This is a genomic window from Shewanella pneumatophori (genome assembly GCF_023283895.1).
Taxonomy (GTDB): domain Bacteria; phylum Pseudomonadota; class Gammaproteobacteria; order Enterobacterales; family Shewanellaceae; genus Shewanella; species Shewanella pneumatophori.
Window position 1 is genome coordinate 115,344 of the sequence record NZ_JAKILB010000004.1, and the last position, 57,671, is coordinate 173,014.

At 42.6% G+C, this 57,671-nt stretch carries 44 protein-coding genes (1 of these 44 only partly in view); 29 read left to right on the forward strand and 15 right to left on the reverse strand.

What is annotated here, in order from left to right; translation table 11 throughout:
- The 4 genes from infB to rpsO all read left to right on the forward strand — a co-directional run.
- Positions 1 to 1,777, forward strand: partial view of a translation initiation factor IF-2 gene (gene infB, locus L2740_RS07745; protein ID WP_248470985.1) — the 3' portion only. Its footprint begins 905 nt before the window's first position; 1,777 of the gene's 2,682 nt are visible here — the last part of the coding sequence; its start codon lies off the left edge, out of view; its stop codon occupies positions 1,775 to 1,777.
- 60 nt (positions 1,778 to 1,837) lie between these two features.
- On the forward strand, positions 1,838 to 2,266 hold the full coding sequence (gene rbfA / locus L2740_RS07750) for a 30S ribosome-binding factor RbfA (RefSeq protein WP_248949470.1): 429 nt from the start codon (positions 1,838 to 1,840) through the stop codon (positions 2,264 to 2,266).
- Positions 2,266 to 3,216, forward strand: coding sequence for a tRNA pseudouridine(55) synthase TruB (gene truB, locus L2740_RS07755; RefSeq protein ID WP_248949471.1), 951 nt, complete (start codon positions 2,266 to 2,268; stop codon positions 3,214 to 3,216). Before rbfA ends, truB begins: the two co-directional genes overlap by 1 nt.
- 118 nt (positions 3,217 to 3,334) lie before the next feature.
- On the forward strand, positions 3,335 to 3,604 hold the full coding sequence (gene rpsO, locus L2740_RS07760; protein ID WP_248949472.1) for a 30S ribosomal protein S15: 270 nt from the start codon (positions 3,335 to 3,337) through the stop codon (positions 3,602 to 3,604).
- Between the two features lie 262 nt (positions 3,605 to 3,866).
- Here the strand turns inward: rpsO and L2740_RS07765 are convergent, their stop codons facing one another.
- A complete protein-coding gene (locus L2740_RS07765) occupies positions 3,867 to 5,906 on the reverse strand; it encodes a putative bifunctional diguanylate cyclase/phosphodiesterase (protein ID WP_248949473.1) in 2,040 nt (679 codons plus the stop codon).
- A 201-nt stretch (positions 5,907 to 6,107) separates the two neighbouring features.
- On the opposite strand from L2740_RS07765, the gene pnp reads away from it, so the two are divergent.
- From pnp to deoD, 10 genes are all read left to right on the forward strand, one after another.
- Entirely contained in the window at positions 6,108 to 8,213 is a 2,106-nt protein-coding gene (pnp, locus tag L2740_RS07770; RefSeq protein ID WP_248949474.1) for a polyribonucleotide nucleotidyltransferase, read from the forward strand.
- A 172-nt stretch (positions 8,214 to 8,385) separates the two neighbouring features.
- Positions 8,386 to 9,279 (forward strand): lipoprotein NlpI, encoded by an 894-nt coding sequence (gene nlpI / locus L2740_RS07775; protein WP_248949475.1) that lies wholly within the window; start codon positions 8,386 to 8,388, stop codon positions 9,277 to 9,279.
- A 170-nt stretch (positions 9,280 to 9,449) separates the two neighbouring features.
- Positions 9,450 to 11,030 carry a peptide chain release factor 3 gene (gene prfC, locus L2740_RS07780; RefSeq protein ID WP_248470979.1) on the forward strand — a complete coding sequence of 527 codons (1,581 nt, stop codon included), beginning with the start codon at positions 9,450 to 9,452 and terminating at the stop codon, positions 11,028 to 11,030.
- A gap of 535 nt (positions 11,031 to 11,565) precedes the next feature.
- Positions 11,566 to 12,336 (forward strand): TatD family hydrolase, encoded by a 771-nt coding sequence (locus L2740_RS07785; protein ID WP_248949697.1) that lies wholly within the window; start codon positions 11,566 to 11,568, stop codon positions 12,334 to 12,336.
- A gap of 179 nt (positions 12,337 to 12,515) precedes the next feature.
- Positions 12,516 to 13,775, forward strand: coding sequence for a NupC/NupG family nucleoside CNT transporter (locus tag L2740_RS07790; RefSeq protein WP_248949476.1), 1,260 nt, complete (start codon positions 12,516 to 12,518; stop codon positions 13,773 to 13,775).
- A 335-nt stretch (positions 13,776 to 14,110) separates the two neighbouring features.
- Positions 14,111 to 14,965: a nucleoside-specific channel-forming Tsx family protein gene (locus L2740_RS07795; protein WP_248949477.1), complete on the forward strand. Its 855-nt coding sequence runs from the start codon at positions 14,111 to 14,113 to the stop codon at positions 14,963 to 14,965.
- Between the two features lie 566 nt (positions 14,966 to 15,531).
- A complete protein-coding gene (gene deoC / locus L2740_RS07800) occupies positions 15,532 to 16,305 on the forward strand; it encodes a deoxyribose-phosphate aldolase (protein WP_248470975.1) in 774 nt (257 codons plus the stop codon).
- A gap of 162 nt (positions 16,306 to 16,467) precedes the next feature.
- A complete protein-coding gene (gene deoA, locus L2740_RS07805; protein WP_248949478.1) occupies positions 16,468 to 17,799 on the forward strand; it encodes a thymidine phosphorylase in 1,332 nt (443 codons plus the stop codon).
- Between the two features lie 13 nt (positions 17,800 to 17,812).
- Positions 17,813 to 19,033 (forward strand): phosphopentomutase, encoded by a 1,221-nt coding sequence (locus L2740_RS07810; protein WP_248949479.1) that lies wholly within the window; start codon positions 17,813 to 17,815, stop codon positions 19,031 to 19,033.
- Positions 19,034 to 19,131: 98 nt separating this feature from the next.
- A complete protein-coding gene (gene deoD, locus L2740_RS07815) occupies positions 19,132 to 19,842 on the forward strand; it encodes a purine-nucleoside phosphorylase (RefSeq protein WP_248470972.1) in 711 nt (236 codons plus the stop codon).
- A gap of 95 nt (positions 19,843 to 19,937) precedes the next feature.
- Here deoD and L2740_RS07820 read toward each other — a convergent pair whose 3' ends face one another.
- Positions 19,938 to 20,969 carry a YtjB family periplasmic protein gene (locus tag L2740_RS07820; RefSeq protein ID WP_248949480.1) on the reverse strand — a complete coding sequence of 344 codons (1,032 nt, stop codon included), beginning with the start codon at positions 20,967 to 20,969 and terminating at the stop codon, positions 19,938 to 19,940.
- Between the two features lie 42 nt (positions 20,970 to 21,011).
- Between L2740_RS07820 and serB the strand changes: the two genes are divergently transcribed.
- Both serB and L2740_RS07830 read left to right on the forward strand, forming a co-directional pair.
- Positions 21,012 to 22,019, forward strand: a complete 1,008-nt coding sequence (serB, locus tag L2740_RS07825) for a phosphoserine phosphatase SerB (protein WP_248949481.1) — start codon at positions 21,012 to 21,014, stop codon at positions 22,017 to 22,019.
- Between the two features lie 420 nt (positions 22,020 to 22,439).
- The gene (locus L2740_RS07830) at positions 22,440 to 23,348 is read left to right on the forward strand and encodes an alpha/beta fold hydrolase (protein WP_248949482.1); all 909 of its coding nucleotides are present in this window, start codon (positions 22,440 to 22,442) and stop codon (positions 23,346 to 23,348) included.
- A 66-nt stretch (positions 23,349 to 23,414) separates the two neighbouring features.
- On the opposite strand, the gene L2740_RS07835 is transcribed toward L2740_RS07830, so the two are convergent.
- Positions 23,415 to 24,026, reverse strand: a complete 612-nt coding sequence (locus L2740_RS07835; RefSeq protein WP_248949483.1) for a response regulator transcription factor — start codon at positions 24,024 to 24,026, stop codon at positions 23,415 to 23,417.
- A 243-nt stretch (positions 24,027 to 24,269) separates the two neighbouring features.
- Between L2740_RS07835 and L2740_RS07840 the strand changes: the two genes are divergently transcribed.
- The 5 genes from L2740_RS07840 (at position 24,270) to L2740_RS07860 (ending at position 32,306) form a co-directional block, all read left to right on the forward strand.
- The gene (locus tag L2740_RS07840; protein WP_248949484.1) at positions 24,270 to 26,057 is read left to right on the forward strand and encodes a sensor histidine kinase; all 1,788 of its coding nucleotides are present in this window, start codon (positions 24,270 to 24,272) and stop codon (positions 26,055 to 26,057) included.
- Positions 26,058 to 26,430: 373 nt separating this feature from the next.
- Positions 26,431 to 28,707: a thiosulfate reductase PhsA gene (gene phsA, locus L2740_RS07845; RefSeq protein WP_248949485.1), complete on the forward strand. Its 2,277-nt coding sequence runs from the start codon at positions 26,431 to 26,433 to the stop codon at positions 28,705 to 28,707.
- 12 nt (positions 28,708 to 28,719) lie between these two features.
- Entirely contained in the window at positions 28,720 to 29,292 is a 573-nt protein-coding gene (locus L2740_RS07850) for a 4Fe-4S dicluster domain-containing protein (RefSeq protein WP_248949486.1), read from the forward strand.
- Positions 29,289 to 30,236, forward strand: coding sequence for an NrfD/PsrC family molybdoenzyme membrane anchor subunit (gene nrfD, locus L2740_RS07855; protein ID WP_248949487.1), 948 nt, complete (start codon positions 29,289 to 29,291; stop codon positions 30,234 to 30,236). The genes L2740_RS07850 and nrfD overlap by 4 nt, the downstream gene beginning before the upstream one ends.
- A 234-nt stretch (positions 30,237 to 30,470) precedes the next feature.
- Positions 30,471 to 32,306 carry a DUF3413 domain-containing protein gene (locus L2740_RS07860; RefSeq protein WP_248949488.1) on the forward strand — a complete coding sequence of 612 codons (1,836 nt, stop codon included), beginning with the start codon at positions 30,471 to 30,473 and terminating at the stop codon, positions 32,304 to 32,306.
- Positions 32,307 to 32,538: 232 nt separating this feature from the next.
- Here the strand turns inward: L2740_RS07860 and L2740_RS07865 are convergent, their stop codons facing one another.
- Entirely contained in the window at positions 32,539 to 33,270 is a 732-nt protein-coding gene (locus L2740_RS07865; RefSeq protein ID WP_248949489.1) for a DedA family protein, read from the reverse strand.
- A 444-nt stretch (positions 33,271 to 33,714) separates the two neighbouring features.
- On the opposite strand from L2740_RS07865, the gene L2740_RS07870 reads away from it, so the two are divergent.
- Positions 33,715 to 34,164 carry a DUF2127 domain-containing protein gene (locus L2740_RS07870; RefSeq protein WP_248949490.1) on the forward strand — a complete coding sequence of 150 codons (450 nt, stop codon included), beginning with the start codon at positions 33,715 to 33,717 and terminating at the stop codon, positions 34,162 to 34,164.
- A 237-nt stretch (positions 34,165 to 34,401) separates the two neighbouring features.
- Here the strand turns inward: L2740_RS07870 and L2740_RS07875 are convergent, their stop codons facing one another.
- The gene (locus L2740_RS07875) at positions 34,402 to 36,819 is read right to left on the reverse strand and encodes a PilZ domain-containing protein (protein WP_248949491.1); all 2,418 of its coding nucleotides are present in this window, start codon (positions 36,817 to 36,819) and stop codon (positions 34,402 to 34,404) included.
- A gap of 150 nt (positions 36,820 to 36,969) precedes the next feature.
- Between L2740_RS07875 and radA the strand changes: the two genes are divergently transcribed.
- Positions 36,970 to 38,343 (forward strand): DNA repair protein RadA, encoded by a 1,374-nt coding sequence (radA, locus tag L2740_RS07880; protein WP_248949492.1) that lies wholly within the window; start codon positions 36,970 to 36,972, stop codon positions 38,341 to 38,343.
- A 78-nt stretch (positions 38,344 to 38,421) separates the two neighbouring features.
- Here the strand turns inward: radA and L2740_RS07885 are convergent, their stop codons facing one another.
- Positions 38,422 to 38,781 carry a PilZ domain-containing protein gene (locus tag L2740_RS07885; RefSeq protein WP_248949493.1) on the reverse strand — a complete coding sequence of 120 codons (360 nt, stop codon included), beginning with the start codon at positions 38,779 to 38,781 and terminating at the stop codon, positions 38,422 to 38,424.
- A gap of 149 nt (positions 38,782 to 38,930) precedes the next feature.
- Entirely contained in the window at positions 38,931 to 39,476 is a 546-nt protein-coding gene (locus L2740_RS07890) for a YgjV family protein (RefSeq protein WP_248949494.1), read from the reverse strand.
- Between the two features lie 445 nt (positions 39,477 to 39,921).
- On the opposite strand from L2740_RS07890, the gene L2740_RS07895 reads away from it, so the two are divergent.
- Both L2740_RS07895 and L2740_RS07900 read left to right on the forward strand, forming a co-directional pair.
- Positions 39,922 to 41,154 (forward strand): DEAD/DEAH box helicase, encoded by a 1,233-nt coding sequence (locus L2740_RS07895; protein ID WP_248949495.1) that lies wholly within the window; start codon positions 39,922 to 39,924, stop codon positions 41,152 to 41,154.
- A gap of 337 nt (positions 41,155 to 41,491) precedes the next feature.
- Positions 41,492 to 42,850: an NCS2 family permease gene (locus L2740_RS07900; RefSeq protein WP_248949496.1), complete on the forward strand. Its 1,359-nt coding sequence runs from the start codon at positions 41,492 to 41,494 to the stop codon at positions 42,848 to 42,850.
- 151 nt (positions 42,851 to 43,001) lie between these two features.
- Here the strand turns inward: L2740_RS07900 and olsF are convergent, their stop codons facing one another.
- From olsF to L2740_RS07920, 4 genes are all read right to left on the reverse strand, one after another.
- Positions 43,002 to 44,744, reverse strand: a complete 1,743-nt coding sequence (olsF, locus tag L2740_RS07905) for a bifunctional ornithine lipid synthase OlsF (protein ID WP_420833513.1) — start codon at positions 44,742 to 44,744, stop codon at positions 43,002 to 43,004.
- A gap of 47 nt (positions 44,745 to 44,791) precedes the next feature.
- Positions 44,792 to 45,676, reverse strand: coding sequence for a UDP-2,3-diacylglucosamine diphosphatase (locus L2740_RS07910; protein WP_248949497.1), 885 nt, complete (start codon positions 45,674 to 45,676; stop codon positions 44,792 to 44,794).
- 225 nt (positions 45,677 to 45,901) lie between these two features.
- Positions 45,902 to 47,188: a YjiH family protein gene (locus L2740_RS07915; protein WP_248949699.1), complete on the reverse strand. Its 1,287-nt coding sequence runs from the start codon at positions 47,186 to 47,188 to the stop codon at positions 45,902 to 45,904.
- A 425-nt stretch (positions 47,189 to 47,613) separates the two neighbouring features.
- Positions 47,614 to 49,158 carry a methyl-accepting chemotaxis protein gene (locus L2740_RS07920; RefSeq protein WP_248949498.1) on the reverse strand — a complete coding sequence of 515 codons (1,545 nt, stop codon included), beginning with the start codon at positions 49,156 to 49,158 and terminating at the stop codon, positions 47,614 to 47,616.
- 645 nt (positions 49,159 to 49,803) lie between these two features.
- Between L2740_RS07920 and L2740_RS07925 the strand changes: the two genes are divergently transcribed.
- Positions 49,804 to 50,439, forward strand: coding sequence for a DUF998 domain-containing protein (locus tag L2740_RS07925; RefSeq protein WP_248949499.1), 636 nt, complete (start codon positions 49,804 to 49,806; stop codon positions 50,437 to 50,439).
- A gap of 62 nt (positions 50,440 to 50,501) precedes the next feature.
- On the opposite strand, the gene L2740_RS07930 is transcribed toward L2740_RS07925, so the two are convergent.
- On the reverse strand, positions 50,502 to 51,362 hold the full coding sequence (locus L2740_RS07930) for a U32 family peptidase (RefSeq protein WP_248949500.1): 861 nt from the start codon (positions 51,360 to 51,362) through the stop codon (positions 50,502 to 50,504).
- A 9-nt stretch (positions 51,363 to 51,371) separates the two neighbouring features.
- Entirely contained in the window at positions 51,372 to 52,373 is a 1,002-nt protein-coding gene (ubiU, locus tag L2740_RS07935) for a ubiquinone anaerobic biosynthesis protein UbiU (protein WP_248949501.1), read from the reverse strand.
- A gap of 132 nt (positions 52,374 to 52,505) precedes the next feature.
- On the opposite strand from ubiU, the gene ubiT reads away from it, so the two are divergent.
- On the forward strand, positions 52,506 to 53,018 hold the full coding sequence (gene ubiT, locus L2740_RS07940; RefSeq protein ID WP_248949502.1) for a ubiquinone anaerobic biosynthesis accessory factor UbiT: 513 nt from the start codon (positions 52,506 to 52,508) through the stop codon (positions 53,016 to 53,018).
- An 83-nt stretch (positions 53,019 to 53,101) separates the two neighbouring features.
- On the opposite strand, the gene L2740_RS07945 is transcribed toward ubiT, so the two are convergent.
- Positions 53,102 to 54,802: an RluA family pseudouridine synthase gene (locus L2740_RS07945; RefSeq protein WP_248949503.1), complete on the reverse strand. Its 1,701-nt coding sequence runs from the start codon at positions 54,800 to 54,802 to the stop codon at positions 53,102 to 53,104.
- A 361-nt stretch (positions 54,803 to 55,163) separates the two neighbouring features.
- Here L2740_RS07945 and L2740_RS07950 point away from each other — a divergent pair, with 361 nt between their 5' ends.
- Positions 55,164 to 55,766, forward strand: coding sequence for a DUF1287 domain-containing protein (locus L2740_RS07950; protein WP_248949504.1), 603 nt, complete (start codon positions 55,164 to 55,166; stop codon positions 55,764 to 55,766).
- A 221-nt stretch (positions 55,767 to 55,987) separates the two neighbouring features.
- Here L2740_RS07950 and L2740_RS07955 read toward each other — a convergent pair whose 3' ends face one another.
- A complete protein-coding gene (locus L2740_RS07955) occupies positions 55,988 to 56,245 on the reverse strand; it encodes a YfhL family 4Fe-4S dicluster ferredoxin (protein WP_248949505.1) in 258 nt (85 codons plus the stop codon).
- Positions 56,246 to 56,494: 249 nt separating this feature from the next.
- On the opposite strand from L2740_RS07955, the gene L2740_RS07960 reads away from it, so the two are divergent.
- A complete protein-coding gene (locus L2740_RS07960; protein WP_248949506.1) occupies positions 56,495 to 57,523 on the forward strand; it encodes a helix-turn-helix domain-containing protein in 1,029 nt (342 codons plus the stop codon).
- Positions 57,524 to 57,671: the final 148 nt, after the last annotated feature.

Here is a 57,671-nt window from a genome sequence, read left to right on the forward strand (position 1 = left end):
ATTCACTAAGCCTGCAGCAGTTGTTAAAGCTGATGTGAGCATTGGTGAAACAGTTTCTGTTGCTGAGCTTGCTTCTAAAATGTCTATTAAAGCTACTGAAATCATCAAGCAAATGATGAAGATGGGCTCTATGGTTACCATTAACCAAGTACTTGACCAAGAAACTGCACAGCTTGTTGCAGAAGAAATGGGCCATAAAGTTGTACTGACTCGTGAAAACGAGCTAGAACATCAAGTACTTTCTGACCGTAACGGTGACGTTAAAGTTGAGCCTCGTGCTCCTGTTGTTACCATCATGGGTCACGTTGACCACGGTAAGACATCACTACTTGATTATATTCGTCGTGCAAAAGTTGCATCTGGCGAAGCCGGTGGTATTACACAGCACATTGGTGCATACCACGTTGAAACTGAAAACGGCATGATCACTTTCCTAGATACTCCTGGTCACGCAGCGTTTACTGCTATGCGTGCTCGTGGTGCTAAGGCGACTGATATCGTAATTCTAGTAGTTGCAGCAGATGACGGTGTTATGCCACAAACAATCGAAGCTATCCAACACGCTAAAGCGGGTGGTGTGCCTCTGATTGTTGCTGTAAACAAGATTGATAAACCAGAAGCTGATCCAGATCGCGTTAAGTCTGAGCTTTCTCAGCATGGCGTAATGTCTGAAGATTGGGGCGGAAACAACATGTTTGTTCACGTTTCAGCTAAAGACGGTACTGGTATCGACGAATTACTAGAAGGTATTCTTCTAGAAGCTGAAGTTCTTGAGCTTCAAGCGGTTCGTGAAGGTATGGCTGCTGGTGTTGTGGTTGAATCTAAGCTTGATAAAGGCCGTGGTCCAGTTGCTACAGTTCTTGTACAAGAAGGTACACTTAAGCAAGGTGATATCGTTCTATGTGGTCTTGAGTACGGTAAAGTTCGTGCGATGAAAGACGAGAATGGTAAATCAATCACTGAAGCGGGTCCATCTATTCCAGTTGAGATCTTAGGTCTATCTGGTGTGCCATCTGCGGGTGATGAAGCGACAGTTGTACGCGATGAGCGTAAGGCTCGTGAAGTTGCACTTTACCGTCAAGGTAAGTTCCGCGATGTTAAACTTGCACGTCAGCAAAAGTCTAAGCTTGAAAACATGTTCGCCAACATGGTTGAAGGTGAAGTTCAAGAGCTTAACCTAGTACTTAAAGCAGACGTTCAAGGTTCACTTGAAGCGATTGCTGACTCACTAGATAAGCTATCTACAGACGAAGTTAAAGTTAACATCATCGCTCGCGGTGTGGGTGGCTTAACTGAAACTGATGCAACACTAGCTGCGGCATCTAACGCTATCATGGTTGGCTTTAACGTTCGTGCTGATGCACAGGCACGTAAAGTTGTCGATAGTGAAAGCGTTGACCTACGTTACTACAGCATCATTTATCAATTAATTGATGAAGTTCGTGACGCAATGGGTGGTATGCTTGCACCAGAATTCAGACAAGAGATTATTGGTCTTGCTGAAGTTCGTGACGTGTTCAAGTCGCCTAAGATCGGTGCAATTGCTGGTTGTATGGTTACTGAAGGTACCATCAAGCGTAGCGCTCCAATTCGCGTACTACGTGACAACGTTGTTATCTACGAAGGTGAACTAGAATCACTTCGTCGCTTTAAAGATGACGTTAACGATGTTCGTAACGGCATGGAATGTGGTATCGGTGTGAAGAACTATAATGACGTCAGAGTTGGCGATCAGATTGAAGTCTTCGAAACTGTAGAAATTGCACGTACCTTGTAATTTATCAAGTTAGTTATAAGGGCGGCGTTAGCCGCCCTTAATATTTATGGCAAATATATTATGGCAAAAGAATTTAGTCGTACACGCCGTATCGCACAGCAGCTACAACAAGAGTTAGCGGTTGTTCTTCAGCGTGACATGAAAGACCCACGTATCGGTTTTGTCACTGTTAATGACGTAGATGTATCTCGTGACCTTAACTATGCAAAAGTTTACGTTACCTTCTTTGAAGAAGACGTAGAACTAGTGCAACAGAAGGTTGAAGCGTTAGATGCTGCGGCGGGTTACATTCGCTCATTAGTTGCAGGTCGCATGAAACTGCGTGTAATGCCTGAACTACGCTTTATCTACGATAGCTCGCTTGTTGAAGGTATGCGCATGTCTAACCTAGTTAGCCGCGTTATCAGTAATGATGAAGCGAAACAGAAGCAGCACGGTATTGCACCTGATTCTGCGCAGGATGAATCTAAGGAAGAGGGCGATAAGTAATGGCACGTCGTTCTCGCGGCCGTTTTATCGACGGTATTGTACTGTTAGATAAAGACACTGGCATGAGCTCAAATTTCGCATTACAAAGAGTTAAGCGCTTTTTTAATGCGAATAAAGCAGGCCATACCGGTGCTTTGGATCCGCTAGCTACGGGCATGTTACCTATTTGTCTTGGTGAAGCGACTAAGTTTTCGCAGCATTTACTTGACGCTGATAAGCGTTATTTAGTAACTGCAAAATTAGGTCAACGCACAGATACAAGCGATTCAGACGGTGAGATTGTTCAAACGAGAGAAATTAATTTCACTCAAGAGCAGCTAGAAACAGCTTTAGAGCACTTTCGTGGTGAAACCATGCAAGTACCTTCAATGTTTTCAGCGTTAAAATATCAAGGTCAGCCTTTATATAAATATGCGCGCGAAGGTATTGAAGTGCCTCGTGAAGCTCGCCCAATCAATGTATTTGAACTTAACTTTATCAGTCTAGAAGGTGATGAGTTAACGCTAGATATCCATTGTTCAAAGGGCACTTACATTCGCACTATCACTGATGATTTGGGGGAGATGTTAGGCTGTGGCGCACATGTGATTATGTTACGCCGTACTCAAGTTGCTGGTTACCCATACGATAAGATGGTGTCGCTTCAACAACTTGAAGAGCTAGTAGCGAAAGCGGAAGCTGAATCACTGTCTTTATCTGACGTACTCGACCCACTGTTGTTGCCTATGGATACTGCTGTTAGTGGCTTTAAAGAGGTGAATGTCTCAGAAGAGCTAGCAACATATCTTATGAACGGTAACCCAGTGCAAGTGTCAAATTTACCTGTTGATGAACTCGTACGGATCACTATTGGTGAGTCGCGACAGTTTGTTGGCATTGGCCAGATGAATGATGATGGCCAACTCGCACCTAAGCGCCTTATTGTTGTAAGAGACACCCAAGAGAAATAGTTGGTTTATTCTGACATTGATCTTGCTACCTAAAAGGTAAATAGGTAGAATGGCGCGCCCCTTTGGCTGAGTTAGTGATCGGCTAAAGATTTTTTAATGTAATATTTTGGAGATAGAAATGTCACTAAGTGTTGAAGCTAAAGCTCAAATCCTAGCTGAATTTGGTCGTGGTGAGAACGATACTGGTTCTACTGAAGTTCAAGTTGCTCTGCTAACTGCGCAGATCAACCACCTACAAGGTCACTTCAAAGAGCACATCCACGATCACCACTCACGTCGTGGTCTACTACGTATGGTTAACACACGTCGTAAGCTTCTTGCATACCTTAAGCGTACTGAAGTTGTTCGCTACCAAGAGCTAATCAAGAAGTTAGGTCTACGTCGTTAATTTTAACGTCAGATCTATTAAAAGGAGGCTTAGCCTCCTTTTTTTGTGCCTAAAATTTATGTTTCTTAGAAACGTGCACCTGAGCATTTTCGCTTAGGGATAGTTTAATAATTTGCCCGCAAGATTAACAATCTAGGATTGTTTGTTGTCGAGGAGAGAGGCTGACAAAGCTGTTCTTAAAGAAATATAGTTTAACGTTGTTGAGTTTCATAGCGACTAGCCTAAATCAAAAACTTGTAAATACCCTTACCATGCTTCGACATTAAAACTTGTTCGCTGTAGCTTGATTTGCCACAAAGTACTTTTCTTCAAACTCTTCAATCGATAATGGTTTGCTGAAGTAAAAGCCTTGACCAATTTGGCAATCTTTTTCTTGCAACCACTGCAACTGCTCTTGGTTTTCAATACCTTCAGCGACAATGTTCAAATTCAGTTGTTTGCCTAACATCAAAATAGTTGAAGCTATTGCACTTTCATCGGGAAGATCTGAAACAAAACAGCGATCAATTTTCATCGTGGTAATAGGTAAGCGGCGTAAATAAGATAGTGACGAATAGCCGGTACCAAAGTCATCTACAGCGATGCCAAAGCCGGCTGATTTTAGCTGCTGTAGCTTCAAAATTGCTGACTCAATATCATCCATAAGCGAAGTTTCAGTGATTTCGATTTCCAAAAGCTCAGGTGCAACTTGGTAGCGTAGTGATGCTTGCTTAATATCAGGTACTAAACTTGCGTCTTGAAATTGCTGTGTGGATACATTGATAGCTATTGGCACTGCAACGTTATAGCGGGTTTTCCAGTCTTTAATAGTTTTACAGCTCTGCTCTATCACCCAACGCCCCATCGGAATGATGATGCCGGTGTCTTCAGCTACCGGAATAAAGGAAACCGGACTAATTAAGCGGCCATCTTTTTGCCAGCGAATAAGCGCTTCACAGCCAATTAGTTCGCCGCTGTGAATATCGAGTTTGGGTTGAAAGAACAGTATAAACTCATCATTAATCAGTGCGTCATGTAACGATGCTTCTGTTCTTAATCTTACCGCGGCGCGCTCTGTCATCTGCGGTTTGAAAAACGCCCACTGGTTTGAACCAGCTGCTTTGGCGCTATACATGGCGATGTCAGCGTGGCGGATCAAATCTTCTGCTCGTAAGCCATCGTCTGGATAAATAGCGATACCTACAGAGGCTGCCGGGTGTACTGTATGCTCATTTAGTTGCATAGGTGCATTGAGTTGCAACAATAGCTTATCTACAAACTCCGCCGCTACAGTTGGTGCTTCTAAGCCATCAGCTAATACTACAAATTCGTCACCACCTAATCTCGCAACGGTGCCGACTTGCCCGGTACTTAATTCAAGGGTGCGAGCGACCCGAATTAGAAATTGATCGCCAATTTCATGGCCTAATGAATCGTTAACATTTTTAAAGCGGTCTAGATCAATAAATAATAATACGAATTGGCTTTGATGTTGTTTTGCACGAGTAATAGTGACTGCAATTGTTTCTAATAATAGCGCGCGATTAGGTAACCCGGTTAAAGGATCTCTGGTTGCCATTTTACGGAGCTTATTTTGGGTGTTATCAAACTGAACCAGAATTTGGTTTAGTTTGGATGTAACAAGTCCAAGCTCATCATCATTATGTGACTCATCAACGGGTAATCTATTTTTGGCGGGAAACTCGGTATCTATATCGTCGATTGCCGCACTTATACGAGCAATTGGCTGAGTTAGAAAACGATGAAAAATCACTGAAAGCACTAAGGTGAGTAAAAACGCGCGGGTAAGCGTTGCCCATAGACTGAATCGCAATGTTGAAAGCAGGGAGTTTGTTAGCCCTTGTGTATCATATGAAATAATCAAGGTGCCAATGCGCTCTTCATTACCATTATTATCTAGGTAAAAGGGGCGGTATAAGGCGCGTGATATTTGCTTTAAATCACCAAATAATTTGCTACTAATACGTTGAAATAGCTGCGGCTGTATGACAGATGCGCCGTTGTTAACTGACACGAAAGGGCTTTCATCTTCAAGCTCTAAAATCGCAGCATTAACATGTTCAACTTTTAATACGCCTTGAATCGTTTGGGTAGCAAGCACATCGTCTAGTGCCCAAATTGCATTAGTCGCTGGTTGGTCTACCGAATCTAACAGCTCGTGTTGGTTAACTTTTAATTCCTGCCTAGCATCAAGAACAAGTAGTGAAATCTCAACAATAAAGACAGCCACAGCAAAAAATAACGTTGCCGAGACCACCAAAATAGTCTGTTTCCACGTGAGGGATTTGAAACTCTCCTTCATCGAACCTTGTCCTTTATATCAATAGCTTAAGCAGAGTGTTGACAACACGATTTGCTTTCAATTTGAATGCTTATAGGCTGATTGAACCACTTTAGAGAAAAGATTCCTCTTTGTCATCAATCAATCTCTTTAACTATTGAATAAACTTGCAGTATACTTACGCGCGTAATTAAGGTAATTAAATATTAAGGAATGGTTCACGTGAATCCAATCGTAAAGAGTTTTGAATATGGTCAGCACACAGTCACATTAGAGACTGGGGTTATTGCACGTCAAGCAGACGCAGCTGTTTTGGCAAGTATGGGTGATACAACAGTTTTAGTTACTGTTGTTGGCAAGAAGTTTGAAGAGCCAGGCCGTGACTTTTTCCCACTAACCGTTAATTACCAGGAAAAAACATACGCAGCAGGTAAGATCCCTGGTGGTTTCTTTAAGCGCGAAGGTCGTCCATCTGAAGGCGAAACATTAACTGCACGTCTAATTGACCGTCCAATCCGTCCATTATTCCCGAACGGTTTCAAAAACGAAGTTCAGGTTATCATTACTGTTGTTTCAGTTGATCCAGAAATCAGCCCAGAAGTTATCTCTATGATTGGTACTTCTGCTGCACTATCTATCTCTGGTATTCCATTCAATGGTCCACTAGGTTCAGCACGTGTTGGTTATGTGAATGGCGAGTACATTCTTAACCCTACCGTTTCTCAACTAGTTGATAGCCAACTTGAACTATCTGTTGCTGGTACTGAAAGCGCAGTACTTATGGTTGAGTCAGAAGCAAACGCACTACCTGAAGAAGTGATGTTAGGTGCGGTTGTTTATGGTCATGAGCAACAGCAAGTTGTTATTGAAGCAATCAAAGAGCTAAAAGCTGAAGTTAACAAGCCAGAGTGGGAATGGACTGCACCAGTTCAAGACCAAGATCTTGTTGCTAAGATCAAAGATTTAGCTGAAGCAGGTCTAACTGAAGCATACCAAATTGAAGTTAAGCAAGATCGCTACGCGCAAGTTGGTGTTGTTAAAGCGGCTGCTAAAGATGCACTACTAGCTGAAAATGCAGATGCAGATCTACGTGAAATCGATGGTCTTCTAGGCAGTCTAGAAAAGAAAGTGGTTCGTAGCCGTATTATTGCTGGTAACCCGCGTATCGATGGTCGTGAGCCTGATATGGTTCGTGCACTAAACGTTATGGCAGGTGTTTTACCGCGTACACACGGTAGTTCACTATTCACTCGTGGTGAAACTCAGGCACTAGTAACTTGTACCCTAGGTACTGAGCGTGACGCACAGAAGATTGATAGCATCATGGGCGAGCAAACTAGCCGCTTTATGCTGCACTACAACTTCCCTCCATACTCAGTTGGTGAAACTGGCATGGTTGGTTCACCTAAGCGTCGTGAAATCGGTCACGGTAAACTAGCATGGCGTGGTATTAACGCTGTTATGCCTACAGCTGAAGAATTCCCATACAGCGTGCGTGTTGTATCTGAAATCACTGAATCTAACGGTTCAAGCTCTATGGCGTCAGTTTGTGGTACTTCTCTAGCGCTAATGGATGCTGGTGTACCAATCAAGACTTCTGTTGCTGGTATTGCAATGGGTCTAGTTAAAGAAGGCGACGATTTTGTTGTTCTTTCTGACATTCTAGGGGATGAAGATCACTTAGGTGACATGGACTTTAAAGTTGCTGGTACTCGCGATGGTATTACTGCTCTGCAGATGGATATCAAGATCGAAGGTATCACTAAAGAGATCATGCAGATTGCTCTACAGCAAGCATATGGCGCACGTGTTCATATCCTAAACGTAATGGACCAAGCTATCTCTGGTCACCGTGAAGATATCTCTGACCACGCTCCGCGTATCACAACTATCAAGATCAACCCAGAGAAGATCCGTGATGTTATTGGTAAAGGTGGTGCAACGATTCGTGCACTTACTGAAGAAACCGGTACTACGATTGAACTTGATGATGACGGTACCGTGAAGATTGCATCTTCAAATGGCGATGCAACTAAAGAAGCTATCCGTCGTATCGAAGAGATCACTGCAGAAGTTGAAGTCGGTACAGTTTACAACGGTAAAGTTGTACGTATCGTAGACTTCGGTGCATTCGTAACGATTCTTCCTGGTAAAGATGGTCTAGTACATATTTCTCAAATCGCTGAAGAGCGTGTTGCGAACGTGTCAGACTACCTAGAAGTGGGTCAAGAAGTTAAAGTTAAAGTGATGGAAGTTGACCGCCAAGGCCGTGTACGTCTTTCTATGAAAGAAGCTGCACCAAAAGCTGAAGCGCCAGCTGCTGAATAAGCACTAGCACTTTTGAATCTAAAGGAGGCCAATGGCCTCCTTTTTTATGGCTAAAATAAAGTGTTGTGGTGAAATAATCAGCAAGAATTGGATTATTTTCAATTCCTTGATAGCAGTCGTGATTAGGGGTTGCTATGATTGGAGCTATTGGTGAACTCAAAAGGTCAAATGGATGAATCAAAAGATGCGAACTGTTGTAGCTGTAGCTATAACAAGTGTGAGTATGCTGCTGACAGGATGTGTGTCCACTCAGTCCGAAAGTGAACGACAAGCGTCGATTAGGGTTGCACCTGTTTCGCCTGACTATAAGCTAGAAATCACCTTAGCAAAATTAAATGAAATTTTAGCGTCAGTAGAGTTAACTCCTGAACAACGAGCACGATTCCATTATGACCGTGGTGTTATTTATGATCGTGTAGGCCTGCGTATATTAGGTCGTATCGACTTTCATCAGGCATTAAAACTGCAGCCTAATCTTGCAGATGCTTATAACTTCCTAGGTATTTATTACACTCAGGAAAGTGAGTTCGAAAGTGCATATGAAGCATTTGATGCAGTATTGGAGTTGTCTCCTGATTATGATTACGCATTTTTGAATAGAGGGATCGCTTTATACTACGGTGAGCGTATGGAGCTGGCTGTTAATGATATGAGCGATTTCTATATGCGAGATCCATCAGATGGCTACCGTGCATTATGGTTGTATTTAGCTGAAAGTGAAGTTGATCAACTTGCGGCTAAAACTGAGCTCGCAGAACACAAAGCTAATTTACAAACCAATGCTTGGGCTACAGTGTTGGTTGATTATTACTTAGGTAATAAAACCAAAGAACAGGTGTTCTCACTAGCTAAAGATGGTTTGAAGCACCCAGAAGAGTATGCAGAGCGTTTGTGTGAAGCGTATTTCTATATGGCAAAAATAGCTCAGAAAAAAGGTGATAACGCGGAAGCTGCTAATTACTTCCGGTTAGCCCTTGCAACTAATATTTATGATTTTGTAGAGCATCGCTACGCGAGACTGGAACTTGCAAGAACTAACGAGTTGTTAAAAACTAGCGTTAACTAATCGTTAGAGCGAGTGTCTTGCTGGTAATTAAAGCCCCTTATTGGGGCTTTTTTATTTTTGACTAGCCACAAATGGTTATCAAGCCGATTTTACTGGCTAGTTTGGTAGCCAAAATATAGGTGAGCGGCTATAATTGCCGCCTTTGTAAACTCCCAGAATTACAGGTAAACATGTCAGGCTATAAAGTTGAGGTCGACAAACGTCGCACTTTCGCCATCATCTCTCACCCAGATGCGGGTAAAACCACCATTACTGAAAAGGTTCTTTTATTCGGAAACGCTTTACAAAAAGCGGGTACAGTAAAGGGCAAAAAGTCAGGTCAGCATGCAAAATCTGACTGGATGGAGATGGAAAAAGACCGCGGGATCTCAATCACTACGTCTGTAATGCAGTTTCCTTATAACGATGCATTAGTTAACCTTCTCGATACACCTGGTCACGAAGACTTTTCGGAAGATACTTATCGTACGCTTACGGCTGTTGACTCGTGCTTGATGGTTATCGATTCAGCTAAAGGTGTTGAGCAACGTACTATTAAACTGATGGAAGTAACACGTTTACGTGATACACCAATCGTTACCTTCATGAACAAATTGGACCGTGATATTCGCGACCCAATCGAGTTGATGGATGAAGTTGAAGAAGTACTTAATATTGCCTGTGCCCCTATTACTTGGCCAATTGGCGCGGGTAAAGAGTTTAAGGGCGTTTACCACATTCTGCGTGATGAAGTGATTCTGTATCAGAATGGTATGGGCCACACGATTCAAGACTCTCGTATCATCAAGGGGCTTGATAACCCAGAGCTTGATGAAGCTATCGGTGGCTATGCCGCTGATATTCGCGATGAAATGGAGCTAGTTTTAGGTGCTTCTAATGAATTTGATCACGATGCATTTTTAAAAGGCGAGCTTACCCCTGTGTACTTCGGTACTGCATTGGGTAACTTTGGTGTTGATCATATTCTTGACGGTATCGTTGAGTGGGCACCTACGCCACAGCCACGTGAAACAGAAGCGCGTGACGTTCAGCCAGAAGAAGAAAAATTCAGTGGTTTCGTATTTAAGATCCAAGCAAACATGGATCCTAAGCATCGTGACCGCGTTGCCTTTATGCGTATTTGTTCTGGTCGATACGAGCAAGGTATGAAGATGCACCATGTACGTCTAGGTAAAGACGTCAATGTGAGTGACGCACTAACCTTTATGGCTGGCGATCGTAACCGTGCAGAAGCAGCATACCCTGGTGACATTATTGGTTTACACAACCACGGTACAATTCGCATTGGTGACACATTTACCCAAGGCGAAAAAATCCGCTTTACTGGTGTACCAAACTTTGCGCCAGAAATGTTCCGTCGTATTCGCTTAAAAGATCCGTTAAAGCAAAAGCAATTGCTTAAAGGCTTAGTACAGTTATCTGAAGAAGGTGCTGTGCAGGTATTTAGACCACTTGATAGTAACGACTTAATTGTTGGTGCTGTTGGTGTGCTGCAGTTTGAAGTGGTTGTAGGTCGCTTGAAGACTGAATACAAGGTTGAAGCGATTTACGAAGCGATTAGCGTTGCTACTGCACGTTGGGTTTATTGTGATGATCATAAGAAACTTGATGAGTTTAAACGTAAGTGCAGCATGAACCTTGCATTAGATGGTGGTGACAACCTCACTTACATCGCACCGACTATGGTTAACTTGAACCTATCTATGGAACGTTACCCAGACATCGAATTTGCAAAGACACGCGAAAACTAATATTCATCGGTAGTATGAGCGTGTAGCTGATTCTGCTGTTAATGCAGATTTCATAAAAATCCCGAGCCTAGGCTTGGGATTTTTTGTTTTCAGTCTAAACCAACTTCTTCAGGAGGTTGATAGCATCAATTAGACTTTGCTATTTAGTTTGTATCAATTATCAAGGCGGCTTATATTAATCTTAGCGTTATCAGCGAGTACGATTACAAGTTTAGCTATGCCCCCTAAGTGCAGGTGCTTGGAGTAGATGGAACTTAACAGTATTTGCTAATTTTTTGGTTTTGGGAGACCGGAAGCGAAGGAGGAGAGTTTAAAATGAACTTCATTAGCCGCTATTGGCAAAAATATATAGATTGGTGCGATAGTATGGGGCTTACGCCTGAAAATCGCCGTAGCTGTTTACCTCGCTTGTCAGAACCTGAACTCATCAATGTATCGAAAAGACAGCCTGAGGCTTCGCAGCAAGAGGCTCTCAAAGCAGAATCAACTGAATCAGTTAAGCAGCGAAGCAAGAGCTATGAGTAACCCCCTACCAATTATAGATAGCCATGCTCATCTTGATTTTCCTGAGTTTGATATTGATAGAGCTGAGCTATTTGCTCAGATGAGGCTTGCCGGTATCAATAACGTTGTGCTGCCGGGCGTTTCAGCTTTGCATTGGCGTAATCAGTTAAAAGTTGCTGAGCAATACCAATGTTTATATGCGTTAGGGATCCACCCTTGGTACTGCGGTCATGCTGCAGATATAGATAGTGGGCTCAAGTCTTTAAGAACTTTGTTACTGACATATAAAGATAATTCTCAATTAGTCGCGATAGGCGAGTGTGGTTTAGATAAATTACATAAAAGTGATTTTGATACACAATTGAAAGTGTTTACAGCTCAAATTGAGCTTGCTGCTGAGTTTGAACTACCTCTCATTATTCATGCTGTTAAGGCTCATGAAGAGGTTATTAAATTACTTAAAATATTGAAACCCAGTAAAAAAGGCGTAATTCATGGATTTTATGGCGGGCCAGAACTAGCATCACAATATGTTAATTTAGGCTATAAAGTCGGTGTGGGCGGGCTTTTACTCAATGATAATGCACCTAAACTGCAACAAACGGTGGCGCAATTACCATTAGATTCCTTTGTCTTGGAAACAGATTCGCCTGCGATGACGCCAAAAAATAGTCAAAATCGTCGAAATACTCCGCTAATTTTGCCTGATATCCTCCAAAAAATGGCGGATTTACAAAAAAAATCTGCCGTTCTAATTTCAGAACAGATGTTTTCTAACGTCACGCAACTCTTTGACCTTTAGTTTTTTTCTCCTTAAACAGATGTTTATCGCATCATTTTTTTCAACAAAATCATTGAAATAAAACCTCAAAAACTTGATCAATACGACGCTTTTAGCGAGCTGGTCGGGTATAATCGTGGTCGTGAAAAAAGGTTGGTTAACAACATAATTAAAAAGTATTAACAATAGGGTGATGGTTAATGGATATTTTAATGAGTTTAGTAGGGGTGGTCACCTTACTAGCGATTGCCTTCGGGTTATCGAACAATAAAAAAGCAATTAATAAGCGTACTGTTTTTGGTGCGTTGGCAATTCAAGCCGCTTTAGGTGGTTTTGTATTGGCAGTTCCAGTTGGTAAAGACATCCTTAAAGGTATGTCTGATGCTGTATCTAGTGTTATTGGATACGCACAAAACGGTATTGGTTTCTTATTCGGTGATTTAGCTAACTTCAAAGTTGGCTTTATTTTTGCCGTTAACGTATTACCTGTCATCGTTTTCTTCTCTTCTTTAATCGCAGTTCTTTACTACTTAGGCATCATGCAGTGGGTCATCCGTATTATCGGTGGTGGTCTACAAAAAGCACTTGGTACTAGCCGTACAGAATCTATGTCTGCGACTGCTAACATTTTCGTAGGTCAAACTGAAGCTCCTCTAGTTGTGCGTCCGTTTATCGCGACAATGACTAACTCAGAGCTATTCGCAATCATGGTCGGTGGTCTTGCATCTATCGCTGGTTCTGTATTAGCGGGTTACGCGCAGATGGGTGTACCGATTGAATACTTAGTTGCCGCTTCATTCATGGCAGCACCAGCAGGTCTATTAATGGCTAAACTGATGCATCCTGAAACAGAAGAAGCTAAGAACGACATGAGCGACTTACCAGAAGATCCTGATAAGCCAGCTAACGTTCTTGATGCTGCAGCTGCTGGTGCTTCATCTGGTATGCACTTGGCACTAAACGTAGGTGCAATGCTACTAGCATTCGTAGGTTTGATCGCTATGATCAACGGTATCATCGGCGGTGTAGGCGGTTGGTTCGGTATGGAAGGCTTAACACTAGAGTTGATTCTAGGTTATATCTTCATGCCGCTAGCATTCCTTATCGGTGTACCGTGGAACGAAGCACTAGTTGCAGGTTCATTCATCGGTCAAAAGATTGTTGTTAACGAGTTCGTTGCTTACTTGAACTTTGCTCCTTACCTAAAAGATGTTGCTGATGGCGGTATGGTAGTTGCGGAGACTGGTGTAGCGATGACTGATCGTACTAAAGCGATTATCTCTTTCGCTCTATGTGGTTTCGCTAACCTTTCTTCTATCGCGATTCTACTAGGTGGTCTAGGTTCTATGGCGCCAAATCGTCGTCATGACCTAGCTAAGCTTGGTGTTCGTGCGGTTATCGCTGGTTCTCTAGCTAACCTTATGAGTGCGACATTAGCTGGTTTATTCCTAGCAATGTAATCATATTAAAAACTGAGCCTTAGGGCTCAGTTTTTGCTTTTGCTTACCTAAAAGCAAAAGAGAGTAAGACTGAAGTTTCCAATGATATGTTTTTGAAATGATCAATAGCTCCTGGTTAGGGATTGTTTCGGCTTGAAAATGACAAAAAAGATGGTTAGACAGTCGATTCTGTCACAAAATCATAAAGTTGTTTTGATGTTAAAACTTAGTGTTCGCACTTTTACATTAATCATGTTGAAGTTTGACGGAAATTAAGTAAAATGCGCGCCATAAAAAAAGAAACGCTGACTCTTCATTAAGAAGGGCGGCACACCATAAAATAAATGGGGTTGATGATGAAAAACGTTAAAACTTTAGCACTAGCTGCTACAGCTGTTGCTGCTACTATGTCTGCACCTACATTCGCTGCTGACCGTTCTGACCTACGCGCTGGCGATTACAGCTGGATGCAGTTCAACGCAATGTACGCTGTAAACGAGCTTCCACGTGACGGTTCTACTGACAATGGTCATGATTACCTAGAAATGGAATTCGGTGGCCGCGCTGGTATCGTAGATCTATACGGTTATGTTGATGTGTTCAACGTAACTAACCGTGATTACGGTGACAAAGGTGCTGGTAAAGGCGCAAGCAAAATCTTCATGAAGTTTGCTCCTCGTTTCTCTATCGATGCAATGACAGGTATGGACCTTTCTGTTGGTCCTATCCAAGAAGTTTACGTATCTACTCTATTCAACTGGGATGGTACTGTTGGTGAAGGCATCAACAACACATTCTGGGGTCTAGGTGCTGACGTTATGGTTCCATGGTTAGGTAAAACTGGCATGAACATCTACGGCCTATACGACCTAAATGCAAAAGAGTGGAACGGTTACCAATTCTCTATGAACTGGTTCAAGCCTGTAATGAACTTCGATAACGGTTCATTCATTTCTTTCCAAGGTTATGTTGATTACCAGTTCGGTGCAGACGAAGTGAATGCATACGATGATAATGGTGACTTTGTGAACACTACTAACACATCTAGTGGTGGCGCTGCATACTTCGGTCTACACTGGCACTCAGAGAACTACGCTCTTGGTTACGGTCTAAAAGCTTACAACGATGTTTACCTTCTTAAAGATGACGGTACATTCGGTCTAGAAACTACAGGTTTCGCACACTACTTCACAGCTACATACAAGTTCTAAGCATTGCTTAAAACATTGTAAGTAGACGACAGAGCCGCGAATTTCGCGGCTCTATCTTAAAACTAAACCCCAAAACTCTAGTCAATACACTAAGCGTTAAATAACATTCAAATTGTAATGTAAACGAGTTAATTTTTACCTAAGCATCAGCTATATTATGTAAGCTCGTTATACTGAGTTTAAAGCCGCAGTTTGTTTATGTAAGTATTAACAGAGCACCTTTGATTGGTGAACGATGTAACATAGGTTACCTAAGATTTATTACGCGCTAAAATGGACTTTTCGCGGAAAGGCAGATTGAAAGTGATAGTACTCTCCCTTCCCGGTCTTCATGGATTCAAGTCGTGACACTAGTGTCAGGATAGTTGAGCTAAATAGGCTCACAATGTTGGATACCTGAATAAGTATTTTTATGTTTGGCGCGCTAAGCGTTTAAAGCATTGTAATTCGGTTATGTTCGAAGACCCGGCCAAAAAATATAAACAAAAACAAGCCAGTTCTAGGCATCGCCGTGCGATAAATTTCTGTTTTAAATTAATTAATTGAATCTTTCTCGGAGAGCTATTATGAGCGACTTAAAAAAAGCAGCACAACAAGCCATTAATCTAATGGATCTTACTACGCTTAATGATGATGACACTGATCAAAAGGTTATTGATTTATGTCATAAAGCAAAGACGCCAGCTGGCGATACTGCTGCAATCTGTATTTATCCACGCTTCATTCCGATTGCACGTAAAACCCTAAACGAAATTGATGGCGACGACATCAAAATTGCTACAGTGACTAACTTCCCACACGGTAACGACGATATTGCTATCGCAGTTTTAGAAACTCGTGCCGCAGTAGCTTATGGCGCCGATGAAGTTGACGTTGTATTCCCATACCGTGCGCTAATGGCAGGCAACGAAACTGTTGGTTTCGAGCTAGTTAAAGCTTGTAAAGAAGCATGTGGCGACGATGCGATTCTTAAAGTTATTATCGAATCTGGTGTGTTAGCTGATCCTGCACTTATCCGTAAAGCATCTGAGTTATCTATTGATGCCGGCGCTGACTTCATTAAGACTTCTACAGGTAAAGTTGCCGTGAACGCAACCCTTGAAGCTGCAGAAATCATGATGACAGTAATCAGCGAAAAGAACCCTAAAGTTGGCTTTAAGCCTGCCGGTGGCGTTAAAGATGCTGAAGCAGCAGCTGAATTCTTGGGTGTTGCTGCTCGCTTATTGGGTGATGACTGGGCAACACCAGCGACATTCCGTTTTGGCGCATCAAGCCTATTGAATAACTTGCTTCATACATTAGAGCTAGGCGATGCCCCACAAGGTGCACAAGGTTACTAATCTTTACACCTTAAGCTTGTTATTAAGTGTGATCTAAATCTAATTAGGTGTATCAAAAGTCCGTTAGTATGTAACAATATTACGGCTTTTGATTCCTATTAGTAGAATGCTAACTGAAAGCTCTATTGAATAGAAACTAAGTTACACTCTTGGAGGTAGTACATGTTTTTAGCTCAAGAAATTATTCGTAAAAAACGTAATGCTGAAGTGCTGTCAACGGCAGAGATCCAATTCTTTGTTAACGGTATCACCAACAATACGGTTTCAGAAGGTCAGATCGCAGCCCTAGGCATGGCGGTCTATTTCAACGACATGAACATGGATGAACGTATTGCGCTGACTACCGCAATGCGTGACTCTGGCACTGTGCTTAATTGGCAGTCATTGAACCTTGATGGTCCAATCATTGATAAACACTCAACTGGCGGAGTCGGGGATGTCATTAGTTTGATGTTAGGCCCTATGGCTGCAGCTTGTGGTGGTTATGTACCTATGATCTCAGGCCGAGGACTTGGCCATACAGGTGGTACACTCGATAAGTTTGACGCCATCCCAGGTTATAATACTGAGCCTGATAGCGCACTTTTCCGTAAAGTTGTAAAAGAAGCTGGCGTGGCAATTATTGGCCAAACAGGCGATCTTGTTCCAGCTGACAAGCGTTTCTACTCTATTCGAGATAATACCGCCACGGTTGAATCTATCTCGTTAATTACCGCCTCAATTCTTTCTAAAAAGCTTGCAGCAGGCCTTGATGCCTTAGCCATGGATGTCAAAGTAGGTACTGGCGCGTTTATGCCAACCTATGAAGCATCTGAAGAACTTGCGCGCAGTATCACTGCGGTAGCAAATGGCGCTGGTACCAAGACAACAGCATTACTTACCGACATGAACCAAGTATTGGCATCATGTGCAGGTAATGCGTTAGAAGTAAAAGAAGCCGTTGATTTTATGACAGGCGCTTACCGTAATCCTCGTTTATATGAAGTGACTATGGGACTGTGTGCTGAAATGCTAGTGCTAGGCGGACTTGCCAGTAATGAAGCTGACGCTCGAGTTAAACTTAATGCCGTGCTTGATAACGGTAAAGCGGCTGAAATATTTGGCCGTATGGTTTCAGGTTTAGGTGGTCCAGCTGATTTTGTAGAAAACTACAGCAAATACCTACCTGACTCACAAATTATTCGTCCTGTTTATGCAGATAAATCCGGCTTTGCAGCCGCGATGGATACTCGTGAACTAGGACTTGCAGTAGTAACCTTGGGCGGTGGTCGTCGTAAGCCAGGCGACGCGCTTGATTATAGCGTGGGTCTTTCTCAAGTCTGCGCATTAGGCGATGAGATTAATGCCGACAAGCCTATTGCATTTATTCATGCCCAATCTGAAAACGCCTTTGCTGAAGCTGAGGCTGCAGTGAAAAAAGCGATTCACATTGGTGACAGTAAACCAGAGAAAACTCCGGAAATATATCGTTATATCCGTGAATCAGATCTGTAACGGAGCACAGTTTATGAAACGTACTATAATCATGATGCTAGACTCATTCGGCGTTGGTGCAGCGCACGATGCTGAGGCTTTTGGCGACGTGGGTTCAAACACTTTTGGTCACATTGCCAAGGCATGTGCTGAAGGCAAAGCAAACGATGGCCGTGAAGGCCCGTTGAAGCTGCCAAACTTGGCGCGTTTAGGTCTTGGTCATGCATCAAAAGAAAGCACGGGTGAATTTCCACTTGGCTTTGCTGACGATGTTGAAGTTATTGGTGCTTATGGTTACGCAGACGAGCTAAGCTCGGGTAAAGATACACCAAGCGGACACTGGGAAATGGCTGGCGTACCTGTTCTATACGAATGGGGTTACTTCAGTGAACTAACTAACTCTTTCCCACAAGAGCTAACTGATAAGATTTTAGCACGAGCAGGATTAACCGAGTTTTTAGGTAACTGCCATTCATCTGGTACGGTTATTTTAGGAGAGCTTGGCGAAGAGCACATACGCACAGGCAAGCCAATTTTCTACACTTCTGCTGACTCAGTGTTTCAGATCGCTTGTCATGAAGAGTCTTTCGGGCTTGAGAAGTTATATGAGCTTTGCATTATCGCCCGTGAAGAGTTGGCTGATTACAATATTGGCCGAGTTATCGCACGTCCATTTGTTGGCACATGTGCGAGTGATTTCGAGCGCACTGGTAACCGCCGCGATTACGCAGTCGAGCCGCCAGCGCCAACGGTACTGGATAAGCTTAAGGCTGCCGGTGGTGAAGTTGTTAGTGTGGGTAAGATTGCAGATATTTATGCAAACTGCGGCATCACTAAGAAAGTTAAAGCTACTGGCCTAGAAGCGTTATTTGATGCGACGCTAGAGCAAGTTAAACAAGCTGGTGACAACACAATTGTTTTCACTAACTTTGTTGATTTCGACTCGCATTATGGCCACCGCCGCGATGTAGCAGGTTATGCTCGCAGCCTTGAGTACTTTGACTCTCGTTTGCCAGAGATTTTAGCACTGCTTGGTGAAGATGACTTCTTACTACTGACCGCAGATCATGGTTGTGATCCAACATGGCCTGGTAGTGATCATACTCGTGAGCGCGTGCCTGTACTTGCGTATGGCGCAGGTCTAGAAGCTGGCTCTTTAGGGCTGCGCAATAGTTTTGCTGATATGGGCCAATCTATTGCTAGCTACTTTAAGCTTGAGCCAATGGAATATGGCGAATCATTTATTCGTTCATAATCTGAAGAAATTTGAATTTGGCGGCTCAAATTGAGCCGCTAGCATACAAGACTTATGTTGTTTACAACGGTCTATAAATATAAATAGGGGTTATTCTGATGGCTACACCACACATTAATGCCGTAGACGGCGCATTTGCTGATACAGTTCTATTTCCAGGCGATCCACTACGCGCTAAGTACATCGCTGAAACGTTTCTAGAAAACGTTGAGCAAGTTACTGACGTACGTAACATGCTTGGTTTCACTGGTACTTACAAAGGTGTTCGTATCTCTGTTATGGGTTCAGGCATGGGTATCCCGTCTTGCTCAATCTACGCAACTGAATTGATCAAAGATTACGGCGTTAAGAACCTAATCCGTGTTGGTACTTGTGGTGCAATCAGCACTGACGTTAAAGTACGTGACGTGATCATTGGTATGGGTGCTTGTACTGATTCACAAACTAACCGTCTACGTTTCCGTGGCCAAGACTTCGCTGCTATTTGTGATTACGGCCTATTAAGCGCTGTAGTTAAAGCTGCTGAAGCAAAAGGCACTAAGTACCGCGTTGGTAACGTTTTCTCAGCAGACCTATTCTACACTCCTGATCCAGTTATGTTTGACGTAATGGAAAAGATGGACGTACTAGGCGTTGAAATGGAAGCTGCTGGTCTATACGGCGTAGCAAAAGAGTTCGGTGCTAAAGCATTGTGTGTTGTTACTGTTTCGGATCATATCCGTACCGGTGAGAAGACAACTTCAGATGAGCGTCAAACTACGTTCAACGAAATGATCGAAATGACACTAGAAGCTGCAATTACTCTTTAATTGCTAATGCTTTAGTCGTTATTGATTGCAATAAAAACGGACGCTAATGCGTCCGTTTTTTTATCTATTTTTACCACTGTTTGTTCCAAGCAATTTTAGTCTTCAGCTTTTGAGTCATTTTCTATTGGTTTGGTTTTGACCTTAGTAGCTGGCTCTGGCTTGTTAGCGGGGGCTTTTTTCACTGTAGTTTTGCCTGCAGTCGATTTAGTTGCTGTTGTTTTCGGTGCCGCTTTTGCTCTTGGTGCGCGTTTGGTTTTAGGCTTAGGTGCTAATGGCTTAGGCTGCGATTTTGTGTCAGCAGCATTATTTAAGTTGTTATTAGGTTTTACCGAGTCAACAGCGTCATTTACTTTATTATCAGCAGTTGGCGTCTCATTAGGCTTAGCTTCAACTATTGGCGTTGCTGCCGTTTGAGTTTTGTTTTGCGCAGCCAAATTTTTGGCCTCTTTAGCTTCTGCTTTCGCTTTTTTCTTCGCTAATAATCTTCTTAGTTTTACTCTGGCTTTGCGTCTATCAAAGTCCGCACGCTTAAATGAAAGTGCGCGCGATAGCAACATACCGATCAAGCCAGCGATCAACAACATCATTTGTTGCTGCTCCATATTGATCTGATGCGCTTCTTTAATTTCATTGAAGAAGTACTTAGGCTCTAAACGTACTTCTACGTAACCTAAGTTTTTACCGTCTTGAGAGACTGCTTCAACATAAGGAGGATATTGATCTAAAATCGTGTTTAATTCTTCAGAGCCGGGCTCCAAATCCTCTTCCGTTACACTCTGAGCAAAAGAGAGTCTTACGCCATCTTCGCTAAATATACTGGCTGACATGACCTTAGGATCGAGCACAAGCGCTTGGGCAAGCCATTGCAATTGCTCGTCATTTTCAAGTTGTAATGCTGGTGCTGCACCATAAGCAGTTTGCTGAACCAGTAATCTTGCCATCTTTTCGGTTTGGGACTTTAGAAGCTGCTGCCCTTGTAGTAGGCTAGTTTCCCACAACTGGTCAAGACCGATGAATAATGCGATAGCAATCATGATCTGTAATAATCGGCTTATTCGATGGCTCTTTCTTAGGCCTTTTAAATAGAACACTGAAACCCTTAATATGTTGTGTACTGACTTAATCATAATTGATTCTGTCTGTACTCGGTAGCTGGAGAGTCATAACTAATGGAAAGTTCGAGTCAATCTGCTGTTTTTACTTGGTTAACCACCGAAAGTAGCATGTCTTTTATAGCAGGGAAACAAAGATTTTCTCGTCATAACGAAACCGAGTACCCAGTCGGTTTCTCACGTTATCGAGTCGTATTTTTAGCGAAACAAGATTGTGATGAGAATCAACAAATCGTCGATATTCAAGCGGTTTGTAACTGGCTAACGACATTAAGTACCGACTTAAGTTTGGCTGTTATTGATCGTCATTGCGATTTGAGCTGTATTGAAGTTTGCAGCGAGGGCGCATTATCGCAAGCGCAACTGTCTCAACTAGATAAGCTAACGACTGTTGAGTTATTTGAAGTCGCTCCTAATGTACCGCAAATCAATACTCCAGGCTTATTAGTCATGGATATGGACTCAACAGCCATTGAAATCGAGTGTATCGATGAGCTGGCTGTTATGGCGGGAGTTGGTGCTGCTGTTGCTGAAGTGACCGAGCTTGCGATGCAAGGCGAGCTCGATTTTGAACAAAGTTTACGTGCCCGTGTGGCTAAGCTTGAAGGGGCTGATGCGCAAATCATCGAAACGCTATGTGCTAAGCTACCGCTAATGCCAGGCCTTAAAGAGATGATTGCTGAGCTCAAAAGCCATGGCTGGCGAACCGTTGTCGCTTCTGGTGGCTTTACGCCATTTGTGAATCATCTTAAACAGCTATTATCTCTTGATGCTGCGTTTGCAAATGAGCTGGACATTGCTGATGGTAAGTTACTTGGCACTGTTTCAGGCCAAGTAGTAGATGCGCAATTTAAAGCTGACACCGTAGTTAGCTGTGCAGCGCAATGGCAAATTGCTGTAGGGCAAAGCGTGGCAATTGGCGATGGTGCCAATGATATTCCAATGATTAAAACTGCTGATTTTGGCATTGCATATCATGCTAAGCCTAAGCTTGCTGAGGCCGCAGATATTAAGATTGATAAGCTAAACTTAAAGGTATTGCCTTATCTGTTTCAGCTGAAATAACGCAAATTGTTATTAGATCGGGGTAACTGGTTGCTGGTTAAGGCCGATTAAACCAAGCGTCTTCAAATAGAAGCTCAGCACCTACCGTGTTGGGCTTTTTTGCTGTAATGGGGCACTAATTTTTGCAGTTGAAATTGAAAGGTTCATTTCAATATCTGTCTAGCTCATCAATTTAACTATGTCTCTCCTGATGTTTATACTGATTGGTATTAATCAAGATAAAAGTCGTTATATTTTAATATTATAGATAATGCTTAGAATGAGCGTTTGTTCTAAAGATTAACTATCAGTTTGATTCATTTAGATATCCAAATTGCTCCGCGTTTTAATCGTACTTGTCCGGCATATTATTAGAGTGTTTGCTCTTGTTTTTGCATTTAGAGTTCAGTAGCGTAACTTAAAAAACAAGAGAGTTTAGCTTTGAATATCCAGCAAAAATCTTACCATATACCCTATAAACACGGCCATTTGCACTTAAGGCAGATAGTGCCTGTACAAGCAGATATGAGTAAGCCGCCAATTTTAATGTTACATGGCGCTATGTCTAATGGACGGGTGTTTTATAGCGACTCAGGTAAAGGCTTAGGCTGTTATTTAGCTGATGCGGGATATGTTGTTTATGTGCTCGATACTCAAGGTCGTGGCTTAAGTGAGCCTAAGTTAGCCCGTGGTTTTAAGTTTGGGCAAGGTGAGGTGATCCGCGAACAATTGCCACTTATTCAACAATACATCCTTTCGTTGCACCCAAAAGCAACAACAGTGCATTGGTGCGCGCATTCTTGGGGAGGCGTGTTGATGGCAAGTGCGCTAGCTCGCTATGAGGATTTACAGCAAAGCGTTGCTTCATTGGTTACCTTTGGAAGCAAGCGAAGGATTGAGGTCAAATCATTGCAAAAATGGCTAACGGTGGATCTCGTGTGGAACAACATCGCGCCTTTTATCGCTTGGAAAAGTGGTTATTTGCCTGCAGATAAACTGAAAATGGGCATGGATAATGAGTCTCGTTCATCGCTTAGGCAAACGATTGAGTGGGTGCGCGGCCAATGGGTAGATAGTGATGATGGCTTTGATTATGGCTACGCTGCCAAACAGGCTAATTGGCCTAAGTCTTGGTTTATAGCCGGTAAGGGCGACAAGGTGCTTGGTAACCCTGCTGATGTTGAGCGCATGATAAAAGAGTGCCACATTCAGCAGGTTGATTACACTTTATTATCTAAAAAGCAGGGTTTTAGACATGACTATGATCATGGCGGCATGTTAACCCATAAAGATGCCGTAGAAGATCACTTCCCAAGAGTCAGAGACTGGTATCGGAGCTTCAACGGCTAGGTTTAGTTGAATAGTTGGACTTATAATCTTGCTTTATTTAACAGTTACAAATGCTCGCAGCTAACATTACTCATTGTGGTGAGCCAATAAGGGGGCGAGTTTTACCAGTTCTGCAAGGTTACTGACGCCCAGTTTAGTCATTAATTTTGAGCGGTGTACTTCAATGGTGCGGATAGCAACGCATAGCTCATTCGCCATCTGCTTATTGGTGTTTCCCGCAATCACTAGCTCAAAGATCTGCGTTTCTCGTTCAGACAAATTATTAATCAAAGCTTGGTTAGTCAGTTTCCAATGTTGGCGGCTGCTGTACTCTAGTCCTTTAGCAATTGATTGCGATAAAAGTTTGCCTTGCACTGGCTTTTGAAAGAAGTCGAACGCGCCGTTCTTAAAAGCGTCCACAGCCATAGGCACATCACCATGGCCAGTCAAGAAAATAACTGATAATGGGCTTTTAGCTTGAGTGAGCAGTTGCTGCACTTGAGGGCCTGTTAAGCCCGGCATACGCGCATCTAAAATAACGCATCCAGCTTGGCTTAAATCAACAGATGCAAGAAAACTGTCACCACTGTTGAAACAATTAAGTTGATAACCATAGCCATCCATCAGGAAGCTAATCGAGTCGACAATCGCTTCATCGTCATCGACTAAATACACTGGACCTTTAATTAGTTGTTCCACAACACACCTTTATTTTAGCAATGCTTAAATGATTGATATCCCAGTTTGGATCAATTAGCGAACTATTTTTCATAAAGCATGAATTGGGTCACGTAGCTAACTCTGCTGCCTAGCGTAAGCTATTGCTAATCAATCTGCTTAAAATTTATTACAGCACTTTAGTGGTTTTTTATATTTGATATAGGGCTGATAAAACCTATGTTGCATCGTGATTTAGCAGACTATTAATTGAGTGTTAAGGGAATGAAATTGCCTAAAATTTTGTTTTGTATCTTAGTATTATTGTTTTCTACCACTGCATGGTCTAAACCAAAGCAGTTTTATGTGGGCGTGCTGGCAAACTGGGGGCACCAACAAGCTGTAGAGCGTTGGACTCCGATGATGCAATACCTTAATGAGCAAGTTCCTGGGGCTGAGTTTCATGTCTATCCGGGCAATTTTGAAGCGCTAAATTTGGCGATGGAGCTTGGGCAAATTCAGTTTATCATCACCAATCCTGGCCAATACTTGTATTTGTCGAACCAATATCCGCTTTCTTGGCTCGCAACAATGCGCTCAAAACGCCATAACGGCACCACATCGGCTATTGGTTCAGCGATTATCGTTAGCGCTAATAGTGATTACCGCACCTTATACGACTTAAAAGGCAAGATAGTTGCTGCCAGCGATCCACATGCTCTTGGTGGTTATCAAGCAACTGTTGGCTTAATGCATAGCTTAGGTATGGATCCTACAACCTTTTTTGGCCAAACCAAATTCCTAGGCTTTCCATTAGATCCACTGCTGTATCAAGTGCGTGATGGCAATGTTGATGCCGCGATAACGCCTTTATGTACGCTAGAGGACATGGTTGCCCGTGGGCTTATTCGCCGTGGCGATTATCGGGTGCTTAACCCTAGTCGACCAGAAGGAATAGAGTGTCAGTGCAGCACTAATCTGTATCCAAATTGGTCGTTTGCGGCTACAGAAAGCGTTGATACCAATTTAACCAAAGCGATTACCCAAGCGCTATTAGATTTAAGTGCCGACAACCCAGCAGCAATTAAGGCGCAGCTCAAGGGCTGGACTTCGCCAATTAGCCAGTTAGCCGTGATAAAGCTGTTTAAAGAGTTACATGTTGCGTCGCCAGATCATAGCCGCTGGGACTCGGTCAAACAGTGGCTTGAAGACAATCGCCACTGGGGGATTTTATCGGTACTTATTTTTGTTATCGCCACTATTTATCATTTATGGATTGAGTATCGCTTTCATCAAAAGAGCGGCTCTTTAATTGAGTCTGAGCGGCAATTGAAGCAGCAAGCGATTGCTCTAGAAAGGCTACAAAGCGCCTCGATAGTCGGTGAAATTGGTGCCGGGCTTGCTCATGAGATTAATCAGCCTATTGCCGCGATTACTAGTTATAGCGAAGCCGGCATAATGCGCCTACAAGGACAAGAAAAAGCTGATGTACAAGCGTGTATTGAGTTACTAGAGAAAATCCATAAGCAGTCGACTCGCGCAGGGGAAGTCGTGCATCGCATTCGAGGATTATTAAAGCGCCGTGAAGCGGTGATGGTTGATGTGAATATTCTCACTTTAGTCGAAGAGAGTATCTCGTTACTACGCCTAGAGCTGGCAAGGCGAGACATTCAAATCAACACCCAAATTAAAGGTGAACCGTTCTTTATTACTGCAGATAGAGTGGGTTTATTGCAAGTGCTGATTAACCTAATTAAAAACAGTGTTGATGCCATTGCCGACTCTGAAAAGGCTCGACTTGGAAAAATTAATATCGAACTCGACTTTAAAGAACAGCAAGTCAACATTTGCATCGTCGACAATGGCCCCGGGCTTGCTATGGAAGCAGATACTTTAATGGCAACTTTTTACACTACTAAAGTTGATGGTTTAGGTTTAGGACTGGCGATTTGTAACGAAGTAATCAAAGAGCATGAAGGTCGATTCACGCTGGCTAATCGCAGTGACGAGATTACAGGCTGCGTGGCAACACTGAGTCTTAAAAAGCGTGGTAGTGAGCAAGCCGTTGTTTAGCTTATAACGTATTGCGCAATAGGGCTTAAGTTAACCATAAGCCACCAGTATATGTGCGGTATTGACTGTTATTAGTCTGCCGCACATTTTGGCTTTTATTGGGGCATAACCTACAAAAAAATCATCTTTTTTACGTTATGTGGTTTACCACAATTTACAGTATTTACTTGCTGTGTTGGCGTAAAAATGAACTGTGAATTGCTTCACAAACAAGCTTACTGCTTAGCAGGTATGTGGTTTACCACAATATTCAAGTTTAGCCTCCTCAATAACAATGATGAAAACCTTAGCAAATAGGTTGATTGCAAATCGCAGTTAATCCAGTGCTTAACATGTCGCTTTGCTAAGGATCATTGTCATTGGGAGATTTAACATGAAACTAGATCGGCGAACCTTCATTAAAGGGGCCGGAGCGGGTACAGCGACTTGCGCATTAGCAACGCTTCCAGGCTCATTGGCTGCCCTTGGACATTCTGAGCTGCAAGGCAGTGCAGAGTCAGTCGCAAGTATTTGTGAAATGTGCTCAACCCGCTGTCCGATCTCAGCTCGAGTGGTGAATGGCAAAAACGTATCGATTTTAGGTAACGCTAACGCTAAATCTTTTGGCGGTGCCGTATGTGCTCGCGGCGGTGCTGGTCACAGCCAACTTTACGATAAGCAACGTATTGTTAAGCCATTAAAGCGTGTTGGTGAACGTGGTGAAGGTAACTGGCAAGAAATTGAGTGGGATGAAGCTTACCGCACCATTGCTGAAAACCTAAACAGAATTAAAACTCAGCACGGTGCAGAAACCGTTGCCTTTTCATCTAAGTCTGGCTCTTTGTCAGGTCACCTATTCCATTTAGCTAAAGCCTTTGGTAGCCCAAATACCTTTACTCACGCATCAACTTGCCCAGGTAGTTATGTGATTGCAGCTAAAGCTATGTTTGGCGGCAAAATTAAGCGCGACTTAAGCAACTCTAAATACATCATCAACTTCGGCCATAACTTGTACGAAGGCATTAACATGTCTGAGACTCGAGGCATGATGAATGCGCAAATGGAAAAGGGCGCTAAGCTAGTAGTATTTGAGCCTCGTTTCTCTATTGTTGCCGATAAAGCTGATGAGTGGTACGCGATTAAGCCAGGTACCGACGTAGCGGTTGCGTTAGCGATTTGTCATACCTTGATTAGCGACGATTTATACGACAAGGACTTCGTGGCGCAATATGTCACTGGTTTTGAAGACTTTGCAAAGGAAGTTAAAGCTTACACGCCTGAATGGGCTGAATCAGTCAGTGACGTGCCTGCAGAAGATATTCGCCGTATTACTCATGAGTACGCCGCCGCAGCACCTCATGCACTAGTGGATTTTGGTCACCGTTCATCGTTTACCACTGAAGAGTTTGAAATGCGCCGCGCACTTTATGCAGCGAACGTGTTAGTGGGTAACATTGAGCGAAAAGGCGGTCTGTACTTCGGTAAAAAGGCATCTAGCTATAACAAGTTTGCTGGCGAAAAAGTTGCGCCAACACTAGCTAAGCCGGGCGTCGATGGCATGCCAAAAATTGATGCCAAGCGTATCGATATGGTTGATGAGCAATATGCGATGACTTGGTCATCAGGTGGTGTTTACCAGACCATTCTCGACTCAACTCTTGATGCTGTACCTTATCAGCTACGTGCATGGGTAATGAGCCGTACCAACCCAATGCAAACCATGACCGACAGAGCGCGTATTGTTGAAACAATGCAAAAGCTCGACTTTATCGTGGCCTGCGATATTTATATCAGTGAATCAGCTGCTTATGCCGATATTTTCTTACCTGAGTCGACTTACCTTGAGCGTGATGAAGAGATCGCTGACAAGTCGAGTAAGAATCCTGCTTACTATGTGCGTCAACGTGTAGTTGAAACCATTGGTGATACCAAGCCAAGCTGGCAGATCTGGAAAGAACTTGCAGATGAGCTGGGCCAAGGCCAGTTCTTCCCATGGGAAAACATGGAAACCCTGCAACTATTCCAAGTGCAACGTGACGTTAACCTACTAAGAAAAATCAAAGACGAAGGCTTTGTTAGCTTTGGTAAGCCTTTGATGCTACGTGAGCGTAGCATGGTGAGAGATTTTGCTGCTGCTTACCCAAGTGCTAAACCACTTGATGAAGATGGCACATACGCCAGCCATTTAAGCTTTAAAACACCGAGTGGCAAGATTGAGCTTAGCTCAGACAAGGTAGAGGAAATGGCACCAGGGCGCGGGGTGATCCGTTACCGCGAAGTGACCATGAAAAAAGCTGATGAGCTGTTTTTCATTCAAGGCAAGGTAGCGGTACACACTAACGCTGCAACTCAAAACGTGCCAATGCTAGCGAACTTGATGTCTGACAACGCCTTGTGGATCCACCCGATCACTGCAGGCCTGTTAAATATCTCTAGTGGCGACAAGATCCGCATCTATAACGATACTGGCAGCGAAGAAGGCCACGCATTAGTGACTCCAGGTATTCGCCCTGACACAGTATTTGCTTATATGGGCTGTGGCTCAAAGAACAAAGAACTTGCTCGTGCAACTGGTAAAGGTGTGCATTGCGGTAACTTACTTCCTCACGTGACTTCTCCGGTGACAGGTATGAACCTGCATACAACCGGCGTTAAAGTTGCCAAGATTTAATCGGAGTTAATTATGACTAAGCGTTATGTTCTAGTGCACGATGAAAACAAGTGCATTGGCTGCCAAGCGTGTAACGTGGCTTGCCGCAGTGAAAACAATGTGCCTGAGTCGGTAACTCGCATTCAAGTGAGAATCGAGGGGCCATACGGCAACTTTCCACATTTACATTTTAAATATAATCGCGTTTCCTGCGAGCAATGTGAAAACGCACCATGCGTTAAGGTGTGCCCAACAGGTGCAGCTTATGTTAACGCAGATGGCATTGTGTCTATCAACGAGAAAAAATGCGTAGGTTGTTTGTACTGCGTTGCTGCTTGTCCTTACAAGGTGCGCTTTATTAACCCAGAGACTCGTGTGCCTGATAAGTGTGACTTCTGTAAAGATACTCGCTTAGCGCGTGGTGAAGAGCCAGCTTGTGTCAGCGTTTGTCCAACTCAAGCGTTAGTGTTTGGTGACGCCAACGACATGAACTCTGAAGTACGTAAAGTGTTAGATACAAAAAATCACTACCAACAAAAGGTAAACCTTGGTACTGAACCAAGAGTCTATCGCATTCCTAGCCGTAAAGGAGGGATCAAAGCATGAACAATATCTGGGGCTCAATGGAGCAATACGATCCGGTAGTATGGAACTGGATCATCGCAGTCTACTTGTTTATGGCGGGTTTATCAGCGGGTTCAATGCTGGTGGCTATTGGTCTTAAATGGTACAAGCAAAGCCGTGGTCAACCTACAGAAGGTTTACCGGTTATTAAGGCGGCAGCGATTATAGGACCTGTTGCAATCAGCTTAGGTATGGCGCTATTGGTATTGGATTTAACCAAGCCATTTGAGTTTTACCATATCTTGCTTAACTACAACCTAACCTCGGTAATGGCGTGGGGTGTAATTGCGCTGCTGGTTTATATTCCGCTGGTATTTGTATTCGCTGCTTTAGTGTTTGAAAAGCTAGTACTACAGTATGCACCTTGGTTAGCAGGCATTCTTAAAGTGTGTCGCCAAGTTGAAAATAGTCTTAATAAACTGATTTTCGCGCTTGGTCTAGGCGTAGGGGTTTACACCGGCTTCTTACTGTCGGCTTTGATTAGCTACCCAATTTTGAACACTGCGGTATTACCGGCATTGTTCTTGGCGTCAGCATTGTCAGTTGGCTCAGCAGGTAACATATTGGTAGCAACCTTGTTCTTTAGCAAAAAGGAATCTGATTGTATCGAGCAAGTGCACCGTATCGAGTATCCAGTAGCTTTTAACGAAGCACTTTGTTTAGTCTTGTTGTTTGTTGGTCTTAACTTCTCAGGCCCTGCAGCGCAGGCTGCTACAGCAGCGATTACAACAGGTACTTGGGCAAGTGTGTTCTGGATTGGTGTTGTCGGCTTAGGTTTAGTTGTGCCAGTACTTGCAAGCACCCTAGCACCTAAAGCATGGCGCCATACTAAAGGCTTTTTAATCACAGTATCGTGCAGCACTATTATTGGTGTGTTAGCGCTGAGACACTTCGTGGTATATGCAGGTCAAAGTTACATTAGCTAACTGTTTCTCATTTATTTCAACCCGGTAATCAGCATAAGCGGCCCATATGGGTCGCTTTTATTTTTCAACGTGTTCACATCTATATCTGCTTTTAGAGCAATTCATATTAATGACTCTATATGAGATATGAATATTAGAGAATATAAATGCGAGCTATCTCACTTATTTGTGGTTTATGAAGGAGTAGACTTCGCGCCTTTTATGGCTTGCGCTATGCAGATTGGAATGGCTTGAATGGTGAAAATAATACCTTTGCGCGCACAAGTGAAATCTCACTTTGTGTTTACATTTATCAATGCGTTGCTGTTTACTGTTATCGCAACTAATTACTTTGATTATCTTCCGCTAAATCTATCTTGGTTTGATTGGTCCTATATTGGCGTTGCTACAGTAGGTCAGATGGGGTTGCTAGCGCTATTGGTAGGGGTTATTAGTTTACCACTAAGTGTGATTAAATCTGTTCGTGTCAGGGTGATATTAACCTCAATTATTTTCAGTGCGGCGTTAATGACTTTGTATGGCGACACGCAAATTTTCGCTCAATACCGTTTTCATATTCAGCCAGTACTTGTCGAGATGGTCTTCTCTGGTGGTATCGTTGAGTTCTCTTTAGTAAACTATTTATTTGCAGCATCATTGATATTACTAGCATTCTTGCTGCAATGCGGGATGTATTGGTTTGTTTTAAAAAGAGGTGCTAACCATATTAAAAACCTGGGGCGACTGACTGTGTTGTCTATCTTTTTAGCCATGTTAGCCACACATGTTACCCACATATGGGCAAGTGCTAATGGGGTTAATTCGATAACCAACTTTAGTCGGTTTTTACCATTATTTTACCCAGCAACAGCCAATAGATTGATGCTGCAATATGGCTTAGTTGATGAAGCACAATTAGCTCAAAATAATAAGTTAAAAGTTGATAAAAATAGTAATCTCGCTTATCCCTTGTCGCCAATTACATATAAGGAGGTTAAACCGACAAATATTTTATTTATCATTATCGACTCTTGGCGTCATGACAGTTTTAGTGAAAAGGTTACACCCAATATTTGGCAGTTTGCGCAACATGGGCAAGTGTTTAATCAACATTATTCAACGGGTAATGCTACGCGCGCTGGTATCTTTGGTTTGTTTTATGGCTTACCGGCGACTTATTGGCATAGCTTCTACCGTAATCGTCAATCGCCAATACTAATGGATAGAATACAACAGTTAGATTATCAGCTAGGGATATTTTCTTCGGCACATCTATTAAAACCTGAGTTTGATGAAACGGTGTTTGTGCATGTTCCCGACTTGAGAGTGCGATCAAAGGCTGATTCTAAAGCTGGTCGCGATATTGAAATTACTCAAGAATGGCTTGAATGGGACAAACATAAAGATCCTTCACGTCCCGCATTTTCGTTCTTATTTTACGATTCACCTCATGGATATGACTTCCCTGCGGATTACCCGAATAAGTTTGAGCCACAAGTCTCGAGAATGGATTACTTGAGTATTAATAATGATACGGACAGGCTGCCAATTCTAAATCGTTACAATACTAGCGTTAACTTTACCGATTCATTAATCAGTAAGGTGCTGAATCAACTTAAGGAATCTGGCGAGCTAGCTAACACCTTGGTAGTTATCACTGGCGATCATGGTCAAGAGATCAACGATAACAAACAGAACTTTTGGGGGCATAATGGTAATTTTACCGACCCTCAAATAAAAGTACCTTTTATGATGTTTGGGGCCGGATTGAAGACTGCAACCAATCAATATTACACAGACCATATGGATCTTGTGCCTACGTTAATGCTGAACTACTTGGGGGCTAATGGGTCTGTAGAAAACTATAGTGCTGGCTACAATCTGTTTGATAGCCATATTGATAGAAGACAATGGCTTATTTTAGCAAGCTATAGTGATTACGCCTTAGTGAACGAAAACAGCATTTTGCATGTTTCCGGTACTCAAGGTGGTTATCAGTATCTCGACCGACATAATCGGCCAAAAGAAAGTAAGCCTGATTTTGTGCAGCTAAATGAAGCATATGCATTGATGCGTCGTTATTTAGAATAATGGTCGCTTGTCAGTAAACACTATACTCAATAGCCGTGATTTGCTTGTTGCTTCTCGCGGCTTTTTATTAAAGTTAGTTAGTCAAAGAGCTTAATTGAAATAAGCTATTTAATGACAATGGAAAATATTCCATATTCGTTTAGTGGCGATACAAACAGGCACTACAAAAAAGCCCTGTTATCAAAACAGGGCTTTAAAGCAAGGGTTAGTACATCACAATAGTTTGCGCTATTTATTCAATAGGCTTTTTAATAATATTTTGCGGTTTAACTAATACGCTTTCTTGAATGATTTCAGCAACAATCGACTTTTTAGCGCGTCTTTTCTTAATGATAAAGCTGCTTAATATACTAATAATCGCAATGGCTAAGGTAACAAATGGTGCAATGATCAGCGCCATAGTCACAAACTTGGCAATATTTTCTGGTAGATAAGATAAGGCGTAACCAAAGCCTAGTAATAAGCCGCTCCAACTCGCTGCACTTAACCAAGCGAAGTAATGGAAATGAGCCACATTTTTAACGTGTAACCCCATCATCAAAGGTAATAGAGGGCGAACAACCGGAATAAAGCGAGCGATAAATAATGCTAATAATCCATGTTTGTTTAATAGCTTATCTACGGTTTTCATGCGCTTTTCGGGCACCGCATCAATCCAGCGTTGGATTTTAGGTAAGCGATGTAACCAGCGGCCTTGAATAAACGCCACCCAGCTCCCCGTCGCACCAGCAACCAATAATGCAATAAACGCTAAAGGTAAGCTAATGATCCCTGCGGCGGCTAAGCTGCCAGAGAGAATGACTACACTATCACAGGGCATTGGCGCAGCGGGAAGAAGCGCACTTTCTAGCCAAATTAAGGTGAAAATACAAAGATAAATCATGGCGGCACTGCCAGGGCTTTGTAATAAAGCAAAATCTTGGTGCCAAAGTGCGGTAATAACTGAGACAAATGAATCTAGCATTGTCGGTGTTCCTAAATGGGCCTAAATCTCAAGCCGTGTGCCTAATGCTTTAGAGGTTTGAGATGAGTACTTAACTGTCGAGCCTGTTTTAGCATTTTAGCGACCAAAATGGGAGTGAGTTTCTCAGATTTATGCGCAAATTGCTTGTGTCAGCACTATACATCAGGATTTGATGAGGCTAATTAACTATTCCCTTTCATTAATAAAAATACATCTTCAGTTCATCAGTCGTTAATCAATGATTGTTGCTTGCTCAAATTTCGAGTTTTCCGAGACCATTTAGTGGTCTGCTGTGTTGGTTTTATAAGCAAAAACAAGTCTGCATTAAAGCTAATTAATAAGCCGCTGAATCTGTTTAAACTGGTTTAAAATAACTAGGCTTAACTTGAATTGGATTTAACGAGTATTTTAGAAAGTTACTCTATAACTAAGTGTAAGAGAATTATGTCGTCAGTGAATAAAGGTCTAAAAGCGGTGTCTATGCTCGAAGCAAGCAAAGGCTTGTTATCTGTATTAGTGATTTTTGAATTACATAAGCTTGCAGGGGGGAATGTACAGCAAGTCATAGAAGCCTTAATTGCTCACTTGCATTTGAATCCAGCTAACCATTTGCTGCAAGACGTTGTGCTTGAGGCGGGCAAAGTGAGTGCGGCTAATATCTATTGGGTGATGGCTGGCGCCAGTCTTTATGCATTGATTCGTTTTGTTGAGGCATACGGACTGTGGCATAGCCTAGTTTGGACCGAGTGGTTTGCGCTATTGAGTGGGGCGATTTACTTACCATTTGAGATCTATGGTCTATTAACTAAGCCGAGTTTATTAACCGCAGCAATATTATGCATTAACCTGTTAGTGGTTGGCTTTATGTATCGAGTGATTAAGCATAAAGTTTGATAGTGCAGCTATGCGTATTGATTTCGACAAGTGTAAATAATTGCGTTACTTATAAGTGAGCAAAGAATATATGGGCGCTGAGCAATAAAATTTGGCTAATTGAGCTTTGCTTGCAAAGGCGTAAATTGTAGTACTGTTAGCGAAATTTAGCAGCACTGCGCTGAATGACAATGCTGCTAATAGAGATTGGTGACGAGGGGGGAGCTAAAGTTCTGCGTTAAAATGAATTGGCAAGACTCAGGCTTTAAAGCATAACTCTGGAAATCTCAGCATCACTTCAGGGGTGATATCTAAAAACTCGCCGACACCAATAATGTTCCACAGTTGCTCTTCAAGCTTTTTGGTTTTGTGAGAAGCATGCTTAGTTAAGTATTCACGTTCGCGGCGGATATAGCTTAAATCAGGTTTACCCGCTGCGCCGCGATATACGCGTAAAGCGATAAATTCACCAAGCTCTTGGCTGCGCTTAATAAAGCCTAATTGCTGTTCTAACTCAGGCAGTTCTGTATCGCTTATACAGCGTACTTTCATTTTGCCCTGTGACATACGTGATAGCTGCACATAAACTTCAAAGTAGGATAAAGGATCCTGTGGCTTTATGTTGCGGATAGGTGCAATGAAATCACGTTTTAATTTGTCATCCATCAGCAAGGGCGCTAAATCGTAGGCAAGGGTATCATCGCTCTTAGATGCAAAAATATTGGCAATATGGTTCTGCTCGGTACTGATCCCCAGTGTTGATATGCGGGCAGATTTGACCGTGCGCTCGACAAAGTAAGGAACAGATGCAAGTTTGCGCATCACAAGGTTCTTCATGCCATCGGCTAGCTCTTGCACATCGTGTTGACCTTCAGTCAGCTTTTGTAGCTTTTCGCGATTATGTCTAATTAAGCGGTTTAAAAATTCCACTCCAGCATGCGGCGTATGGCCAACTTGGGCTGAAAGGTGCAAAGTCACGCCGTTTTTACGGGTACGTAATAGTTGGTAAGGCAGCATTTGCAGCGATGTTTTTCCCGCAAGAGTTTGTAGTTTAGGAAAACTAATTGCAATCGGCTCAGCTTGGTTAAACTCAACAGGCTCAGTTAAAGTGAGTTTCATTCCCCGGCTAGAGATATCATCTGTTGCCGCTATCGCTGTGACTTTACCTTGGGTGAGCTGCACCGCGGTTTTAAATGCAAAGCGTGATTCATTGCGCCGCTCACTAAATTGCAAAGAGATAAGTGTAATGGCGTGCTGGCTAACTTTGTTTTGGCCAAACACTTTTAACGCATTAACACTTGGCAGTTGCTCACTGGCTTGATGGACTTGCTCCCACGCTTGATAGTGTTTTTCAGGAGCAGAGCTAGTCGTATCAATTATTTGTAAAACATGGCTAAAGGCGCCAAGCTGAGCTTCTGTTTGCGGTGAGTAACGTCCTTCATCGCCGGGTAATATGCAAGCTTTGTATGACTGCTTATGATCTATGTTGTGTTTGGTTACTCTGAATATTTTGAAGCTTGGTTTTGCGGCGCTAAAACTTAAAAATAATGCCAATAAATTCTTACTTTTGAGTTCCGCTAAACTTGCAGAGTAAAAGTATTTACAGCCTTGAGCGTGAAATATAAAGCTAAACAGCTGACAATGTTCACTGTTGTCATCAGATTCAATAATTAACTTTATCCGTTCAGGGGTTAAAAAACCGCTGAGCTGACTAATATCATCTTCATCTTTGAAGTATTGACAGATCCCTTGATTGTCGCGACTAAGCAACTTATGGCTGAGTTTGTAGTGCTGCTGGTTATCACTATCAATGATTTGCTCCACAAATAATGGCATATGCGGCAAGCGTGGCAAATATTGGCGCTCAAAGCCAAGGCCTTTAGTGCTAACGAGTACGTCATTAACATTGACTTTATAGCGGTATTTATAACCTCTAATCAGGTTACGTAAAATGTCAGACAGTGCTTCAGAGCCAGATATACGCTTAAGTCTTAGCCAGCTGAACTCTTGGTTTTGTTCAACATCAATAATCTGGTAATCAACCCCTTGTTGCAGATCTTTGTGATAATACTCATCACTTAGTTCTTCGAGTTTGACTCGAATAGGCTGACTTGTGCGTAAATGATGTTTGGCTGGTAGGCGTATTCTTGCGCCGCCAACAGACAAATCAACGGTTATCCCCGTTAAAGATTGTTGTCCTTGAATGACGCTAATGCGCATACTGTAATTCATACGCTCTTCCGAGCGCGCAAAGTAGCTACCTAAAACCACACCTTTAGCCACAAAAGGGGAGATTTCGCTGATGATATTTTGTTGGCTTGCTTTACGTTGCTTTAGAATTCGTTGTTTATGACAATTAATAACTTGCTCATAAACACCTAAGGTATATTCGTCTCGATACAGAGCAAGGGCTTCTAAAAAACAGTCTTTGGCTGGTTGGTCTAAATAGTGACGCTGGCCAGCAAACTGAAACTCTTCGCAATCAAGTTCGGTTTTATGGCGTAGATCTATGTTGCGAGTACAAATTGAAGCAATACGAGTGAGCTCCATTTTAAGCAAAAAGCGGGTTGAGTTGGTTTCATCAGCGGTTAGTTGATCGAATAACTCTTGAAAGTTAGGCTCCATCAATAAAGGTTTTAACTGTTCAACTAAAGCTTTGTGCAGATCTAACGTCATTAAATACTTCTTTTTGGATGATAATAAGGCCAATGGCTGATAGGCTCAGTGGCAATAACTAAGGGGGATACTCGCTTATCCCTCGGATATTATATAAGTATCGGCCTATCTAGTCGTTACTTTACCGATTTATGCAATTTAGAAGCGGTTATGGCAAAGAATAAAACAGCGTTTGTATGTAATGAATGTGGTCAAGATTTTCCTCGTTGGCAGGGGCAGTGTAGTGCGTGCCAAGAGTGGAACACCATTAGTGAATTAAAAATCTCATTAGCTAAGCCAACCAGAGCTACTGTAGCAGGTTATGCCGGTTCTGTGGGCGGTGGTTCAAAAAAGCTAAATGAAATTGAAGAGTTTGAAGCCGAGAAAATGCTAACCGGCATTGGTGAGCTTGATCGCGTACTTTGCGGCGGGCTTACAACAGGCTCGGTGAATATTATTTCTGGCGATCCTGGAGCGGGTAAAACCACTATTCTATCGGATTTGGTATCGCGTATGTCTCAGCTAATGCCATCGTTATACTGTACTGCCGAAGAATCATTATCACAGTTTAAAAATCGGGTTAATCGTCTTAAGTTAGATTGCAATGAAGACAATTTATACCTTATGGCTGAAACCAGTGTTGAAGCGATTATTGCAGAGCTTGAAGATAAGCAGATTAAGTTTGCCGTTATCGACTCGATTCAAGCCGTTGTTACCGATTTAGCCAATGGTAGCCCGGGATCACCATCGCAAGTTAAGGGCAGTGCACAAGCATTAACCCAGTATTGTAAGCAAAACAATGTGACCATGTTTTTAGTGGCTCACGTCAACAAGAACAATGAAACCGCTGGGCCGCAGACCTTAATCCATATTGTGGATTGCCTAACTCATATCGAGTGTAACGATGGTCAAGTGCGCACATTAAGGGCCAATAAGAACCGTTTTGGTGATGTGGATACCGTAGGTATTTTTAAGATGACTGAGCGGGGGATGATAAGTGTTGATAACCCGAGTGAAATCTTTCTATCAGGTTCAACCACTGAGTCACCTGGAGCAGCCATTACTTGTATTCGTAAAGGTAATCGTAATCTGCTGCTGGAAATCCAATGTTTAACCACTGAAACCGAAGCTGAATTTCCTCAGCGAGTGTGCGTGGGCTTGAACATGAACCGGATTAAAATGCTGACGGGGATTTTGCGTAAGCATACAAAAACCAAGATCTTCCATGATACCTACTTTAACTTGGTTGGCGGTCTTAAAATTGATGAGTCTGAAACTTGTATCGATTTAGCCTTGGTAACGGCATTACTGAGTAGTTTGAACGACTTTGTTGTGCCAAGAACCACTTGTATTATGGGGGAGTTGAGTCTTAATGGTGATGTGCGTCCTATTGATAGTGGCGTACCTCGAGTTCGTGAGGCGATCCAACATGGTTTTACCGAGATCTTCATTCCTTTTCGTAATTACCATAAGTCAATGGAAGGCGCAGGAGCGAAAATTATCCCGGTGAAGACGATTCATGAGTTGCTTGAGTTGATCAATTAATCATGATTTAAACGACAAACACCGCAACTAATTGCGGTGTTTTTGTATAGATAGGTGCTAGCTTTTATTCTTGAGCCTTTAGTTCAAACCAAAAAGCCGTTCAAGTTCTCTATCTAATAGCGACGCATCACCTAAGTTTAGCTCGAGTAATCGGCGTAGATGACTAATGCTTTCAACATCAATATGTAAACAGGCTAAACCGAGTTGTTGGTTTTTTTTGTGCACAATACGGACTTGCATTTGCACACAAATGTCAGAATCGTGGATCATAAACTCCAGAGTGAGCGGCTGACACGCGAGTGTTAACTCCTGAGGCTGCTTGATAAGCGCGCCGTTGAGGCTGATATCTAACAGCTGAGTTTGCCATTGGTTTTCGCCACTAATCAGTTTTGCATCAGAGGTTAGATTTAACCTTGAAAACTGTCGTCTATCATCCATATCAATCCTTGTGCGGGCAGTTTTTTCTACTGTCGCGTGTTCCTATTTATAATCTTTATATTGCCAATTGAGCGTAATCATAAGCTAACTGCTTGTGTTTGTACAAATTTGTAGTGTAAGCAAACATCTAAGTTGATTGTGAGTACAGCTTAAGCTGCTGGTTTTGCCGCATAGTTCGGGGTTTTTAATGGCAAAAGCGCACAGCTTAAAATTAAAATCGTAATCACTTGGTAGGCAATCCCCGACCAAGACAGCAAATAGACCGATAGCGCCAAATTAAGCAGATTACTGATTAACATCGCGATGCGTAACTGCGCGCCTTTGGCGTAAAATAGCGCAAAGCTCATTAGCACTGCACTTGCAACGGCGCACCACTCTGCCCAGTGATTTGCCCAAAGCAGTCCTTGTAAAAAGGCAAGGCTAGCAAATAACAATGGTAGGTAAATTGAGCAGCGCTTAGTGCGAGAAACTCGGTTGCGACAAATAGCAAAGCGCACCATATTGAGTAATTGGTTAAACAGGCCAAGATTACTGCCGAGCAAGCCAAGGTGAATTGCGGTTAAACCAGAGGCGACAAGATTGCCGCTAAGAAGGTGCTGATCATTTTTTTGCGCGTTGGCCCACCAACCTACTGCCATCGACACAAAGCCTAACGCTTGTACCCATAATAAACTTTGATGTGATAACTCGAACACTAAACCGCAAAACCTAATAGCTAATAAAAACGGAGCGCTATTGTCTACTTTTTAGCCCTTCAAACTGTGACCGCTCACGTGTTGTTGCTGATTTATTGAGCGCTGACTTTTATGGTTGTGAGCTTTGTCACAAAGATGGTGTGAAATTAACCAGAGGTCGATTGATGCTGCGGCCGTTTCATATGTGTGTCGGGTCAATGTGGCAAGACTGAATGGGTTGCAAAAGGGAAGTCAAACTTGGCTCGCTACGCTGGAATGTCTAAATAAAAACTGCTTTTAATAGTGCAAGTATTAGGCGCGATATTAATATTCTATTTGTAACGCTGAGCTTAATTTGATTTTAGATTGATTAACTTAGTCAGCGCGAGATTGAATGCTGCGGGCTTTGTGATTTTTTCTGGTAAACTCTCGGCTAATTAAACTGTTTTTATCAAGGACTGTCAGCGTGTCATTTTCATCACTTGCTTTAAGTGACAAACTTTTAAGCGTACTAACCGAGAAAGGTTATCAACAGCCAACAGCAATTCAAGCTGAGGCGATCCCTGCGATATTGGCAGGGCAAGACCTTATGGCAAGTGCGCAGACAGGAACCGGCAAAACAGCGGCATTTACCTTGCCTCTGCTGCAACTGTTACTTGATAAACCAGTTAACAATGCACCAACTAAGCGAGCATCGGTGTTAGTACTCACTCCGACTCGCGAACTCGCAGTGCAAGTTAATAGCAATGTTAGCCAATATGCGGTTAATACCGATATTAGTAGCTTAGTGATTTATGGTGGCGTCAGTATTGATGCTCAAGCAACTAAATTGGCTGCGGGTGTTGATGTTATTGTCGCAACACCAGGGCGGTTGCTCGATCATGTACGCCGTGGTTCATTAAACCTTTCTAGCATCGAGCACTTAGTGTTTGATGAAGCTGATCGTATGCTCGACATGGGCTTTATGGATGAGATCAGCGCGATTTTAAAGCAGTTGCCAGCCAAGCGTCAGACCTTGCTTTTTTCTGCGACTTTTAGCTCAGCGATTTATGATTTAAGTAAAAAACTACTGCAAAAGCCCGTAAGAATTGAAGTCGATAAAGCTAACAGTGCAGCCCATAACGTTGAGCAAATTGTTTATGCGGTAGATAGCGACCGTAAAACAGCATTAATTAGCCATTTGATCAGTAAGAATGATTGGCATCAAGTATTGATTTTTAGCCGTAAAAAGCAAACTGCTGATCAAATCTGCCAAAAAATGACTGCAGCCGGCATAGAAACAAAAGCGTTTCATGGCGATTTAGGGCAAGGTGCGCGTGAGCAAGTGCTTAATGATTTTAAGCAAGGCAAGATCAAAGCGTTAGTGGCAACCGATGTCGCTGCTCGTGGTCTTGATATTGTTGAGCTTAAAGTGGTGGTCAACTATGAAATCCCATTTGTGGCAGAAGATTACGTGCATCGCATAGGTCGCACGGGCCGCGCGGGCAACACAGGTAAGGCCATTACCCTTTATAGTGAAGATGATGCCTTGTTGCTCGAAGAAGTAGAAACAGTGCTCGATAAGCGATTGCCGCAGCAATGGTTACCCGGATTTGAGCCAGATCTCACTAAGATGGAACAACCTAGCCGTAAAAATAGTAAAGCAGCACAAAGGCAAAGAGCCAAGAAACGCGCTTTAGGTGGTAAGAAGCGCCGCTAATAAAATATCGGCATTAAATGGTTATTTTGCCTGCATAGTGGTTGATATCGATGCCCAGCGTTTACTCGTGTGGGCATTTTTTTATTGATACGAATCAAAAAAGCTTTTAGTTGGCTATTTCCCTGCAGCTGATTGCTGTACACTCCGCGCCAACAAAGGCTGTGTTGGTAAGAGTAAATTTTACCAGGCATATTGCTCGCAGGTCACTGCCGCTTTTATAAGCGTAAGTGGATCTCTCACCCAATCTATTGAATTGGGGCTCTACCTGCCATAGCCGAGTAACCAACTTACCTCAGTTGGTTTTACCCAATTTAAGAGATCAAAAGGTATAACAATTATGAAGTCTGATCAGACTCTAACAAGCACTACAACTCCCACCGATTCATTTCTGGATCGTTACTTCAATATTACAGCTCGTGGCAGCACATTAAGATGTGAAGTCATTGCAGGTCTTACTACTTTCCTCGCTATGGTTTACTCGGTTATCGTGGTGCCAAACATGTTAGGCGCGGCGGGGTTCGACACCGGTGCTGTATTCGTTGCTACCTGTTTAATTGCGGCATTTGGCTCGCTGTTAATGGGTTTATGGGCCAATATGCCGATGGCGATTGGCTGTGCAATTTCACTCACGGCTTTTACCGCGTTTAGTATGGTGCTTGGTCAAGGGATCTCAATCCCTGTGACTTTAGGTGCAATTTTCTTGATGGGTATCGTGTTCACTTTAGTCAGTGTGACAGGTGTTCGTCAGTGGGTACTTACTAATTTGCCTAAAGGTATTGCCCACGGCACAGGTATTGGTATCGGCTTATTTTTATTATTGATTGCTACCAATAGCGTTAAATTGATTGTAGCCAATGATACCGGCTTGCCAGTGGCACTGGGTGATATCCATAGTTTGCCAGTGATAGCCACCATTATTGGTTTAGCCGCAACAATAGGCCTTGAGCGCCGTGGTATGCCGGGCGGTATTTTATTGGTGATTATCGCGCTATCTGTGTTTGGTTTGGTATTTGATCCTAGTGTGACCTATCAAGGATTTTTTGCGTTACCAGATCTAATGTCTGATAAATCACTCATCGGTCAGCTCGATATTATGGGCGCGTTAAACCCAGTAGTTTTACCTATTGTATTAGCCCTTGTTATGACCGCAATCTTTGATGCTACCGGCACTATTCGCGCGGTTGCTGGCCAAGCAGAGCTATTAGATGAAAAAGACAACATTGTCGGCGGTGGTAAAGCATTGACCTCTGATTCTGTCAGTAGCATTTTTGCTGGCGCTGTCGGTGGTGCACCTGCAGCAGTATATATTGAATCTGCTGCGGGTACGGCTGCTGGTGGTAAAACCGGTCTTACAGCGACAATTGTAGGCTTACTTTTCCTACTTATGATGTTCCTTGCTCCGCTAAGCTACCTTGTTCCAGCTTATGCAACAGCACCGGCATTAATGTATGTGGGTTTACTGATGCTAAGCAATGTCACTAAGCTTGATTTTAATGACAAAGTAGATGCTATGGCAGGCTTGACCTGTGCGGTATTTATTATCCTGAGCTGTAATATTGTGACCGGTATCATGCTTGGCTTTGTAACCTTAGTGATTGGGCGTATTTGCAGCGGTGAGTGGCGTTTAATCAAGCCGGGTGTGTTAGCCATTACTGTCGGCTTAGTGGTATTTTATATGGGTGGCTGGGCGATTTAATCTGCAAGCTTTGCTAATTATTAAAGCTTAGCCATTAAGGCTTAACCATATAAGCTAAAAATGCCAGTCATCAATGACTGGCATTTTTGTTATTGGCTTTACGCCATTGTCACTCGGATGAATACTGTGACTAATCAGTTGAGTTTGGATTTTAGTCTTCTGTAAGGTGCTGTTCTGGTAAATGGCAGTCTAGATAACGGCTACGTTTTTTAGGTTTGAGTTTGTGAGTATCAACTAACACTAGACCATCGATACAATCGCCAAATTCAGGGTCGATACCAAAATCAAGAAACTGCACGCCGCCGTCACTACATAGCTCGCCATATTGTTTGAATAGAGCCGGTACTGCGCTATTCATGCTCGCCATCGTTTGTTTTAGCTGTTTAAAGCCATCGTTATAATCAAGTTCACCGCCTTGTTCTATTAGCTCTGCTTCTCGGTTTTGAGTAAAGCTATAAGGATTAAAGGAGCTTGCTAATATTTCTGGGCAGGCAAACTGGGTCTTATAAAAGTGGATGAGTTTCTCTTTGGCTCGTTCAGGTATTTGGTCGCTCAAAGATACTGGGCCAAACAAGTAACGGTATTCAGGATTACGCACTAAAAATGCGCCGATACCAAACCATAGGTAATCTAAGCTACGTTTGCCCCAATATTTGGGCTGTACAAAGCTGCGCCCAAGTTCTAAGCCTTGCTCAAAGTACTGCGTAAATCCCGCGTTATACTCGAACAAACTTTGACTATATAACGCATCATTGCCATATTGCTGGTGGACTTGTTTAGCGCCGGCAAAACGGTAGGATCCGACAATATCGAGTGCTTCAGGATCCCACAGAACTAAATGCAAATAATAAGCGTCATACTTGTCGGTATCGCGGCGTTTGCCGCTGCCTTCGCCTACAGCGCGAAAGGCTATTTCACGTAAACGTCCAATCTCTCGCATAATCGGATTGCTTTCATTGTGGCGATAAAGATAGATTTTTTTATTGTCTTGAGTTTCTCCCAGTAACTCACACTTTTGCAGTGCCGCCTGCAGTTCACCACGGGACTCTGGATGTGCGATTGCGCTTTGGGTTTTAAATAGGGGACTGCGATTTTTACCAATGCGGTACAGATGGTTTTTTAGCAATTTCACTTTGGTTTTTAGCGCAAAATCACTGCTGGTTAGCGCCTCTTTGGGGATTAATTCGCCAATACGAATCGGCATGGTTTTTCGTGCCTGTTTGAACATCTCTTTGACGAGCAATAGGCTGGCTAATGGTTTGTAGATCATTGACGCGCCATAAAATGTGGCAGAGTTTTTCGCGTCGGCGTACATGGGAAGTAGTGGGGCTTGGCATGCTTTGGCTATTTTTACAAAGCCTGAGTGCCAGTGCAGATCGACAACCCCTTGCGGCCGAAGTCTGGAAACTTCTCCTGAGGGAAAGATAAGTACTGCACCTTCATTTTTAAGGTGTTTATGGATATTGTCCAGATGTTGCTTTGGGGTGCCGCCGGTCATGTTTCTTACCGGTAGCAAAATTGAATGCATCGGCTCTAATGCCATTAGTAGCTCGTTGGCGACCACTTTAATATCGGGTCTGACTTTACTAATCAGTTTTATCATCGCTAGCGCATCTAACGATCCAATGGGGTGGTTCGCATAGATCACTACTCGACCTTCACAAGGGATGTTCTCAATTTCGCTATTAGGTACTGAGTAGTTGAAGTTGAAACTTGCTAGTACCTGTTCAACAAAGTCTATGCCTTTTAAGTAGCTAAATTGGTTAGCGATATCATTGCACTCTTTTTCATTTAGTAGATAGCGCAACATGGCTTTGGTTGGCGTAGATAGCCAAGGTGTTTGATTAATTTTAGGTAAGTTTTTTGCTACTACATTATCGACGGTGAATATCATAGTTTTGCCTAATTTGATTGTGGCTTATATCGCGCGTGAAAAGCTTGTTACGCAACCTGTTGCTGCTGTGGTGTTTGCTCGCTGTCATCAAAGGAGTAAGACTTAACCAACTTGGCTTCGGCATGTATTTCGTCCCACTTTAAAAGCTGGATCTCGCCTTGTGTGGATTCAGCAATTAAGGTGCAGTTTTCTACCCAGTCGCCGTCATTGGCGTAAAGGATCTTATTGTTAAGCTCGAGGGCTGGTTGGTGAATGTGGCCACAAACTACCGCATCGACAGTTTTAGAATTGGCGTAGCGGATCACTGCGGCCTGATAATCATTAATGGCTTGTTGAGCTTTATTGATTTTGAGCTTGATATAGCTGGCAAGTGACCAGTAGGGGTAGCCAAGCCAATTACGCACTTGGTGTAATCCGCGATTTAAAAACAGCAGTAAATCGTATAAGTGATCCCCGAGCTTGGCGTAAGTGCGGCCAACGCAGACTTCACTATCAAATTGGTCACCGTGCAGCATCAGTATTTTACGACCGCTGACCCCAATGTGGATGTACTCGTTAGCAATAGATAGATCCCATAAATGAAAGCCGCTATAAGGTTTAAGTATTTCGTCGTGATTACCGGGAATATAAACAATATTGACGCCGTCTCGTGCCATTTTGAGCAGTTGTTGCAGCACTTTATTATGGGATTCTGGCCAGTAAATTCGGCGCTTGAGCGCCCATACGTCAAAAATGTCACCTACTAGATATAAGGACTCAGTATCGACTTGTTTTAGCAGTTGCAGCAGGTACTCGGCCTTACAGTCTTTACTACCTAAGTGGAGATCAGACAGCCAAAGCGCATTAAAACTTTGCCGCGTTTTACGGGCGATAATCGCTGGTACAGCTTTAGGCGAGGTTAAAGATCTGTTTTCGGTTGGCTTAGTGCTCATGGGCTTGCCATTTCAACGATGATTTGCAGCCAGAGTAAAAGCTGTTATTGACTCATTGATGAACAATTTATGGCGAATTAATGACGGCAAGGGCTCCGTAATATAGCTGTAGAGCAAGTTTGATTTTTAGCTAAGTTATTTTGGACGGATTACAGATGTAAAAAAGGAGCGCTTAAGCGCTCCTTTTGTGTTTTAGTTCGCGCCTTAAATGGCGCTCTGCGCTGATTAGAAAATAAGGTGCGCAACACCAGCAATAACTGGCAGAGTTACTAATGTTCTTAGAATAAACACCACAAACAGTTCTAAGAAGTTAACTGGAATTTTGCTGCCAATAAGCAGTGCGCCGACTTCGCTCATGTAGATAAGCTGAGTCACTGATAAGGTGGCAATAATAAAGCGAGTCATATCAGATTCAATCGAGCTAGCTAAAATTGCTGGAATGAACATATCAGCAAAACCAACCATAATGGTTTTAGATGCAGCAGCGGCTTCAGGTACTTGCAGTAGTTCAAGTAACGGAATAAACGGCATACCCAAGTATTCAAAAATTGGGGTAAATTCAGCAATCATCAGTGCGATAGTACCGATACCCATAACAACAGGGATCACACCAAAAATCATATCAATAACGTTTTTCATGCCATCAACAAGAGTGTGCTTGATGCCGCCAGCATTTGAGGCTTTATTTAATGCTTGGTGCATACCCCAAGAGAATACGTTAAACCCAGCAGGTACAACTTCATCGTCTGCATGACGTGGCGTTTCATCAACGTAAACGTCTTTCTTCCACGATAGTGGCGGTAGTTTAGGTACAACAATTGCTGCAACAAAACCAGCTAAACACACAGTTAAATAAAATGGCACAAATAGATGCTCAAGTTGAACCTGTGAAATAACCACTAATGAGAAGGTAATTGATACCGCAGAGAAGGTTGTACCTATCACAGCGGCTTCTCTTTGGGTGTAAAAGCGTGCTTCATATTGCTTGCTGGTCATCAAAATACCAACACTGCCGTCACCTAACCAAGATGCCATACAGTCAATGGCACTGCGACCTGGCAAATTAAACACAGGACGCATTACTTTGGTTAGCATAGTACCAAGTAGCTCTAGTAGGCCAAAGTTAAGTAGCAGTGGTAATAACATGCCTGCAAACAAGAAAACTGAAAACAGTACTGGCAGTAAATCGTTTAAAACTAGGGCACCGGTACCGCCTGAGCGGATAGCTTCAGGACCAAAGCCAAAATAGGTGAGTACAATAAAGACTGCGCCAAGTATGCGAACAATTGCCCAAACCGGGCTAACGTTAAATAACGAATTTAAAAAGTGCTGGTCAACAATAAATTTAGGCTTAATTGCCTTTGTTAGTATTGTAGCTGCTGCAGTGAACACAACAATTGCAGTCACTATGCCTACAAGTACTTCACTTAACAGGCTCTGTAAGCCCTTAGAGATAATTGCGATAGGAATAGTAAGCGCATCATTATAGTTAATTGGCATCATAAACAGCATAAGACCAATCAGAGACGGTACGATAAAGGTCAGTATTGTTTTGATACTGTGGGTTTGTTTTTCTTGCACTTTATTTACACCCTAAATAACAAATTTTGCTTAATGACAATAAACCAATGTTTATGCATAAACAGATAATTAATTGAATAACCATTCAATCGTTAATCGGCGATATCACCGCCAAAAAATATCTAAGCAAGATGATGACTATTATTACGTAGTGTAATTCACTACAGTCGAATAGTTATTAGCTCAATATGATTATTTATATTGTATCGGAAGTTTGCGAAAAAGCACAAAACTTTTTTATGGTTAATTCTTTTTAAAACATATGTTTGCAAATGTTGCGCTAAGGTTGCTTGTTGGTGGTTTTGCTTGGCCGTTAGAAATAGAAACTAACGGCCGATTAAGCTTTTACAGAGGAATTAACTAAATGTTTTTCTCAGAGATTTTGCTTTTTCAGCATTAAACTTTAACTCTTTCACTGACTCTTCAACTAAGGTTACAGCGCATAGGTTTTCACTTGAGGCTTGGCTAATTTGATTGATATTTTGATTGATTTCGCCAACAACGAGTGTTTGTTGTTCAGCTGCAACGGCATTTTGTAATGCTAATTGCTGAATTTCTTTCATGGATTGATAGATGGTGTCGATTTTTTGTGCGGAGAGTTTGGCATCTTCGCTGCATAATAATGCTTGTGATTTGCTATTATCCATTTGTTGCGACCACTGTGTAAGCATGGCAAACATTTTATCTACGCTTTGAGATATGCTAGTGGTTGATTGTTGAGTGCGACTTGACAGCGCTCTGACCTCGTCGGCAACGACTGCAAAGCCACGACCTTGTTCACCGGCTCTAGCCGCTTCAATAGCTGCATTGAGGGCAAGCAAGTTAGTTTGCTCAGCAATGGCATCAATTTCTGTCATGGCACTGGCCACTTCTTCAGCTTCTTTATTGAGTAAATGAGCATTAGCGGCAGCGTCAGCGACTGAGTCTGAAAGTTGATTAATACTCATGGCATTTTGCTGCATTCTATCGCGGCTATCTTGGCAGACTTGGTAGGTATCTTTAATGCTTTCCGAAGTTGACTGGGTATTTTTAGCCACTTCACTAATGGTTGCGCCCATCTCTTCGGTGGCACTGGCTATTTGTTCTATTTGCTGATTTTCAATATTGAGCCCTGCATGGGTTTGCTCTGCAGCAGCGATAAGTTGGCTGGCAATATCTTCGATATGCTCGGCATTATCTTGGGAGCGCCCAAGCACCCCTTGTAATTTGGCATCTTTCATCATCAACTGAAAGTCTAACAAGGATGAAGTGTCTCGGCCGCAATAAATAAAACGACTGATTGAGTCGTAGTCCTGTTTCATTTTCATTAGACGAGCAGGGACTCTAAAGGCTTCGTCATAAAAAATGGCGAGGTTGATTGCCATTAATACGGCGCCGGCAATGATCACGCTCCAACCCCAAATTGCTCCAGCTATGACTAATCCTGCTGTCGCACATACGGCCGAAAGTAAGCGTTTATTGGCCAAGCTAATAGGATCATCTACGCGTTTTCCCTGATTAAGACGCTGATAAATATTATTTGCTTTAGTTATGAGTGTTGCATCGGCTTTGATTCTTACCGACTGATAACCAACAAGTTGCCCTTTATCAAATAAGGGAGAAACAAAGGCATCGACCCAATAATAACGACCATCTTTGCAGCGGTTCTTCACCACACCGCGCCATGATTGCCCAGACTCTAGCTTTGACCACATCTCTTTAAATGCAGCCTTGGGCATATCTGGGTGGCGCACCATATTGTGGTTTTTTCCAATGAGTTCTTGCTCACTAAACCCTGAAATGTCAACAAAGCGTTGGTTGACGTATTGGATCACCCCGCGTTTGTCAGTCGTGGAGATAAGTTGGTCGTTATTATTTAACGTGACTTCCTGATTAATTAAATTTGGCTGCTTTCTTGTCATTATTATTAGTCCCTGTGACAGCAAAAGCATTGCAATACCTTAGCAATGCGTTAACACACCGCCATAGAATATCTCATTAATACAGACGTTTGAAATTTTGACGGTGATTTTTTAGGTAAAAGTTTACTAACAATACTTGTGGGATGTTTGTGGCGAATATTCAGAACGTTGCGCTAGCTAGTCTTTGTTTTCTCGCTCAATTTGGGATGTTCTATAATAAAAGTCTTGAAAGATAGAACTTTAGGTTATAAAAATAACAAATGCATTACATTTGATTGTGGGTGATGATTAAAACTCAGAGCTATGCCACGTTAGTTTTTGGCTATTACATATACATTTATTAGATGTGAGTGAACTTTAGTTAATGATTGAATTCAATCATTTTACTGTAAAGCTTGAGGATAATACTAAGCTGTTAAATGCAACCTATATGTAATCAATCGTGCTATCGCATGGGCTTGGTGACGCGAATAGGGGCATGAATAGAGGCATTAAGACTGTAAATAAGCAGACATGACATCTAAGGCTGAGAGCAACTCATCTCGGACTAAGAGCAACTATCTTTGTGTTAAAGGCGAGATGAAACGGGAAGTAATGCTGGTTAATAAATACAATAAAGTTTCAAAATTAGCGTTCAGATTTGGCATGTTAGGCATATTCGGCCAGTTGCTTGGGCTAACGCTGTCTGTTTTTATGTTTGAACAATTTGATGGCTCAGGGTTCAACTTTTTAAATCACACCTTAAGTGAGCTGGGCAGTTATGGCCGCTTCCAATATGCGGTGGTTTTGAATGGTGGTTTGTTTTTTGGCGGCTTATGTGTGGTGTTAAGTTGCTTGCTTAGTGTGCAACTTGGCGACTCCCCTTGGCGTTTACCGTTTTTTATCAGTCTTGGCCTTAGCTTTCTGGCGTTAGCTGCAATGGGCTTATTTCCAATCAATGTTTATCACTTACATATTGTCGCGATAAAGTATTTCTTTGTGTTTGGTTGCGTGAGCTTGCTGTTTTATGGGGTTTATTTGTTAGCGACAAATAATAAGCCTGTGCCGCTTTATAATAAAATCAGTGCTGTATTAGCATTTTTAGCTATGGGGGCATTTCTGGCACTGCCTTGGTTTGAGTTGGGATTAACTGAAGGTAATAGCGCGTTTTACAATGAAATGTTAGTTGATCCCCTAAGGCCTGAGATATGGTGGCCCGCCATTACACAATGGGCTGGCTTGGCCACCTTTTTGCTATGGAGCGCATTAGTGATAAACAGTATAAAAGCTGATGCTCACTAAGGCTTGTTAGTTATAGATCTATTACTAGCACTTAAGCTTTATCTCTAATGCTGAAATCGCATTTATAGCTGTGGTTCAACTTGGCTAAAGCCTGCAGCTTGATGCCAATATCCATTACAAGCTAGAGTGCTATCAGCCGTTGGTTTACTCAAAATTGTCTCTGCTATTTCAATACTCTTAAGGCTATGTGGCGAAACTCGGAAGTAATCTACGCCGAGTTGTTTCATCTGTTCAACTTCAGTTGATAGGTCGATTAAACTTGCTGATTGGGTTTGAATGCCGTTTAGCCTTAGTAAAGGTTGATCATCCATAGTTTGTGCAAGCAGTCCTTTAGGATGAGCTAGACACACTATTTGGCAGTCATCTTTTTGTAAGCCTTGTTGACGTGCGGTAAAGCAACGGGCTGAGTGGGCAAGAGGTAAATAGCCATGACCAAATACTTCAACTTCAAAAGGTGTTGGCGTTTCAGCTGCTATCACATGCGCTAGCCACTCTTTAGACAGCTCTATTGGCATCACAAATCTTTGCATTCCCCATTGGTGTAATTTTTTCAGGGTGGCAAAGTTATAGTTGTTCATTGTTGGGCCGCAAACAAATGGCAGCTTCAACTCTCTAGCTGCTTGGACTGCGCCCATATCGTTAGCTTCGATAATGAACTCGCCATTGTCGACATGCTTTTTTAGCTCAGTGTATTCAGATGGCGCTTCTAAAAGTGCTAGTGTTGACAGTACGACTTGCTTACCTGCACCTTTTAGCATTTGCGCAAGAGCAAAATAATCAGCAAACTTGAGCTGTCGACGACGGCTACATACGGTTTCACCTAAATAAACGAGCGGGATATTGCTGTGAGCAACTTGCTGATAAAACTCGTTAACTTTCTCTTTTTCCCAGCAATATTGTAAAGGGCCTAGTGATGTTTTCATTGCTTGTCCTTATTGCCAGTTACGTTCGTAAGCGCCAAGAGTGGTTGTTTGACCTTCTGCTACTTTTGCTAGAGCTTGATCCCAAGCTGGCTGGCTTTGGTACTTTTCTGGTGCAGCCATATAGCTATCAATGGCACTGCGCCATACGCGGGTGACTTGCTCTACATAAGCGGGGCTGCGTTGACGGCCTTCAATTTTGAGTGATACCACATTGGCCTTAGCAAGTTCTGGCAGCAAGCTTAAGGTATTTAAGCTCGTTGGCGACTCAAGAATATGTTTTGGCGCGTTGTTGTCAGTCGTGGTGTAGCGACCTTTACAAACAACCGGGTAACCCATTTGCTCATCGAGTCCTGATTTATCAATTAATACATCATTGAGTAACGTTAAGCGGTCGCTGCCAGTTTCTTGCCAGCGTACATGCTTAGCTGGTGAGCATGAACCGCCTGTATTGGGGGACTGTCCGGTAACATAAGAAGATAAATGGCAGCGACCTTCGGCCATAATGCATAGACTACCAAAGGCGAACACTTCTAAGTCGACCGGGGTTACCTTAGCCAAGTCACGCACTTGTTTCATCGATAATACTCGCGGCAATACTGCACGCTCAATATTAAACTCTTGCTTGTACAGTGTGAGTGCGCCCAAGTTAGTGGCACTGGCCTGTACTGATAAGTGTAATGGCAGGTGCGGGTAGCGACTATGGGCATAATCGAGTAACGATAAGTCTGCAACGATAAGTGCATCGACACCTGTATCTGCGGCGAGTTCAATTGCTTGATGCCAACGTTTTTCTTCACCAGGTTTTGGAAAGGTATTGATGGTTAGAAATATTTTCTTGCCACACTTTTTGGTAAATTCGGCGGCTTGCTGAAGTTTCTTAGGAGTAAAATTTAATCCTGCAAACGACCGTGCGTTGGTATCGTCCTTCAGACCGAGGTAGACCGCATCTGCACCTGCATTGAGGGCGGTTTTTAAAGATGCGAGATTGCCCGCGGGGCACAGTAATTCCATATGGATGCTCCAAAAATATTGAAACAGGAGTTTAAAAGGGAATGAAGATCATATTTTTGATGTAAAACAGGTTTGTGATCATAAAAGCTAGGTAAAATTCCTTTCTTTGCCACATTTTGGATACATTTTTACATGCAAGGTTTTTTTCCTAACAAGTTAGCTCAACAAATACTCGAAATTGGGCCAAAAGCCATTGCTCGCCCTCTCGCTATTGTTCCATTTGCGTTAAAGGCTGACTTGCTAAAACGTATTCTTTCATTGTTGCTATCAGAGCAAGCAGCAGATGATGAGCTGGAATTTTTAGAAGGTCGCTGGGTGGCAATTAATATTGAAGATTTAGGCCTAACATTTGAAGTGACCTTTGATACTAAATGGCAAGTAAGACCAATAGAACAAGCACAAGTAACCTTTACAGCTCAGTCTAAAGACTTGCTATTAATTGCTGCGGCCAAAGAAGATCCTGATAGTTTGTTTTTCCAACGTAAACTTTGTATTGAAGGAGATACTGAACTGGGGCTTGAAGTGAAAAACTTACTTTTAGGTGTTGAGTTTGATGCTATGCCGCCAGCTCTTAAAATGACAGTGGAAAAGCTAGCCTCAGCGCTGCAAACCTTGCAAGCTAAAGCAGAGCCAAGATTTGCTTAGCAGCTGATATAAAGATGCACGACATTGATTGTGGTGCATCTTATTTTAACTTTGCTGATTTTTGCGCTGACTCTAGCTCTAAGTTAGGCCTGTTGGCTAAAATCCACATCAAGCTCAAAAGTGAGACGCTCATTGGTTACTGGGTGATTTAACGCTAAGCGCTGAGCATGCAAATGCAAGCGATTAGATTTCTGCCCATAAAGATCATCACCAATAATAGGTAAATGTAATCCATCTTGATGGGCACAATGCACCCTAAGTTGATGAGTTCTACCTGTATGGGGATAAAGATATAAAACCGTTGTATTGTCGGTACGTTGCTTTACTTGCCACAGAGTATGCGCATGTTTTCCATGTTCATAACAGACGAGTTGTCTTGGTCTATCATCAATATCGCCGCGAAGCGGTAATTGGATCTCACCGCTATCACCTACAACGACACCTGCAACTTGCGCGACATAGCGTTTTTCAACGGTGCGGGCAATAAACTGCTTGGCTAGTGATTTATTGGCATCGCGAGTCAGTGCAATAACCATTAAGCCTGATGTTGACATATCCAGTCTGTGAACTATCAATGGCCCGGTTGCTTGGGGAAACATTGATTTCATGCGACTGTACACAGAGTCGGTTACATTTTTCCCTGGAACAGACAGAAACTCCGCTGGCTTATTTACGATAGCCATTACGTCATCTTGATAAACGATTTCAAGAGACTTTCCTTCAGCAGGATTACTTAGCAATGGATTTTCATCCATCTCAATGCCCTTAAGCATATGGCTTAAGATAGGTTGGCACTTTCCTTGGCAGGAGCCGTAAAAGTTTTTATGCTGCTTGATTTCAGACTTAGGTGATGCGCCCCACCAAAACTCGGCCATAGCGAGCGGAGTAAGCCCTTGGCTAAACGCAAATTGCAGCAGTTTAGGTGCTGCACATTCTCCGGCGCCAGCGGGAGGCTGCTCGGTTGGGCTGTCTTTAAAGATCTGGTTTAGATTTTTAAGCTCACCCGCTTGGTTTAAAAATTGATACTGAGCAAAAATCTGTTTTTGTAAACTATTCGAATGTTGTGCTCGCTCGGCTTTAATTGCTGCAATGTCAGCAACTAGAGCGTTTAGCGCCGTTGCCACAAGGTTGCACTGCTCATCCCATTCAAGCTTAATCGCTTTTAAGTGAAACTTTTCTGCGACACTTTCTTTGCCTAATACAATGTTAAGCTCTGCAAGCTCGGTCGCAGATTGATTAGCTTCGGCGAGTAAGCGGCGTTGTTTGCGGCTTTTACGGTTCTCAATGATCTCTGCGCGCATCGCTTCAAGTGCTGCGTTTTCTTGTTCGCGCAGCGCTGTGAGCTTAGCTGTTAAGCTATCAATGTCTGGGTTGGACTCTGCAGTTTGCAGCTTGGCAGTTAATTGGTTAAGCGCTTGCATACCCGCATGAAAAAAACTTTCTTGAGCTAGCATATCGAATACTGGCGGCACAAATCCTTTAAGTAGGTTTTGCTCAGCGAGTTTGCCAGAAAATGCAGACAAATAGCCTAACTCGCCATGTTGATTACGTACTAGTAGTACACCAAACATCTTGCCAATTGCAGCTGTTGTATCTTCACCATTAGCTAGGCCAAAGTTATGTTGCCAGTCAGTTTGAGTCGCTAAGTACTCTTGCAGTTCTGAGGCCGCCAATAAGCACAGCGGGTGCGGCTCATAGTAAAAAGGAAAGGTGAAACGCTCAGGTAACTGATAACTATCGATAGCTGATTTAAAAGCGGTAAAACAGTGTTGCGCTGAGTACATGGGCACCTGACATCTTTTTTGGGCTGGATAGATAATTGCTAAGTCAAAATAAGTTTAGCTAGCGAGCTTGCAGTGGGCCGAGATTTTACTCTCTCAAGCGGGGGAAGTCATCTGCCTAGCTATGATTTTACCAAAACTGAAATTGGCATAAACCTGACTCTGTATATTTTAACCTATGGCGGGCGAATTAACGCTGACAGAACAAGGGCTGAGATAGTTAAGATAGACTTAACTAAGATTGATTCGGAATAAGTGTGTGCTTGTTAATGAAAACGGAAAATAGCTAAACTGCAGCTAACAATTATATGATTTATTAGCCTATTTTTTACTTGAGATAGGTAGTTTATTTTAAGGACTTATCATGGAACGAATAGGTTTAATTTTGTTATTTCAAGGATTACTGCTTAGCTCGGCTCAGGCTGATGTTGCAACATTTAATACTCAGTTGGTACAAGCGGCAATGGACAGAACTGCGCACCAAGTTAAATATGATGGTCGCTATTTTAAGCTCGATTATCCTAACGGTGATGTACCAGCCAATATCGGGGTTTGTACCGATGTGGTTATTCGAAGTTATCGTCAGTTAGGAATAGATCTACAAGTATTGGTGCATGAGGATATGGATAGTGCTTTTGCTCAATATCCCTCTAAAAGAATTTGGGGATTAAGTCGCCCTGATAAGAATATAGATCATCGCAGAGTACCTAACCTGCAAACTTTTTTTACTCGTCATGGGCAGAAACTAGCGGTGAGTAATGATGGTGCAGATTATCAAGCGGGTGACATAGTCACATGGATGTTGCCGGGTAACTTACCCCATATAGGAATACTGGTAGAGCAAACATCTTCTGATCAAAAGCGGCCGCTAGTTGTGCATAATATAGGTGCAGGACCACAGCTTGAAGATATGTTGTTTGAATATCCAATAACGGGTCATTATCGTTATCAGCCTAGTTCACATTAAGTCTCTAGAATTCAAGCATTTTTAGTTTAGTTCAGCCTAGCTTTACTTTTTACGATACGGTTGTGTGTTTCAGGGCTTATGCAGGTACTAGTACTCTGGGCTAAGTATCAGCGTGATAAAGTATTAAAGTAGGAAATAGCATAGTGTAAGTCGAAGCGTGTCGTCGAAGCTAGGCCATAAAAAATGGAGCCGTTTGGCTCCATTTTTTATTCAATTCTTGCTTACTCGATAGGTTTGCCTGTAAGTATATGGTACTTAATGAGCAGCTCATCGTTAGATTCTTTATGAGCAGGATCAACTGCAATACAATCGATAGGGCAGACCGAAATACATGTTGGTTTGGCATAATGGCCAACACACTCTGTGCACAATATTGGGTCGATCTCGTAGATCTCTTCACCCATGGTAATGGCCTGATTTGGACATTCGGGTTCACACATGTCGCAGTTGATACAGCTGTCGTCGATTAATAATGCCATTGAATTAGCGTGCCTATAAAGTGTACTTGAACTCCGCTTGGCGGAATCGTCTAAAAGTGATACACACTAATTATATCATACAAAGGGCTGCAGACTAGGCTCGTTGCGAGCTGAAGACGGACTTATATCATGCAAGAAGCAAGTTAGTAAGCCAGGTCTGTAATTTATTAAGACTAAGATGGGCTTAGTGCGAATATAGACAGGCTTTCTATATTTATTTATAACTACAAGCCTTAGTAAGGGGGAGCTATGTCATCAGATCCTAGATCAAATGCGTATAATGAAGCTATTCCGCTTATTCAACGTCATGATGTCGTATTTTTTGCAAGTTTGCTAAAAGGGTTAGATGAGAATATCTACCCTATGTTGCATCAGGCTAAAGTCCCTGTTGACCTCTACTCAAGTGAAAGTAACTATGATTATCTTCCTGAAAATACTGTAAAAAATCTTATTCAAACGCTTGGTGAAAAGCTGGCTCCTACGGAGTTTGTTCAGCTAATCCAAAGCGCATGTAAAAATATTTATATTCCACAATTTATTAGACGTTTAACCCAAGCTAGTTCGTTAAAATCTGCCCTAGATGAGTTTTCTGAGCAGTTAAAGTCTAATATGACTCACACGAATGTTTATACTCAATTTACTGGTGGGAGCTGGTGGATAGTCAGAGAAAAACAAGGAGTGGATCAGGCGTGGTTCACTCATGCGGAGTTATTTTCAGCGATATTTATTTGTGAGTTGCTATCAGCGCTCACTCGTAATCAATGGCAGCCAAAGCAAGTTGGGCTTCAGTCTGCTAATGCCGCTATTTTTGCTACATTGCCACAACTAACTCGAACCCAGTTTTTTACAGCTAGGCCAGTAACGGCTTTTTCTATTTGTGAAAGTCTAATGATGGCGCCTGTTACTCACCCTTTTCTTTCTACTACAGAGCATATTGCAGCAGAACCGGAACTAAGTTGTTTTCTCACAACCTTCAAGCTAGCCATCCAACCCTACCTGTCTATGGGTAAGTTACCCATAAAAAGTGCAGCGCAAATCCTGCAACTGAATGTGAGAACCTTGCAGCGACGACTAGCAAGGGAAGGGGTTAACTATGGCGAAATGATAGAGCAAATGGTGCTTGAGCAAACCTTAGATCTATTAAAGTGCCCTTCACTTAAGATCACTGCGATTGCTATTAGAATGGGCTATTCAGATGCTGCTCATTTTACTCGAGCTTTTAAACGTCAAATGAACATGACCCCCAGTCAATTTCGGCAACAGTTCAAGCAGCATTAATCACTGCAATTATTGCGCAACAGCTCAGTTACTCATTATTCACTCTGTGTCATCAAATGGCTATTACGCTTGCTTGATGTAGGTCATAATTTCATCTAAGTTACATTGTGTTAGCGATAAGTTGTTGATATGTAATATCTGTAATTGC

Excerpts from the sequence above, each read along its gene's own strand:
- rbfA (WP_248949470.1), top strand. The coding sequence starts at position 1,838 with ATGGCAAAAGAATTTAGTCGTACACGCCGTATCGCACAGCAGCTACAA.
- truB (WP_248949471.1), top strand. The coding sequence starts at position 2,266 with ATGGCACGTCGTTCTCGCGGCCGTTTTATCGACGGTATTGTACTGTTA.
- rpsO (WP_248949472.1), top strand. The coding sequence starts at position 3,335 with ATGTCACTAAGTGTTGAAGCTAAAGCTCAAATCCTAGCTGAATTTGGT.
- L2740_RS07765 (WP_248949473.1), bottom strand. The coding sequence starts at position 5,906 with ATGAAGGAGAGTTTCAAATCCCTCACGTGGAAACAGACTATTTTGGTG.
- nlpI (WP_248949475.1), top strand. The coding sequence starts at position 8,386 with ATGAATCAAAAGATGCGAACTGTTGTAGCTGTAGCTATAACAAGTGTG.
- prfC (WP_248470979.1), top strand. The coding sequence starts at position 9,450 with ATGTCAGGCTATAAAGTTGAGGTCGACAAACGTCGCACTTTCGCCATC.
- L2740_RS07790 (WP_248949476.1), top strand. The coding sequence starts at position 12,516 with ATGGATATTTTAATGAGTTTAGTAGGGGTGGTCACCTTACTAGCGATT.
- L2740_RS07795 (WP_248949477.1), top strand. The coding sequence starts at position 14,111 with ATGAAAAACGTTAAAACTTTAGCACTAGCTGCTACAGCTGTTGCTGCT.
- deoC (WP_248470975.1), top strand. The coding sequence starts at position 15,532 with ATGAGCGACTTAAAAAAAGCAGCACAACAAGCCATTAATCTAATGGAT.
- deoA (WP_248949478.1), top strand. The coding sequence starts at position 16,468 with ATGTTTTTAGCTCAAGAAATTATTCGTAAAAAACGTAATGCTGAAGTG.
- L2740_RS07810 (WP_248949479.1), top strand. The coding sequence starts at position 17,813 with ATGAAACGTACTATAATCATGATGCTAGACTCATTCGGCGTTGGTGCA.
- deoD (WP_248470972.1), top strand. The coding sequence starts at position 19,132 with ATGGCTACACCACACATTAATGCCGTAGACGGCGCATTTGCTGATACA.
- L2740_RS07820 (WP_248949480.1), bottom strand. The coding sequence starts at position 20,969 with ATGATTAAGTCAGTACACAACATATTAAGGGTTTCAGTGTTCTATTTA.
- serB (WP_248949481.1), top strand. The coding sequence starts at position 21,012 with ATGGAAAGTTCGAGTCAATCTGCTGTTTTTACTTGGTTAACCACCGAA.
- L2740_RS07840 (WP_248949484.1), top strand. The coding sequence starts at position 24,270 with ATGAAATTGCCTAAAATTTTGTTTTGTATCTTAGTATTATTGTTTTCT.
- phsA (WP_248949485.1), top strand. The coding sequence starts at position 26,431 with ATGAAACTAGATCGGCGAACCTTCATTAAAGGGGCCGGAGCGGGTACA.
- L2740_RS07850 (WP_248949486.1), top strand. The coding sequence starts at position 28,720 with ATGACTAAGCGTTATGTTCTAGTGCACGATGAAAACAAGTGCATTGGC.
- nrfD (WP_248949487.1), top strand. The coding sequence starts at position 29,289 with ATGAACAATATCTGGGGCTCAATGGAGCAATACGATCCGGTAGTATGG.
- L2740_RS07860 (WP_248949488.1), top strand. The coding sequence starts at position 30,471 with ATGGTGAAAATAATACCTTTGCGCGCACAAGTGAAATCTCACTTTGTG.
- L2740_RS07865 (WP_248949489.1), bottom strand. The coding sequence starts at position 33,270 with ATGCTAGATTCATTTGTCTCAGTTATTACCGCACTTTGGCACCAAGAT.
- L2740_RS07870 (WP_248949490.1), top strand. The coding sequence starts at position 33,715 with ATGTCGTCAGTGAATAAAGGTCTAAAAGCGGTGTCTATGCTCGAAGCA.
- L2740_RS07875 (WP_248949491.1), bottom strand. The coding sequence starts at position 36,819 with ATGACGTTAGATCTGCACAAAGCTTTAGTTGAACAGTTAAAACCTTTA.
- radA (WP_248949492.1), top strand. The coding sequence starts at position 36,970 with ATGGCAAAGAATAAAACAGCGTTTGTATGTAATGAATGTGGTCAAGAT.
- L2740_RS07885 (WP_248949493.1), bottom strand. The coding sequence starts at position 38,781 with ATGGATGATAGACGACAGTTTTCAAGGTTAAATCTAACCTCTGATGCA.
- L2740_RS07900 (WP_248949496.1), top strand. The coding sequence starts at position 41,492 with ATGAAGTCTGATCAGACTCTAACAAGCACTACAACTCCCACCGATTCA.
- olsF (WP_420833513.1), bottom strand. The coding sequence starts at position 44,744 with ATGATATTCACCGTCGATAATGTAGTAGCAAAAAACTTACCTAAAATT.
- L2740_RS07910 (WP_248949497.1), bottom strand. The coding sequence starts at position 45,676 with ATGAGCACTAAGCCAACCGAAAACAGATCTTTAACCTCGCCTAAAGCT.
- L2740_RS07915 (WP_248949699.1), bottom strand. The coding sequence starts at position 47,188 with ATGCTGTTTATGATGCCAATTAACTATAATGATGCGCTTACTATTCCT.
- L2740_RS07920 (WP_248949498.1), bottom strand. The coding sequence starts at position 49,158 with ATGACAAGAAAGCAGCCAAATTTAATTAATCAGGAAGTCACGTTAAAT.
- L2740_RS07925 (WP_248949499.1), top strand. The coding sequence starts at position 49,804 with ATGTTAGGCATATTCGGCCAGTTGCTTGGGCTAACGCTGTCTGTTTTT.
- L2740_RS07930 (WP_248949500.1), bottom strand. The coding sequence starts at position 51,362 with ATGAAAACATCACTAGGCCCTTTACAATATTGCTGGGAAAAAGAGAAA.
- ubiU (WP_248949501.1), bottom strand. The coding sequence starts at position 52,373 with ATGGAATTACTGTGCCCCGCGGGCAATCTCGCATCTTTAAAAACCGCC.
- ubiT (WP_248949502.1), top strand. The coding sequence starts at position 52,506 with ATGCAAGGTTTTTTTCCTAACAAGTTAGCTCAACAAATACTCGAAATT.
- L2740_RS07945 (WP_248949503.1), bottom strand. The coding sequence starts at position 54,802 with ATGTACTCAGCGCAACACTGTTTTACCGCTTTTAAATCAGCTATCGAT.
- L2740_RS07950 (WP_248949504.1), top strand. The coding sequence starts at position 55,164 with ATGGAACGAATAGGTTTAATTTTGTTATTTCAAGGATTACTGCTTAGC.
- L2740_RS07955 (WP_248949505.1), bottom strand. The coding sequence starts at position 56,245 with ATGGCATTATTAATCGACGACAGCTGTATCAACTGCGACATGTGTGAA.
- L2740_RS07960 (WP_248949506.1), top strand. The coding sequence starts at position 56,495 with ATGTCATCAGATCCTAGATCAAATGCGTATAATGAAGCTATTCCGCTT.